At 62.7% G+C, this 54,301-nt stretch carries 59 protein-coding genes and 1 pseudogene (2 of these 60 running past the window's edge); 34 read left to right on the top strand and 26 right to left on the bottom strand.

Annotation, left to right across the window (positions count from 1 at the left end; genetic code table 11):
• Both ligD and NKI25_RS11245 read left to right on the top strand, forming a co-directional pair.
• Window positions 1-980, top strand: partial view of a DNA ligase D gene (gene ligD / locus NKI25_RS11250; RefSeq protein WP_352998450.1) — the 3' portion only. It extends 790 nt beyond the left edge of the window; 980 of the gene's 1,770 nt are visible here — the last part of the coding sequence; the start codon falls outside the window, past its left edge; it ends in the stop codon at window positions 978-980.
• A 79-nt stretch (window positions 981-1,059) separates the two neighbouring features.
• Entirely contained in the window at window positions 1,060-1,278 is a 219-nt protein-coding gene (locus NKI25_RS11245) for a DUF3072 domain-containing protein (RefSeq protein ID WP_352706198.1), read from the top strand.
• 297 nt (window positions 1,279-1,575) lie between these two features.
• On the opposite strand, the gene NKI25_RS11240 is transcribed toward NKI25_RS11245, so the two are convergent.
• The 3 genes from NKI25_RS11240 to NKI25_RS11230 form a co-directional block, all read right to left on the bottom strand.
• Window positions 1,576-1,866 carry a hypothetical protein gene (locus NKI25_RS11240; protein ID WP_352998449.1) on the bottom strand — a complete coding sequence of 97 codons (291 nt, stop codon included), beginning with the start codon at window positions 1,864-1,866 and terminating at the stop codon, window positions 1,576-1,578.
• A gap of 273 nt (window positions 1,867-2,139) precedes the next feature.
• Window positions 2,140-2,451: a hypothetical protein gene (locus tag NKI25_RS11235; protein ID WP_352998448.1), complete on the bottom strand. Its 312-nt coding sequence runs from the start codon at window positions 2,449-2,451 to the stop codon at window positions 2,140-2,142.
• A 303-nt stretch (window positions 2,452-2,754) separates the two neighbouring features.
• Entirely contained in the window at window positions 2,755-3,186 is a 432-nt protein-coding gene (locus NKI25_RS11230; protein WP_352998482.1) for a phospholipase D-like domain-containing protein, read from the bottom strand.
• Window positions 3,187-4,137: 951 nt separating this feature from the next.
• Here NKI25_RS11230 and NKI25_RS11225 point away from each other — a divergent pair.
• Both NKI25_RS11225 and NKI25_RS11220 read left to right on the top strand, forming a co-directional pair.
• The gene (locus NKI25_RS11225; RefSeq protein ID WP_023678416.1) at window positions 4,138-5,553 is read left to right on the top strand and encodes an ATP-binding protein; all 1,416 of its coding nucleotides are present in this window, start codon (window positions 4,138-4,140) and stop codon (window positions 5,551-5,553) included.
• A 205-nt stretch (window positions 5,554-5,758) separates the two neighbouring features.
• Complete coding sequence (locus tag NKI25_RS11220) at window positions 5,759-6,781, top strand: glycosyltransferase family 4 protein (RefSeq protein ID WP_352998447.1); 1,023 nt, start codon at window positions 5,759-5,761, stop codon at window positions 6,779-6,781.
• A gap of 12 nt (window positions 6,782-6,793) precedes the next feature.
• On the opposite strand, the gene NKI25_RS11215 is transcribed toward NKI25_RS11220, so the two are convergent.
• The 3 genes from NKI25_RS11215 to NKI25_RS11205 all read right to left on the bottom strand — a co-directional run bounded on the left by NKI25_RS11215 (window position 6,794) and on the right by NKI25_RS11205 (window position 8,294).
• Window positions 6,794-7,153: a tRNA-binding protein gene (locus NKI25_RS11215; RefSeq protein WP_023678419.1), complete on the bottom strand. Its 360-nt coding sequence runs from the start codon at window positions 7,151-7,153 to the stop codon at window positions 6,794-6,796.
• Between the two features lie 6 nt (window positions 7,154-7,159).
• Complete coding sequence (locus NKI25_RS11210) at window positions 7,160-7,660, bottom strand: type III secretion system chaperone family protein (RefSeq protein WP_023678420.1); 501 nt, start codon at window positions 7,658-7,660, stop codon at window positions 7,160-7,162.
• A 331-nt stretch (window positions 7,661-7,991) separates the two neighbouring features.
• Window positions 7,992-8,294, bottom strand: a complete 303-nt coding sequence (locus tag NKI25_RS11205) for an accessory factor UbiK family protein (protein ID WP_352681125.1) — start codon at window positions 8,292-8,294, stop codon at window positions 7,992-7,994.
• 131 nt (window positions 8,295-8,425) lie between these two features.
• Between NKI25_RS11205 and lgt the strand changes: the two genes are divergently transcribed.
• The 6 genes from lgt (at window position 8,426) to NKI25_RS11175 (ending at window position 14,303) form a co-directional block, all read left to right on the top strand.
• Window positions 8,426-9,277 (top strand): prolipoprotein diacylglyceryl transferase, encoded by an 852-nt coding sequence (lgt, locus tag NKI25_RS11200; RefSeq protein ID WP_352743268.1) that lies wholly within the window; start codon window positions 8,426-8,428, stop codon window positions 9,275-9,277.
• Window positions 9,274-10,362 (top strand): class I SAM-dependent methyltransferase, encoded by a 1,089-nt coding sequence (locus NKI25_RS11195; RefSeq protein WP_352680832.1) that lies wholly within the window; start codon window positions 9,274-9,276, stop codon window positions 10,360-10,362. The genes lgt and NKI25_RS11195 overlap by 4 nt, the downstream gene beginning before the upstream one ends.
• 139 nt (window positions 10,363-10,501) lie before the next feature.
• The gene (pgeF, locus tag NKI25_RS11190) at window positions 10,502-11,290 is read left to right on the top strand and encodes a peptidoglycan editing factor PgeF (protein WP_352680834.1); all 789 of its coding nucleotides are present in this window, start codon (window positions 10,502-10,504) and stop codon (window positions 11,288-11,290) included.
• Window positions 11,290-12,441, top strand: a complete 1,152-nt coding sequence (locus tag NKI25_RS11185; protein WP_023678425.1) for a M24 family metallopeptidase — start codon at window positions 11,290-11,292, stop codon at window positions 12,439-12,441. The genes pgeF and NKI25_RS11185 overlap by 1 nt, the downstream gene beginning before the upstream one ends.
• A gap of 54 nt (window positions 12,442-12,495) precedes the next feature.
• Window positions 12,496-13,116, top strand: coding sequence for a hypothetical protein (locus NKI25_RS11180; RefSeq protein WP_352680836.1), 621 nt, complete (start codon window positions 12,496-12,498; stop codon window positions 13,114-13,116).
• Between the two features lie 251 nt (window positions 13,117-13,367).
• The gene (locus tag NKI25_RS11175) at window positions 13,368-14,303 is read left to right on the top strand and encodes a ribose-phosphate pyrophosphokinase (protein WP_023678427.1); all 936 of its coding nucleotides are present in this window, start codon (window positions 13,368-13,370) and stop codon (window positions 14,301-14,303) included.
• 97 nt (window positions 14,304-14,400) lie between these two features.
• Here the strand turns inward: NKI25_RS11175 and NKI25_RS11170 are convergent, their stop codons facing one another.
• A complete protein-coding gene (locus NKI25_RS11170; RefSeq protein WP_023678428.1) occupies window positions 14,401-15,282 on the bottom strand; it encodes an AraC family transcriptional regulator in 882 nt (293 codons plus the stop codon).
• A gap of 128 nt (window positions 15,283-15,410) precedes the next feature.
• Between NKI25_RS11170 and NKI25_RS11165 the strand changes: the two genes are divergently transcribed.
• Window positions 15,411-16,655, top strand: coding sequence for an MFS transporter (locus NKI25_RS11165; protein ID WP_352680840.1), 1,245 nt, complete (start codon window positions 15,411-15,413; stop codon window positions 16,653-16,655).
• A gap of 205 nt (window positions 16,656-16,860) precedes the next feature.
• Complete coding sequence (locus NKI25_RS11160) at window positions 16,861-17,610, top strand: SDR family oxidoreductase (RefSeq protein ID WP_352456918.1); 750 nt, start codon at window positions 16,861-16,863, stop codon at window positions 17,608-17,610.
• A 65-nt stretch (window positions 17,611-17,675) separates the two neighbouring features.
• Here NKI25_RS11160 and NKI25_RS11155 read toward each other — a convergent pair.
• Window positions 17,676-17,771, bottom strand: a pseudogene (locus NKI25_RS11155) (alpha/beta fold hydrolase); the annotation flags it as partial.
• A gap of 221 nt (window positions 17,772-17,992) precedes the next feature.
• Here NKI25_RS11155 and NKI25_RS11150 point away from each other — a divergent pair.
• The 7 genes from NKI25_RS11150 to NKI25_RS11120 all read left to right on the top strand — a co-directional run bounded on the left by NKI25_RS11150 (window position 17,993) and on the right by NKI25_RS11120 (window position 23,387).
• Entirely contained in the window at window positions 17,993-18,637 is a 645-nt protein-coding gene (locus NKI25_RS11150; protein WP_023678438.1) for a 50S ribosomal protein L25/general stress protein Ctc, read from the top strand.
• A 23-nt stretch (window positions 18,638-18,660) separates the two neighbouring features.
• The gene (pth, locus tag NKI25_RS11145; RefSeq protein WP_352680842.1) at window positions 18,661-19,386 is read left to right on the top strand and encodes an aminoacyl-tRNA hydrolase; all 726 of its coding nucleotides are present in this window, start codon (window positions 18,661-18,663) and stop codon (window positions 19,384-19,386) included.
• A gap of 3 nt (window positions 19,387-19,389) precedes the next feature.
• Window positions 19,390-19,953: a hypothetical protein gene (locus tag NKI25_RS11140; protein WP_352645069.1), complete on the top strand. Its 564-nt coding sequence runs from the start codon at window positions 19,390-19,392 to the stop codon at window positions 19,951-19,953.
• Window positions 19,954-20,030: 77 nt separating this feature from the next.
• A complete protein-coding gene (gene ychF / locus NKI25_RS11135; RefSeq protein WP_352680844.1) occupies window positions 20,031-21,134 on the top strand; it encodes a redox-regulated ATPase YchF in 1,104 nt (367 codons plus the stop codon).
• Between the two features lie 215 nt (window positions 21,135-21,349).
• The gene (gene corA / locus NKI25_RS11130; RefSeq protein ID WP_352680846.1) at window positions 21,350-22,324 is read left to right on the top strand and encodes a magnesium/cobalt transporter CorA; all 975 of its coding nucleotides are present in this window, start codon (window positions 21,350-21,352) and stop codon (window positions 22,322-22,324) included.
• A 134-nt stretch (window positions 22,325-22,458) separates the two neighbouring features.
• Window positions 22,459-22,920 carry a MaoC family dehydratase gene (locus tag NKI25_RS11125; protein WP_023678443.1) on the top strand — a complete coding sequence of 154 codons (462 nt, stop codon included), beginning with the start codon at window positions 22,459-22,461 and terminating at the stop codon, window positions 22,918-22,920.
• Window positions 22,917-23,387, top strand: coding sequence for a MaoC family dehydratase (locus NKI25_RS11120; RefSeq protein WP_023678444.1), 471 nt, complete (start codon window positions 22,917-22,919; stop codon window positions 23,385-23,387). Before NKI25_RS11125 ends, NKI25_RS11120 begins: the two co-directional genes overlap by 4 nt.
• Before the next feature lie 43 nt (window positions 23,388-23,430).
• Here the strand turns inward: NKI25_RS11120 and NKI25_RS11115 are convergent, their stop codons facing one another.
• The 4 genes from NKI25_RS11115 to petA form a co-directional block, all read right to left on the bottom strand.
• Window positions 23,431-23,976 carry an adenine phosphoribosyltransferase gene (locus NKI25_RS11115; protein ID WP_254819181.1) on the bottom strand — a complete coding sequence of 182 codons (546 nt, stop codon included), beginning with the start codon at window positions 23,974-23,976 and terminating at the stop codon, window positions 23,431-23,433.
• Window positions 23,977-24,190: 214 nt separating this feature from the next.
• Window positions 24,191-25,063 (bottom strand): cytochrome c1, encoded by an 873-nt coding sequence (locus NKI25_RS11110; protein ID WP_023679477.1) that lies wholly within the window; start codon window positions 25,061-25,063, stop codon window positions 24,191-24,193.
• A gap of 88 nt (window positions 25,064-25,151) precedes the next feature.
• Entirely contained in the window at window positions 25,152-26,453 is a 1,302-nt protein-coding gene (locus NKI25_RS11105) for a cytochrome b (RefSeq protein WP_352450515.1), read from the bottom strand.
• A 17-nt stretch (window positions 26,454-26,470) separates the two neighbouring features.
• Entirely contained in the window at window positions 26,471-27,031 is a 561-nt protein-coding gene (gene petA / locus NKI25_RS11100) for a ubiquinol-cytochrome c reductase iron-sulfur subunit (RefSeq protein ID WP_023719206.1), read from the bottom strand.
• Window positions 27,032-27,312: 281 nt separating this feature from the next.
• Here petA and NKI25_RS11095 point away from each other — a divergent pair, with 281 nt between their 5' ends.
• Window positions 27,313-27,657: a cupin domain-containing protein gene (locus tag NKI25_RS11095; protein WP_352680850.1), complete on the top strand. Its 345-nt coding sequence runs from the start codon at window positions 27,313-27,315 to the stop codon at window positions 27,655-27,657.
• A gap of 27 nt (window positions 27,658-27,684) precedes the next feature.
• Here NKI25_RS11095 and NKI25_RS11090 read toward each other — a convergent pair whose 3' ends face one another.
• The 4 genes from NKI25_RS11090 to NKI25_RS11075 are packed head-to-tail and all read right to left on the bottom strand — an operon-like array spanning window position 27,685 to window position 32,359.
• On the bottom strand, window positions 27,685-27,999 hold the full coding sequence (locus NKI25_RS11090) for a DUF6665 family protein (RefSeq protein ID WP_023679480.1): 315 nt from the start codon (window positions 27,997-27,999) through the stop codon (window positions 27,685-27,687).
• A gap of 24 nt (window positions 28,000-28,023) precedes the next feature.
• Complete coding sequence (locus tag NKI25_RS11085) at window positions 28,024-29,904, bottom strand: ABC transporter ATP-binding protein (RefSeq protein WP_352645076.1); 1,881 nt, start codon at window positions 29,902-29,904, stop codon at window positions 28,024-28,026.
• Window positions 29,901-31,790, bottom strand: a complete 1,890-nt coding sequence (locus tag NKI25_RS11080; protein WP_352645078.1) for an ABC transporter ATP-binding protein — start codon at window positions 31,788-31,790, stop codon at window positions 29,901-29,903. Before NKI25_RS11080 ends, NKI25_RS11085 begins: the two co-directional genes overlap by 4 nt.
• A 26-nt stretch (window positions 31,791-31,816) precedes the next feature.
• On the bottom strand, window positions 31,817-32,359 hold the full coding sequence (locus NKI25_RS11075; protein ID WP_352680854.1) for a hypothetical protein: 543 nt from the start codon (window positions 32,357-32,359) through the stop codon (window positions 31,817-31,819).
• Between the two features lie 283 nt (window positions 32,360-32,642).
• On the opposite strand from NKI25_RS11075, the gene NKI25_RS11070 reads away from it, so the two are divergent.
• The 3 genes from NKI25_RS11070 to NKI25_RS11060 all read left to right on the top strand — a co-directional run bounded on the left by NKI25_RS11070 (window position 32,643) and on the right by NKI25_RS11060 (window position 34,185).
• Window positions 32,643-33,101: a tRNA (cytidine(34)-2'-O)-methyltransferase gene (locus NKI25_RS11070; protein WP_352998446.1), complete on the top strand. Its 459-nt coding sequence runs from the start codon at window positions 32,643-32,645 to the stop codon at window positions 33,099-33,101.
• Between the two features lie 170 nt (window positions 33,102-33,271).
• Window positions 33,272-33,715, top strand: a complete 444-nt coding sequence (gene soxR, locus NKI25_RS11065; RefSeq protein WP_352998445.1) for a redox-sensitive transcriptional activator SoxR — start codon at window positions 33,272-33,274, stop codon at window positions 33,713-33,715.
• Between the two features lie 119 nt (window positions 33,716-33,834).
• Window positions 33,835-34,185, top strand: a complete 351-nt coding sequence (locus NKI25_RS11060; RefSeq protein ID WP_156937440.1) for a hypothetical protein — start codon at window positions 33,835-33,837, stop codon at window positions 34,183-34,185.
• Window positions 34,186-34,221: 36 nt separating this feature from the next.
• On the opposite strand, the gene NKI25_RS11055 is transcribed toward NKI25_RS11060, so the two are convergent.
• Window positions 34,222-34,479 (bottom strand): hypothetical protein, encoded by a 258-nt coding sequence (locus NKI25_RS11055; protein ID WP_352998444.1) that lies wholly within the window; start codon window positions 34,477-34,479, stop codon window positions 34,222-34,224.
• 103 nt (window positions 34,480-34,582) lie between these two features.
• On the opposite strand from NKI25_RS11055, the gene hemF reads away from it, so the two are divergent.
• From hemF to NKI25_RS11040, 3 genes are all read left to right on the top strand, one after another.
• Entirely contained in the window at window positions 34,583-35,497 is a 915-nt protein-coding gene (hemF, locus tag NKI25_RS11050) for an oxygen-dependent coproporphyrinogen oxidase (RefSeq protein WP_352998443.1), read from the top strand.
• A gap of 257 nt (window positions 35,498-35,754) precedes the next feature.
• Entirely contained in the window at window positions 35,755-36,015 is a 261-nt protein-coding gene (locus tag NKI25_RS11045; protein WP_023679489.1) for a DUF1344 domain-containing protein, read from the top strand.
• Between the two features lie 283 nt (window positions 36,016-36,298).
• Window positions 36,299-36,484: a DUF1059 domain-containing protein gene (locus NKI25_RS11040; protein WP_023679490.1), complete on the top strand. Its 186-nt coding sequence runs from the start codon at window positions 36,299-36,301 to the stop codon at window positions 36,482-36,484.
• A 3-nt stretch (window positions 36,485-36,487) separates the two neighbouring features.
• Here the strand turns inward: NKI25_RS11040 and NKI25_RS11035 are convergent, their stop codons facing one another.
• From NKI25_RS11035 to NKI25_RS11025, 3 genes are read right to left on the bottom strand one after another with little or no spacing between them, the layout of a single operon-like run.
• The gene (locus NKI25_RS11035; RefSeq protein ID WP_352998442.1) at window positions 36,488-37,756 is read right to left on the bottom strand and encodes a CCA tRNA nucleotidyltransferase; all 1,269 of its coding nucleotides are present in this window, start codon (window positions 37,754-37,756) and stop codon (window positions 36,488-36,490) included.
• A complete protein-coding gene (locus NKI25_RS11030; protein ID WP_352998481.1) occupies window positions 37,753-38,385 on the bottom strand; it encodes a CoA pyrophosphatase in 633 nt (210 codons plus the stop codon). Before NKI25_RS11030 ends, NKI25_RS11035 begins: the two co-directional genes overlap by 4 nt.
• Window positions 38,386-38,398: 13 nt before the next feature.
• Window positions 38,399-39,028, bottom strand: coding sequence for a DUF1285 domain-containing protein (locus NKI25_RS11025; RefSeq protein ID WP_023679493.1), 630 nt, complete (start codon window positions 39,026-39,028; stop codon window positions 38,399-38,401).
• Between the two features lie 146 nt (window positions 39,029-39,174).
• Between NKI25_RS11025 and NKI25_RS11020 the strand changes: the two genes are divergently transcribed.
• The 4 genes from NKI25_RS11020 to NKI25_RS11005 are packed head-to-tail and all read left to right on the top strand — an operon-like array spanning window position 39,175 to window position 46,003.
• A complete protein-coding gene (locus NKI25_RS11020; protein WP_023679494.1) occupies window positions 39,175-40,179 on the top strand; it encodes an AAA family ATPase in 1,005 nt (334 codons plus the stop codon).
• Window positions 40,179-41,093, top strand: a complete 915-nt coding sequence (locus NKI25_RS11015) for a DUF58 domain-containing protein (RefSeq protein ID WP_352568018.1) — start codon at window positions 40,179-40,181, stop codon at window positions 41,091-41,093. The genes NKI25_RS11020 and NKI25_RS11015 overlap by 1 nt, the downstream gene beginning before the upstream one ends.
• Complete coding sequence (locus tag NKI25_RS11010) at window positions 41,090-43,912, top strand: DUF4159 domain-containing protein (protein WP_352998441.1); 2,823 nt, start codon at window positions 41,090-41,092, stop codon at window positions 43,910-43,912. The genes NKI25_RS11015 and NKI25_RS11010 overlap by 4 nt, the downstream gene beginning before the upstream one ends.
• A 3-nt stretch (window positions 43,913-43,915) precedes the next feature.
• Window positions 43,916-46,003 carry a hypothetical protein gene (locus tag NKI25_RS11005; RefSeq protein ID WP_352998440.1) on the top strand — a complete coding sequence of 696 codons (2,088 nt, stop codon included), beginning with the start codon at window positions 43,916-43,918 and terminating at the stop codon, window positions 46,001-46,003.
• Window positions 46,004-46,175: 172 nt separating this feature from the next.
• On the opposite strand, the gene clpS is transcribed toward NKI25_RS11005, so the two are convergent.
• From clpS to NKI25_RS10990, 3 genes are all read right to left on the bottom strand, one after another.
• Window positions 46,176-46,481 (bottom strand): ATP-dependent Clp protease adapter ClpS, encoded by a 306-nt coding sequence (gene clpS, locus NKI25_RS11000; protein ID WP_023679498.1) that lies wholly within the window; start codon window positions 46,479-46,481, stop codon window positions 46,176-46,178.
• Window positions 46,482-46,738: 257 nt separating this feature from the next.
• On the bottom strand, window positions 46,739-46,954 hold the full coding sequence (locus NKI25_RS10995) for a hypothetical protein (protein ID WP_352450529.1): 216 nt from the start codon (window positions 46,952-46,954) through the stop codon (window positions 46,739-46,741).
• A gap of 36 nt (window positions 46,955-46,990) precedes the next feature.
• The gene (locus NKI25_RS10990) at window positions 46,991-47,335 is read right to left on the bottom strand and encodes a hypothetical protein (RefSeq protein ID WP_023679500.1); all 345 of its coding nucleotides are present in this window, start codon (window positions 47,333-47,335) and stop codon (window positions 46,991-46,993) included.
• Between the two features lie 237 nt (window positions 47,336-47,572).
• Here NKI25_RS10990 and NKI25_RS10985 point away from each other — a divergent pair, with 237 nt between their 5' ends.
• Together NKI25_RS10985 and NKI25_RS10980 are read left to right on the top strand one after the other, a co-directional pair.
• Window positions 47,573-48,289, top strand: coding sequence for a response regulator (locus NKI25_RS10985; RefSeq protein ID WP_352568020.1), 717 nt, complete (start codon window positions 47,573-47,575; stop codon window positions 48,287-48,289).
• Window positions 48,286-49,695, top strand: a complete 1,410-nt coding sequence (locus NKI25_RS10980) for an ATP-binding protein (protein ID WP_352680863.1) — start codon at window positions 48,286-48,288, stop codon at window positions 49,693-49,695. The genes NKI25_RS10985 and NKI25_RS10980 overlap by 4 nt, the downstream gene beginning before the upstream one ends.
• Before the next feature lie 237 nt (window positions 49,696-49,932).
• Here the strand turns inward: NKI25_RS10980 and choV are convergent, their stop codons facing one another.
• The 3 genes from choV to NKI25_RS10965 all read right to left on the bottom strand — a co-directional run bounded on the left by choV (window position 49,933) and on the right by NKI25_RS10965 (window position 53,019).
• Window positions 49,933-51,114, bottom strand: coding sequence for a choline ABC transporter ATP-binding protein (choV, locus tag NKI25_RS10975; RefSeq protein WP_023679503.1), 1,182 nt, complete (start codon window positions 51,112-51,114; stop codon window positions 49,933-49,935).
• Window positions 51,111-51,965 carry a choline ABC transporter permease subunit gene (choW, locus tag NKI25_RS10970; protein ID WP_254819158.1) on the bottom strand — a complete coding sequence of 285 codons (855 nt, stop codon included), beginning with the start codon at window positions 51,963-51,965 and terminating at the stop codon, window positions 51,111-51,113. Before choW ends, choV begins: the two co-directional genes overlap by 4 nt.
• A 118-nt stretch (window positions 51,966-52,083) precedes the next feature.
• Complete coding sequence (locus NKI25_RS10965; protein WP_352575760.1) at window positions 52,084-53,019, bottom strand: choline ABC transporter substrate-binding protein; 936 nt, start codon at window positions 53,017-53,019, stop codon at window positions 52,084-52,086.
• Between the two features lie 237 nt (window positions 53,020-53,256).
• Here NKI25_RS10965 and NKI25_RS10960 point away from each other — a divergent pair, with 237 nt between their 5' ends.
• Window positions 53,257-53,868 (top strand): thymidine kinase, encoded by a 612-nt coding sequence (locus NKI25_RS10960; protein ID WP_023679506.1) that lies wholly within the window; start codon window positions 53,257-53,259, stop codon window positions 53,866-53,868.
• A gap of 127 nt (window positions 53,869-53,995) precedes the next feature.
• Window positions 53,996-54,301 carry the 5' portion of a c-type cytochrome gene (locus NKI25_RS10955; RefSeq protein WP_352998439.1) on the top strand. The gene runs 84 nt beyond the window's last position, so 306 of the gene's 390 nt are visible here — the first part of the coding sequence; its start codon is at window positions 53,996-53,998; its stop codon lies beyond the right edge, outside the window.

The following is a 54,301-nucleotide window of genomic DNA, read 5'->3' as shown; positions in this document are numbered from 1 at the left end:
CCGAGCCGATAGACAAGCCCAAGGCGACGTGGGTGCAGCCGACCGTTGAGGTCGAAATCGAGTATAGCGGCACCACCGATGACGGGCTGCTGCGCGAAGCGGTGTTCAAGGGCCTGCGCGACGATCTGAGCCCGCCGGCCGGCGCGTCATTGGTCCGCAAGACGCCGCCGTCCAATGAAAGTTCCGGCGTCCCCCGCGAGAACATTCTACAACTGCTGCCCGGCGCCATCGTGCCGTCGAAAGAGGAGCTGATCCGATATTGGAAGAAGGTGGCGAAAAAGGCGCTCGTCCATCTCGGCCGGCGGCCGCTCAAGCTGGTTCGCCACTCTCACGGGGTCACCTTCTATCACAAAGGCAAATTGCCCGAAATTCCGGAGGCCGTGCACCAGCTGCGTGTCCAGAAGCGCGAAGGCGGCGAAGGCGTGAGGCTGTGGGTCGATGACCTCGATGGCCTGCTTGGCTTGGTCGAAATAGGCGCCGTCGAACTGCACCCCTGGAACGCCACCGTCGACGATATCGAGCGTGCCGACCGGGTTGTCATCGATCTTGATCCTGGCGAAGGCGTCGAATGGGAAAGGGTCGTGGAGACGGCACTGACGCTCCGGGACATGCTGCACTCAGAAGGTCTCGATAGCTGGCCGAAGGTGACCGGCGGCAAAGGCGTGCATGTGATGGCGCCGCTGAAAGCTGTGATCACCCACGACGCCGCTCGGCAGTATGCCCGCAGGCTGGCGCAGCAACTGATCAGCAAGCATCCCGATCGCTATCTCATCTCGGCCGCGCCTTCCGCCCGCTCTGGGCGGATCTTCCTCGATTATCTCCGCAATGGGCGCGGGAACACGGCAGTCGGTGCCTATTCGCCACGGGCTCGTCTAGGCTTTCCGATAGCTGCCCCGGTCAACTGGAAACAGATCGAACAAGGAATACCGCCGGACGCGTTCACATTGGGCAGCCCGTTCGTGCAAGCGCGAAAACTCTAGCGACTTCCCGAGAACGCCTGACGACTGCGGAACAAATCATGATCATTCTCATTGTAGGATCATCAAGGAGATCCGTCATATGGCCGACCGGAAAAATCCAAAAATCGAGGCATCGGCAGATATCGAAAAGGATCCGGAAGATTGGGTCAGCGGGGATGATCCAATGACGCCGGCACAAGCCTCCTATTTGAAAACGCTGGCCGAACAGGCCCACGACCCTGATGCCTATGCTGACGGGATCAGCAAGGCCGAGGCATCTAAACGCATTGATGCCCTCCGGGAAAAGTTGGGCTTGTAGTGCCCGCTGGCCGGTTTCTCATCTCCGGCGACTAGGAGCCGATCCCGTCGGCTTTGCACAGTTTTGCTGCTCGTCGTAACCGGCACAGTTGGGGAGCGGCCCGGCGGCTCAAACCTGGCGCCAGCAGGTTAAATCCTGCTGTCGCAACAGATCAGGACGGCCCGAGGACGACGATGGCTAGCAAGGCAACAAAAAGAACAAGGGCACAGCCGTCTATGGCGTGGAGGAGGGCGGTAAACATGCCTCGGAGTCTTGAGGGCAATGTAGTCAGAGCGGCGGCTTGCGATCGCTCACCGATCACATCATCAGCCTTCGAATGTTTCGGCGGAACTCCGGGTCAACCATATTCCCGAAAGTTTCGAGGACACCGAACCCGAAAGCCCGATAGCACGAGAGCTGCATGATAACGAGACCACTCAAGGCGAACACAACCATGGCCTGGATAATCACGAACTCCGGCACTTTCGGAAGACCGAAGGTGACCAACCACAGCCCCAGTCCGATTGAATAGAGCAAGGCGAGAAGCCAGATCCAAAGCGTGAAGTTGACCTCTAAGGGCCACGACCGAAGACAGGCTTTCCAGAGCATGGTCAGAACACTGGCACAACCTCGGCGATTGTCCCAGCACAACCCCCTCGAACCAGGGGCGGAGTTTGTCACCCCCGCCCCTTCCCAGGCCCAGCTTTATCAGGCCTCGGTCGTCTTGCGCGACGAACGTCATGTGCTCGACGCCGTGCGGTCCCAGATCGCCGCCAGGACCGGTTCGGCATCGGTGGCGAATTCGCCGGCCGAAGGGGAAAGGAGCGTCCTCCGCAGCAGCCAGAAGTCCGTTTCGACCGAAAGCTGAGACGGCTTCGCGTTCTAATCCGGTGCGTCTCTGAGAGTTGTTTTCTTTCGTGGAACAGGCGTCCAATCGGAAATCGCATCAACGTCAACCGTGACCAATCCACCGGCTTTGAGGGTGACTTTGCGGTCGTCCTCATCGATGCGGGTGACCTCGCCTGTAAGCTGTAGCTCGTCACCAGGTTTGGCCTTCTTGGGCACGGGGATCGAATAGGGAAAGCCGTATGACGGGATGCTGACGCTTGCTCGGCCGTCGTCCAGCAGCTTCAGCACGGTCACGGTGATCGACACTTCGTCGCCGACATTGATTTCCGCAATCTCCCAAGCCATTCCTTGATTCTGGCGCGGCATTAAAGGTCGTCAAGGTCTTGCTAATGAGCAGGTGCCGCGCGGCCTAGAACGCCTTGTCCGCCGCGTCAAGCCGCGCGCAAATAGTCGACAGCATTTTCGTCAGCACAAACCGGATTTCGGAGAAGACTTTGGACGAGCGTCAAGGAATATGCCGCGTCAGCGGTGAGCCCCAAAGCGAGCTGGACCTCCGTCATTAAATCCGACAACTTAGCTCGTGCTCAGCATCCTGCTTTGCCAATCGGGCGAGATAATATGCGACTTAGTTTGGCCGGGCCAATTCTCCTAGGGATGCTGCTGCGAGCTCCTGCTGGAGCGACCGAACATTGCGTAAAGAGCAAGAGTCCCGACATGCCGGGCATGGCGATTGTAATGGCTGTGTCGGTTCATGTGCTCGCAGAACGCCTTTGCAACGCCCGACCTAGAACATGCCGACAGCCAGGTGAAAGATCTTGCACTGTCAGAGTTAGGCGGGTGCGCCGGACTGAGCCGCTCATACCAGGCCTGAGCCTGGCCGACGATGGGATCGTCGTAGCGGCCAAGGTTGAGCTCCAAGTTCTTTGTGGCGCCCGCTCGCGTGAGGTTCGACGAGCCGGCAATAACCCCACTGCCGCCTCCAAGGGCTTCAGCGCACGGAGCGAAGATGTAGGCCTTGGCATGCATGAAGGCTCGCTCGTAGCGTCGCGTCTCCATGCAACCCGATTGCAAGACGCCGATCAGACTCTTCAGTGCCTGACGCCCTGGGCGCGTCGCCAGTCAGTTCGTGCAGCGCGAACAAACCCTCGTTGCGCAGCCCACTCGATCGTTTGTTCGGCAGGTTGAAGGCCCGACTGAAGTATCAAGCGCGTCGAGCATGGCGGTTAACTCGTCGGGTGTTAAACCCTCCGCACGCTTGCAAGATGGTGTATCTGATTTCAGCACAATATTTCTCCTCGCTACGACACCATGAGATGCGTGCGGAATTCAACTTGATCTAGGGTCGGGAATTCGGAAGCGCCGGTGCGAATGGACTAGCCATTGCGTGACGACTTCAAGGCTCGCAGGCTGGCTACTTGTAGGCTGGGCAGGCTGGCAGGTTGACTTGCTTCGTTAGCGCGTAGGTGCCTTTGGGGCGAGCTGGGATGCCTGGCAGCTGGACAGGTCGCGGCATCTACTCCGCTTTTGAGACTATGATAAGCGGACGCTTACTATTTAGCAAGCGCCTACTGCCAGGATCGGCGACGTCCGTCGCAGCTTTCAACTATCAGATCCGGCAGCACGCCAAGCCTGTTAGATATCACATCGCGGCATCCGGGCGATCGGGCATCTTTGGCTGCAATGTCCCGCCCCCAACAACCGCAGATCAGCCTGCACGGTCTTGGGCTCGCGAACGCTTACTTGTCTAGCGCAATGAAGATCGACTCGTTGAGCCAGACGGGAAGAGCAACTCGGCCCTGTTGAGTTCGGGAAAAAGATTTATATGTGTCTTATTAGCTCTCAAACGAAACGGCGGCAGCCCGAAAGCTGGTTTGACAATTTGGGAATAAAGCCTTTGTTATCAATGGCCGGTAATCGAGCGTTTGACAGCCTAACCACTTGAACTGCCACTGCTGTTCCAGAACGGCTCAGCGTGGAATAGAATGTCGCCGACAGCGGTCCTTTGCCGGGCCGCCGGTGAGCGAAAGACGAATGGCGACCACGCAACTCGAACGGCCGGGAGATGGCGGCTTGAGCGCTCGTGCGACGCGGGCGCTCAAGGCCGTGCCGCGCGCCTGGAACCGTTTCTGGCGCCTGGTGTCGCTTTACATGCCGAAGCGGCTCTATGCCCGCTCGCTGATCATCGTCATCGCGCCGATGATCATGCTGCAGTCGGTCGTCGCCTTTGTCTTCATGGAGCGCCACTGGCAGACCGTGACGCAGCGCCTGTCGCAGGCCACGGTGCGCGACATCGCCGCCATCATCGACCTGATAGAGACCTATCCTCACGACGCCGACTACGCCAACGTCATCCGCATCGCCCAGGATCGCATGCAGCTGAAAGTCGACCTCCTACCGCCCGACCCGCTGCCGCCTCCCGGGCCAAAGCCGTTCTTCTCGATCCTCGACGAGATCCTTTCGTCCGAGATCACCCGCCAGATCAACCGTCCGTTCTGGATCGATACGGTCGGCAATTCCAATATCGTCGAGGTCCGCGTCCAGCTCGAGAACAAGGTGCTGCGCGTCTTCGTGCGCCGCAGCCAGGCCTATGCATCGAACACCCATATTTTCCTGATCTGGATGGTCGGCACCTCGCTGGTGCTGCTGATGATCGCCATTCCCTTCCTGCGCAACCAGATCCGGCCGATTCTGACGCTGGCCGAGGCGGCCGAGAGCTTCGGCAAGGGCCGGCCGATGCCGCGCGATTTTCGCCCGCGCGGAGCCGAGGAAGTCCGCCGCGCCGGCTTTGCCTTCATACAGATGCGCGAACGCATCGAACGCCAGCTCGAGCAGCGTACCGCCATGCTGAGCGGCGTCAGCCACGATCTGAGGACCATCCTCACCCGCTTCAAACTGCAATTGGCGCTTGCCGGGACCAAGGCGGCCGATACCCAGGCACTCGACCAGGACATCGACGACATGCAGTCGATGCTGGAAGGCTACCTTGCCTTTGCACGCGGCGAAGCTTCGGAAGACGCCGGCCAGTTCGATCTCGAAGCCTTCTTCGACAAGCTTCGCGAGGAGGCCGCGCTGCGCAAGCGCAAGCTATCGACCGTGCTTGTCGGCGATCCGCATGTGCATGTGCGCCCCAATGCCTTTGCCCGGCTGCTGTCCAACGTCGTCGGCAATGCATTCCGCTATGCCAAGACGGTGGAGATCAATGCCAATCATGGTCGCGGTTCGCTGCTCGTCACCATCGACGATGACGGCCCGGGCATTCCGCCCGAAAAGCGGGAGGATGTATTCAAGCCGTTCGTGCGGCTGGACGAGGCGCGCAACCTCGACGCCAGCGGCACCGGCCTTGGCCTCTCCATCGCACGTGACATTGCCCGCAGCCATGGCGGCGACATCGTCCTCGAACGCAGCCCGCTCGGCGGCCTTCGGGCGGTGATCAAGGTCCCCGCTTGACGGCAGCGACACCCGGCCTTCATCGGCCCGTCATGAAACCATGGTGAAGAGCGCCAATGAAGCGCGCAATCCTGATTGATTCGGCCCTGCGGCCTCATTTCGACCCCGCACCTGCCCGGGTGCGCTGGTGCGACGCCAGAGCTGCGGCGTGGTCGCCGCTCAGGCGTCGCGGCGAGGCAATGAAGCTTGCCGCCAAGGGACCGCCATGCGCATCCTGATGGTCACCGACGCCTGGCGCCCGCAAGTCAACGGCGTCGTCCACACGCTGGAGCGCCTCTCGGAGACCCTGAAATCCTTCGATATCGAGACGGACTTCCTGACGCCGAATATCTTTCGCACCCTGCCTCTGCCGACCTATCCCGATATCAGGCTGGCGCTGACGACGCCGCACCGCGTGGCGCAGCTGATCGAGGCACGCAAGGTGGACCACATCCATATCGTCACCGAAGGACCGCTCGGCATTATGGCCCGGCGCTACTGCCGCAACGCCGGCCGCCCGTTCACGACCAGCTATCACACACGTTTTCCGGAATATCTGAGCGCGCGCCTGCCGGTGCCTGAAGCATGGGCCTATCGCTGGCTGCGTGATTTCCACAATTCAGGACAGGGCACGCTGGTTGCCACCCAGTCGCTTGCCGACGATCTTGCGGCGCGCGGCTTCACCAAGCTCCGGCCGTGGACGCGCGGCGTCGACACCGATCATTTTCGGCCGGACAAAAGAAAGGACCTGGGATTTCCCGGACCGGTCTTCCTCTGCGTCGGCCGCGTCGCGATCGAAAAGAACCTGCCGGCCTTCCTCGACCTCGACCTGCCCGGCAGCAAGTTGGTCGTAGGCGAAGGGCCGGAATTGGCGAAGCTGAAGGCCAGATATCCCGATGCCCATTTCCTCGGCCATCGTCCGAACGACGAACTAGCCGAGATCTACGCCTCGGCCGATGTTTTCGTCTTCCCCAGCCGTACCGACACGTTCGGCAACGTCATCATCGAGGCGCTGGCCAGCGGCACGCCGGTCGCAGCCTATCCCGTCACCGGACCGATCGACATCGTCGGCGACGGCATCGGCGGCGCGGTATCGGACGACCTGCGGCAAGCAGCGCTCGCCGCCCTTCACGTCGACCGCGCCGAGGCGCGGCAACGCGCGATGCGCTACAGCTGGAAGGCCTGCGCGGAAATGTTCATGGAAACGGTCGAAGAGGCGCTGGGTACCAGGCGTAAACTGGCTGCGTGAGCAACAGCGCAGCTAGAACAATCTGCCTCCGTCCGGCACCTTGCGCTCGATCGCGCCAAGCACCACCGCGCCCTCTTCATCGGGAAAGCCGAGCGTCAGCACTTCCGACATGAATGGCCCGATCTGACGCGGCGGGAAATTGACCACAGCGAACACCTGCCGGCCGATCAGGGTTTCGGGCGTATAATATTTCGTGATCTGGGCCGAGGATTTCTTCACCCCGATCACGGGACCGAAATCGATTTTCAATTTGATCGCCGGCTTGCGCGCCTCGGGAAAAGGCTCGGCCTCGACGATCGTGCCGGCGCGGATGTCGATGCGGTCGAAATCGGCAAAGCTGATCTCGGGTTTTCGCGCGTTGCTCGAAACCATCGACGGTCAGGCGTTTCCGTAGGTTTCGAACAGCACGCCGGCCAACGCATCCTTGGCCGAAGTTCCTGACCAGACGACGAACTGGAACGCCTGGAAATAGCATTCGCAGGCCTCCAGCGCCGACGACAGCAGCACCTCGACCTGCTGGCTCGACGGCTCGACCCCACCGGCCAGCAGCAGCGACTGGCGGAACATGATGGCGCCTTCCTGCTCCCAGAGGTCGAAATGGCCAAATAGCATCTGCTCGTTGATCAGCGAAAGCAGCCGCATCACCTCGAGCGCACGCGCCTCCGGGACCTTGATGTCGAAGGCGCAGGCCAGGTGCAGCGCCTCATAGTCCTCCATCCAGGAGAATGAAACGTGGTAGTCGGTCCAGCTTCCGGCAACAGAGATCGAGATCTCGTCGTCGCCGGCCCGCTCGAAGGACCAATCGTTGTTGTGCGCCACCTGCTCGATAACATCCACCGGATGGATTTCGCGGGAGAATTCGAGTTCGAGAAGTTCCATGAAATGCTTCCTGTCGTTCTGGGAGCGCCACCACACGCTCCGCGGGAGAGGCACACTCGAACAATTCTGCCTAGAACTCGGACGGCCAGGACTTCGTCAACGCAAAGACCCCGGACCGGACCCCACCGCCCGGCGCATGACCCTGCTCCGAATCATGCAACAAATTCAGTCTATTGATCGGGAGTCGCGTGACCAGCCAAATTTTTCGCACTGCGTCATTCGCATGTGGAAAGGCGCTGTCACAAAGATTCACGCAGTACCGGTAAGCGATTCACGACAAAGCGCTTTTTGCGATCCGGCTTTGTGGAAAAGTTTAACGATTTATTTCTTGTTATTTTTTTGCACGCGGCTTTGCCGCAGCCGCAGGCGCTGGTTGACCGGTCAATTCGGCAAGCCTGGCCTCGAGCGCCTCGATGCGAGCGGCGAGGCGGGTGTTTTCTTCCCTGGCCTTCGCCGCCATGTCGCGAGCGGCCTCGAATTCCTCGCGCTGCACCACGTCCATGGAGTTGAGTATGCGCTCGGCCTGGCCCCTGAAGGCGGTCTCCACCTCGCGCCGCACGCCTTGCGCGGCACCGGCTGCATCGGTCATCAGCTTGGCGAATTCATCGAGAATGCGGTTCGGTCCGGTCGCCATGGCAAATCCTCGCTTGGTCGAATTGACGTAGTGGCGCACGATTCGGAATGCAAGCATATGCTTGCCTTGACCCCGCCAAAAGCCTGCCGCATGGTCCGCGCCCGAACCTGATTGGGAACCCGGAGACCCTGTTGAGCGAATATTTGCTGCCGCTGGCCGCCCTGCCCTTTCCCAACATCGACCCGGTCATCGTCCGGATCGGACCGCTGGCGGTGCATTGGTACGGCGTCGGCTACATCGTCGGCATTCTGTTCGCCTGGTGGTATGCCAAGCGCCTCGTCACCAACCCAAAACTGTGGCCCGACGGCACCCTGCCGATGAAGCCCGTCGACCTCGATGACTTCATCGTCTGGGCAGCCATCGGTGTGGTGCTCGGCGGACGCACCGGCTACGTGCTGTTCTACGACCTGCCGCGCTACATTGCCAATCCGCTCGATATCGTCGCCGTCTGGCAGGGCGGGATGTCGTTTCATGGCGGCCTGATCGGCGTCATTCTCGCAATGACGCTGTTTTCCCGGTCTCGTGGCATCCGCACATGGTCGCTGTTCGACGTGGTTGCCGCCGGCGTGCCGGTGGGGCTTGGCCTCGTTCGCCTGGCAAACTTCATCAATTCCGAACTATGGGGCCGGCCGACCGACGTTCCATGGGCATTCGAATTCCCCAATGGCGGCCCATTTGCACGCCATCCGAGCCAGATCTACGAGGCGCTCCTCGAAGGGCTGGTGTTGTTCCTTGTCCTGCGCTTCCTCACCCATTCGCGGCTCAAGCTGAAGACGCCGCGCTTCGTCGGCGGCGCCTTCATCGCCGGCTATGGCGCCTCGCGCATCTTCGTCGAATTCTTTCGCGAGCCCGACCAGCAGCTTGGCTACCTCCTTGGCACGAGCTGGCTGACCATGGGAATGGTGCTGTCACTGCCGATGGTGCTGGCCGGCATCTGGGCGATGGCTACAGCCAAGCCGGTGACAAAACCGCAGCCGGCATGACGCGGCTGAAGACCCGCATCGCCGAGCTGATCGGTGCCGTGGGACCGATCCCCATCAGCGAATACATGGCGCTCTGCCTGTTCGATCCGCAAGACGGCTATTATACGACACGTGAGCCGTTCGGCGCCGCCGGCGACTTCGTCACCGCGCCGGAGGTCAGCCAGATGTTTGGCGAGCTGGTCGCCATCTGGCTCTATCAGGCGTGGCTGGCGATCGACCGGCCGACGCCGGTCGCCATCGCCGAAATAGGCCCCGGCCGCGGCACGCTGATGAGAGATATGCTGCGCACGCTTTCGCGGCTCGATCCGACGCTTACCGCCAGCGCATCGTTCGCCTTGATCGAGACCAGTCTGCGGTTGACCGAGGTCCAGAAACGAACGCTTGCCGGCACGTCGGCCACCATCGCCTGGCATGAGGCCGTCGACACACTACCGCAGGGGCCGCTTCTGATTGTTGGTAACGAGCTGTTTGACGCGGTGCCCATCCGCCAGTTCGTCCGCGCTGGGGCCGGCTGGCGCGAGCGGATGATCGGTCTCGACGATGCGAACCGGCTGCGCTTTTTCGTCGGCGCCGGCTCGCTTGACCCGATGCTGCTGCCGGAGGGTGCCGAGAATGCGCCGCAAGGTGCCATCGTCGAGATGGCGCCAGCCCGCGCCGCCCTGATGGCGGCCATCGCCGGGCGACTTGCCGGATTTGGCGGCGCCGGCCTGTTTCTCGACTACGGTCACCTCCAGCCCGGGATCGGCGACACCTTGCAGGCCTTGCGCAAGCACGGTCATGAGGACGTGCTGGCCAATCCGGGGCAGGCCGATCTCACAGCCCATGTCGATTTCGCTGCCCTCGCGGCAACCGTTCGGGCACACAGCCTCGATGCCCACCTCTCAACGCAAGGTGAATTCCTGCTCAAGATGGGGCTTCTCGAACGAGCTGGCCGGCTCGGCGCCAATGCCGATGAGGCAGCTCGCGAAAAGATCGCGGCCGACGTCGAGCGCCTCGCCGGCCCGCTGGCCATGGGCGAACTCTTCAAGGTGCTTGCCGTCCTCCCTGCCGGCATTGCCGTTCCGCCGTTTCCAAGCACGGATTGACTTTTCGCTGCCGCCTCTCTCACTCTCCCGTCTCCGACTAGCGCCCGACATCAACTGCGCCAGCCTTCAACTGACCAGCCTTCAACTGCGCCCCTTCAACTCGCTTGACGAAATCGCCCATACGGACAACAAAGCCGCCATGCTGAATCAGACCAAACCGGATCCCGTTCGGTCGCCCTTGCTTGAAACGGCGCAAGGCATCCGCCACGGCTACTTCACGCGAGTCGGCGGCATTTCCAGCGGCATCTACCGGGGCCTCAACATCGGCACCGGCTCGAACGACGACCAGACGCTGGTGCGCGAGAATCGCCGCCGGGTCGCCGAATGGATGGGCGTGCCTGCAAACCATCTGCTGACCGCTCACCAGGTTCATTCGCCGGACGTCGTCATTGCCAGGGAGCCTTTTGCCGGCGAGCGGCCCAAGGCCGACGCCATTGTCACCGACCGGCCGGGCATTGCCGTCGGTGCCTCGACCGCCGACTGCGGACCGGTCCTCTTCGCCGACGCCGAGGCGCGTATTATCGGCGCCGCCCATGCCGGCTGGAAAGGCGCTTTCACCGGAGTGCTGGAAAACACCATCGCGGCAATGGAAAGCCTCGGCGCCCGGCGCGACCGCATCGTCGCAGTGCTCGGTCCTTCGATCGGCCGACGGAATTACGAAGTCGGACCGGAATTCGTCGCCCGTTTCGTCGACGCCGATGCCGGCAATGCTCGCTATTTCGCGCCCTCCGCAAATGCCGGACATGCGATGTTCGATCTCAACCGCTACACGGTCGACCGGCTGACCAAGGCTGGCGTCAACGCCGAAGGACTTGGCCGCTGCACCTATGCCGAGGAAGAGCTTTTCTACTCCTATCGGCGCAGCACGCATCGCAACGAGCCCGACTACGGGCGACAGGTTTCGGCAATCGTTTTGGAGGCTGACTGATGGCGCTGCATTTCGAACGCTCGGAATTCGACGCGCGGCGCGATCGACTGATGATCGAGATCGCCGAAAAGAAGCTCGACGCCGTCCTGCTGTTTGCCCAGGAAAGCATGTATTGGCTAACCGGCTACGACACCTTCGGCTTCTGCTTTTTCCAGTGCCTGGTGGTCAAGGCCGACGGCTCGATGGTGCTGCTGACGCGTTCGGCCGACTTGCGCCAGGCGCGCCACACCTCGATCATCGACAACATCGTTTTGTGGACGGACCGCAACGGCGCCAATCCGGCGGTAGATCTGCGCAATCTGCTCAACGAGCTTGACCTGCTCGGCGCCCGGATCGGCGTCGAATACGACACCCACGGCCTGACCGCCTATAATGGCCGGCGCCTCGACGAGCAGTTGCAGACCTTCGGGCAGATCGCGGATGCCTCCGGCATTGTCAGCCGGCTACGGCTGTTCAAGAGCCCGGCAGAAATCGCCAAGGCGGAAAAAGCCGCAAATCTGGCCGACGACGCGCTGGACGCAGCACTGCCGCTGATCAAGCAGGGCGGCGATGAGGCGCTGATCCTCGCCGCCATGCAAGGTGCGATCTTTGCCGGCGGCGGCGATTATCCGGCCAACGAGTTCATCATCGGCTCCGGAGTCGACGCCCTGCTTTGCCGCTACAAGGCCGGTCGCCGCAAGCTCACCAAGAACGACCAGCTGACGCTCGAATGGGCCGGTGTCTTCCACCACTACCATGCGGCAATGATGCGCACGGTGTTGACCGGCAAGGTATCGAAACGCCACCAGGAATTGTTCGATGCCGCCCGCGCCGCGCTACTTGCAGTCGAGAAGGCGATGACGCCCGGTAATACGTTCGGCGACGTGTTCGACGCCCATGCCCGCACCCTCGAAGCCCACAATTTGACCAAGCACCGGCTCAATGCCTGCGGATATTCGCTCGGCGCCCGCTTCACCCCTTCCTGGATGGATATGCCGATGTTCTATCAGGGTAATCCCGAACCGATTGCGCCGAACATGACGCTGTTCGCCCATATGATCATCATGGACTCCGAAACCGAAACCGCGATGACGCTTGGCCGCACCTATCTGACCACCGAATCCCAGCCGAAGCCGCTGTCCCGCCATGATCTCGACTTGATCGTGCAGTGAATCCATAATGGAAAGAGTGTGAGGGGCGTTCGTCGCCAAGGAGTTTTCAGGCTAATGAGACGATCGCATGTGACGACCGTGTCATTGCTCGTGGCGCTGGCACTGGCGGCCTGCACCAATGCGAAGGACGTTCTCGAACCCTCGGCCATTGCCCCGCAATCGACGCAATCGCTCTCCGGAGCCGGAGGTGCCGCGACGCCCCCCGCAACTCCGGCTCAGCCTGCCGGCACTGCGCAAACTGCAGATACAGCGCAGCCTTCCGCTGCAGCAGCCGTGCCGCCCGCCCAAAGCGCGGCTGCCATTGCGCGGACCCGGCTGCAGGTGGCGCCGATCGTCGGCGCCTCGGTAGAAGCCGCGACACCGCTGACCGCCGAGCTTCAGACACGCGCCAGGCAGCGCGGCATCACCTTGGCCGGCAGCACCGACCAGACCCCAACACATGTGCTCAAGGGCTATTTCTCGACCATGACGGAAGGCAAGGACACTACCGTCATCTATGTCTGGGACATCTATGACCCGGCCGGCAACCGGCTGCATCGCATCAACGGCCAGCAGAAGGCGCCGTCTGTTGGCGGCGGCGAAGGCTGGACGGCGGTCGCCCCGGCGACCATGCAGGCAATTGCCGACCAGACAATCGACCAGTTCGCCACCTGGCTTGGCGGCGGCGCCGGCTGACCTGGAGCATAATTCCGAAAGTGAAATCCGGTTTTCGGAAAAGATCATACTCAGACTGAAAGATAGAGCTATCCCGATTCCGTCGGCATCGAAGTGGACCTATCGCCGCATCGTCAAGCCGTAAGCGTTTATTGAGATTAGCCGGCGGATTCCCGTTCACGACGCTTGCAATACCGGCGCGGGCCGCTAAAAGCCCGACTAAGAGGCTGGAGTGCTATCGGAGTCTCTCAATCCTTCGCCAGGAACGGTGCATGAAGCTCTTCGCGGGCAATTCCAACAGGGTGCTGGCCGAATCAGTCGCCCGCTACCTCAACATTCCGCTGGGCAAGGCCAGCGTCAGGCGCTTCGCCGACCAGGAAATCTTCGTCGAGATCCAGGAGAATGTGCGCGGCGAGGACGTCTTCATCCTGCAGTCCACCTCGTTCCCGACCAACGATCATCTGATGGAACTGCTCATCATGATCGATGCCTTCATGCGCTCTTCGGCCAAGCGCATCACTGCGGTTATTCCTTATTTCGGCTATGCCAGGCAGGATCGCCGTGCCTCGGGCCGCACACCGATCTCGGCCAAGCTGGTCGCCAACATGATCACGAGGGCGGGCGTCAACCGGGTGCTGACCCTGGATCTCCATGCCGGCCAGATTCAAGGCTTCTTCGACATCCCGACCGACAATCTGTTTTCCGTGCCGGTCATGGCCCGCGACGTAAAGGCGAAATACAAGCAGCTTGCCAACGTCATGGTGGTGTCGCCGGATGTCGGCGGCGTGGTCCGCGCCCGCGCGCTCGCCAAGCGCATCGACGCCCAGCTTGCCATCGTCGACAAGCGCCGCGAGCGCCCCGGCGAATCGGAAGTCATGAACGTCATCGGTGACGTGCGCGGCAAGGATTGCCTGTTGATCGACGACATCATCGATTCGGGCGGCACGCTGTGCAATGCGGCCGATGCGCTGCTTGCCGACGGCGCCACCAGTGTCACTGCCTATACTACCCATGGCGTTTTGTCCGGCGGCGCCATCGCCCGCATCGGCGCCTCGAAACTGCAGGAACTGGTCATCACCGATTCCATCCAGCCGACCCAGGCAGTGCTGGACGCCGCCAATATCCGCGTCATCTCCATCGCCGAATTGATGGGCGAGGCGATCTCGCGCACGGCGACCGAGGAATCGGTGTCGAGCCTGTTCGATTAATGCGTGTCGCGCAAAGTGCAGCGGTTTTGCGATAACGACATGCATAAAAGCAAGAACCCAAAGCGCGTCGCATGAGGCCGGTCGAACGCGACGCCCTTCAGGGCTGCGACTCAGGCCGAGCCGGACCGCTTATTCGCCGCACACCTTCGCCAGCATCACGGGCGCCCCGCATGTAACCGCGTGGCGAGGCTCCCAGCATGCGCTTGAACATGGTGATGAACGCCGGCACGCTGTCATAGCCGAGATCGAGCGCCACCCTCGTGATCGGCTCGCCGTCGGCCAGCCGTGGCAGCGCCGCGAACAGACAGGCCTGCTGACGCCAGGTCGACAGCGACAATCCGGTCTGGCGGTGGAACGCGCGGGTGAAAGAGCGGCGGCTCATGCCAACGATAGCGGCCCACTCGTCGATCGTCGCATGCGGTGACGGTGCCGAGACGAAGCGCCGGCATAGCGTCGCCAGCCTTGCATCGGACGGGAACGGAAGGCCGAGCGGCCGTTCCGGCAGGTTCGGGATTTCGTGCAGCAGGAGCTTCATGATCAGTCCGCCCCGCCCCTCCAGCTCGGCGCCTTGCGGCAGCTTTTCCGATTCCACGATCAGGCTGTGCATCAGGTCGGTGATGCCGACGACACGCAACCCGTCCGGCAGGCCGGGAATGGCCTCCGGCATCACATAGACGGACCGCATGCTGACGTCGCCCAGCATCTCGACGGAATGTTCGGTGCCGGCGGGGATCCACATCGCGTGGTCCGGAGGCACCATCCAGCGCCCATGCCGCGTCGTCACCAGCACGACACCGACCAGCGCGTGCAGCAACTGGCTGCGGCTATGATGGTGCCGTGGCACATGGTAGCCGTCCGGATATTCGGTCGGCAGCGCCACTGCCGGCCCTACGGCCTGCTCCAGCCATTGCCAGCGACGCTCATGCAACAGCCCGAGATCGGTGTCGCCCGCTCTGAACATTTCCCTGCCATGCGGCATCAGCTATGGCCCACTTGCGAAACTATTGGACCAAACCACGAAAGAAGTCGCGTGACAAGCAACGTATAAGGCTGCGGCCTATAAGACCGCCTGCGGGAGCGCCCGCCAAAAAGACCACGGAGCCTGCCTTGACCGATACCACAGCAACCGCCGACGCCAAGCCGGCAGCGGCCAGCCACATTTCAGCTCAGGCGACGGCCTTCACCGTCATCCTGGCGGTGAGCTTCTGCCATTGCATCAACGACATCATGCAGTCGCTGCTGTCGGCGATCTATCCGCTGCTGAAGGACAATTACGGTCTCGATTTCTGGCAGATCGGCCTTTTGACTTTCACCTTCCAGGTGACGGCATCCTTGCTGCAGCCGGTGATCGGCATGATTACCGACAAGCGGCCGATGCCTTATTCGCTGCCCTACGGCATGGCTTCTTCGCTGATCGGGCTGGTCGTGCTGGCCTATGCCGGACATTACTCGCTGCTCCTCATCGGCGCCTCGCTGATCGGCATCGGCTCGGCGATCTTCCACCCGGAATCCTCGCGCATCGCCCGCTTCGCCTCCGGTGGCCGGTTCGGTCTTGCGCAGTCGCTGTTCCAAGTCGGCGGCAATTTCGGCCAGGCGATGGGGCCGCTGCTGGCAGCCTTCATCGTCGTGCCCTTCGGCCAGACTAGCATTGCCTGGTTCGCCGGGGGCTCGCTGATCGGCATCATCGTGCTTTGGCAGGTCGGCGGCTGGTACAGCCGCCTGCATGCCGCACAGGGCACCCGCAAGGCGGCAGGTTTCGTCTCGCCCTTCCCGCGCCGCAAGGTCCTGGGCGCGCTGGCGGTGCTGACCTTGCTGGTATTGACCAAGAACGCCTACATCGCCAGCCTGTCCAGCTACTACACCTTCTATGCCATCCATAAATTCGGCGTTTCGGTGCAGATGTCGCAGGTCATGCTGTTCCTGTTCCTCGGCGCCTCGGCCCTGGGCATCCTGCTCGGCGGCCCGTTCGGCGACCGCTACGGACAGAAGGCGATGATCTGGTTCTCGATCGTCGGCGTGCTGCCCTTCACGCTGGCCCTGCCCTATGCCAATTTCGAGTGGACGATGGTTCTCACCGTGCTGATCGGCCTGATCCTGTCCTCGGCCTTCTCGAACATCGTCGTCTTCGCCCAGGAACTGGTGCCCGGCCGCGTCGGCATGATCGCCGGCATCTTCTTCGGCTTCGCCTTCGGCATGGGCGGCATCGCCGCCGCCGTGCTTGGCGTCGTCGCCGACATGAAAGGCATCGATTTCGTCTTCCAGGTCTGCTCGTATTTGCCGCTGCTCGGGCTACTGACGGTCCTCCTGCCTAACATGAAGGAAGCGAGGAAGATGGAGGCGGCGGCCAGCTAAAAATCAGTTCATCTTTCGGAATTGATACGAGTGCGCGACAGTTGCCGCGCCCTCGATGATTCTTTCATCATACGCCGGGTGAAAAGCCTGTTAGAGAGGGTCACCCCTGAAGGCAAAATTTTGGTCAGCAACGCCTTCAAGTTGAACATACCGGGCTCAACCCTGATGCTGCGCAGCGCTCCGCGCCAGGAAAGGCAATTCGCTTATGTCCAGACTAAAAGGCAAGGCCGCATTGATTACCGGCGGCACCAGCGGCATCGGCCTGGTGACGGCGCGACGTTTCATCGAGGAAGGTGCGCGCGTCGCTATCACCGGAACAAATGCGAGCCGTCTCGAGGAGGCGCGCACCATCCTCGGCAGTGATGTGCTTGTCATTGCCGCCGACGCCGGAGATGCTGCTGCCCAGAACGACATAGCGCGGCGGATCGAGGAAACCTTCGGCAAGCTCGACGCTCTCTTCCTCAATGCCGGTATCGCCGACCTGCGCCCGCTTGGCGACTGGACCGAGGCCGCGTTTGACAGGAGCATCGACGTCGACCTCAAGGGGCCGTACTTCCTGGTCAAGGCGCTCGTTCCGCTGTTTTCGAACCCGTCGTCGATCATCCTCAGCGGCTCGGTCAACGCGCATATGGGAATGGCTGGAACGCACGTCTATGCGCTGGCCAAGGCCGGCATGATTTCGCTCGCCCGGACGCTCTCGGGCGAACTGATAGAACGCGGTATTCGCGCCAATGTGATCAGCCCGGGTCCGATCGACACTCCGCTCAACGACAAACTTGGGCTGGACCCCGAAGCGGCGAAGGCGCGTGCGAAAGCTGTGGTCGGCCTGGTGCCTGCCCGTCGTTTCGGAACCGCCGAGGAAATTGCCAACGCGGTGGTTTTTCTTGCTTCGGACGAATGCCCGTTCATGGTCGGTGCGGAAATGCTGATCGATGGCGGCTTGAGCATCGCCTGACATCGGCACGACCTGACACGAGATCACCCGCAGATGGCGGGTTTTTTGTTACGTTCTGAAAGGCCTTACGCCCTGAAGAAGGCCAGCATGTCGGTGTTTATAACATCGGCATGGGTGGTCGCCATGCTATGGGGGAAACCCTTGTAGACCTGTCGCCTGCCATGACTTGCACCCTTTCCCGCCTTCGGCTATAGAGCCGCCACCCGCGTAGACACCCTTGGAGGCAACGCGGCGGAAGGCTGCCTTCCCTTGTGATCCCGAACAAAGGTCCGCTTGCTTATGCGGCTGCCGGCTTTCGGATATGCAGGCCCGGCGGCTTTCGACGTTTACGGCCCAGCCACGCTGACCGTGAGCGCTCCAGAACAACGCGAAAGGAAATGCCATGAGCCACGATACTTACGAGCTCAAGGCCGAAGCGCGCGAACAGGTCGGTAAGGGGTCCGCCCGTGCAGTTCGCCGCAACGGTAAAGTGCCTGCAGTGATTTACGGCGACAAGCAGCCTCCCCTGGCGATTGCGCTGACCTATAAGGACATCTACTACAAGATCCATGGCGGCGGGTTTCTGACCACGGTCGCCACGATCGATGTCGACGGCAACAAGATCCAGGTTCTGCCCAAGGATTTCCAGCTCGACCCGGTCAAGGATTTCCCTGTCCATGTCGATTTCCTGCGCATCGGCAAGGATACCGAAGTCAATGTCGACGTGCCCGTGCACTTCATCAATGAAGACAAGTCGCCCGGTATCAAGCGCGGCGGCGTGCTCAACATCGTGCGCCACGAGGTCGAGTTCCACTGCCCGGCCAATGCGATCCCGGATTTCATCACCATCGATCTCACCGGTACCGATATCGGCGATTCGATCCACATTTCGGCCATCACCTTGCCGGCCGGCGTCAAGCCGGTGATCTCCGACCGCGACTTCACCATCGCGACCATTGCCGGCTCCTCGGCGATGAAGCCGGAGGCCGCGGAAGAGACGACTGAAGCGGCTGAGCCCGAAGCGGCCCCTGCCGCCGAAGAGAAGTAACCCCTTCCCGCCCGGAGGCGACGATGCTTGTCTTTGCAGGCCTCGGCAATCCGGGCGCGAAATACGCCAACAACCGGCACAATGTCGGCTTCATGGCGGCGGACGCGATCGCCCGCCGCCATTCCTTTTCGCCCTGGTCGAAGAAATTCCAGGGTCTGATCGCCGAAGGCACGCTTGCCGGCGAAAAGGTGATCCTGATCAAGCCGCAGACCTTCATGAACCTGTCCGGCCAGTCGGTCGGCGAAGCCTTGCGCTTCTACAAGCTCGGCCCTTCGGCGCTGACTGCCTTTTATGACGAGATCGACCTTGCCGCCGGCAAGGTGCGGGTCAAGGTCGGTGGCGGTTCCGGCGGCCACAACGGCATCCGCTCGCTCGACCAGCACGTCGGCAAGGATTTTCGCCGTGTGCGCATCGGCGTCGGCCATCCCGGCGTCAAGGAAATGGTGCACGGCCATGTGCTTGGCGATTTCGCCAAGGGCGACCGCGAATGGCTGGACGTGCTGCTCGACGCAATCGCCGATGGTGCCGGATTGCTTGCCAAGGGCGACGACAATTCGTTCATGAACCGCGTGACGCTGGCGCTGCGCGACAAGCTCACGCCGACGGACGACGACGATCGCCCGCCGCCCAAGGCGCCAAAGGCGCAAAGCCACGTCCGCCAGGCGCGGCCGCAGCAGCCGGCGGCCAAGCTGCCCGAAACCGGCCCGATGGCGGCCATGCTGAAGAAGCTTTTTGGCGGCAAGGACTGAGCCATGGATCTGGATGACATTCAGGAATTGGTCCGTCTCATCAGACAGAAGTATGTTGATTATTTCGTCGCCGCTGCCGGCGAACTTGCTCGCAACAGCCAAGGATCGCATGCGACCGAAATCAAGTTTTCGAACGTCGATTCCTTCTATCGAAATTTCATCGCGGTTGATTTCGTCAGTAATGACGGACAGCCAAATCCGCAATTCATCAACAGCGATTCCTATGTGAAATTCTCTCCGGATATTCACGCCGGGATGGGTGGAATGGATGTCCTCATCTCACCTTTCAGGTGGGATGAGGTTCATTTTAAATTCCCTATAAATGAGCTCGACGGCGATCTCTTCGACGAATGGTTTCGCGGCTGGTTCGATATCGATGGCGAGCGTGAAACATCGGAGACCGTCGGAAACGTCATTCACAGTGCGCAATTGCTCGACGGGCAACTGACCATCGATTTCGGAACCGCTGAGGTCGACGCGTTCTGGCATCTTCTGCAAATACTGAGCAGGTCCGGCGTTCGTTCGTTGGCGATAGGCACCGATGACATCGCGCAGCGTCTGAATTGAATTGCGCCTTGACGATCATCGGCGCTTTCGCCCATAGCCCTGATCAAATTTCGATTTCCCGATAGGACCAGACAAAAATGGGTTTCAAATGCGGCATCGTTGGCTTGCCCAATGTCGGCAAGTCGACGCTCTTCAATGCGTTGACCAGGACGGCGGCGGCGCAGGCCGCCAATTATCCGTTCTGCACCATCGAACCGAATACCGGAGAGGTGGCGGTGCCCGACCCGCGCCTGCAGAAGATCGCCGCGATCGGCAAGTCGAAGGAGATCATCCCGACCCGCATCTCGTTCGTCGACATTGCCGGCCTAGTGCGTGGCGCCTCCAAAGGCGAAGGGCTTGGCAACCAATTCCTCGCCAACATCCGTGAGGTCGACGCCATCGTCCATGTGCTGCGCTGCTTCGAGGATGACGACATTACCCATGTCGAGGGCCGCATCGATCCTGTCGCTGATGCCGAGACCGTCGAAACCGAATTGATGCTTGCCGACCTCGACAGCATTGAGCGCCGCATCGTGCAGATCCGCAAGCGTGCCGCCGGCAAGGACAAGGAAGCAGCGACCGTACTTCCGATGATGGAAGCGGCGCTTGAACTGCTGCAGGCCGGCAAGCCCGCCCGCATCCTGCTCAACGGCATCTCGGCTGAGGATCTGCGCATCCTGCAGGGGCTGAATCTCTTGACCTCACACCCGGTGCTTTACGTCTGCAACGTCGCGGAAGCCGATGCCGCCACCGGCAACGCGCATACCAGGGCGGTCGAGAAGATGGCCGCCGCGCAAGGTGCCCGCACCGTTGTGATTTCCGCGGCGATCGAGGCCGAGGTCGCCCAGCTCTCGGACGAAGAGGAAATGGAATTCCTGGCAACGCTCGGTTTGGACGAACCCGGCCTGAACAAGGTCATCCGCGCCGGCTACGAGCTGCTCCAGCTCATCACCTACTTTACCGTTGGCCCCAAGGAGACACGCGCCTGGACCGTGCACAAGGGCGCCAAGGCGCCGCAGGCGGCAGGCGTCATCCACACCGATTTCGAGCGCGGCTTCATCCGCGCCCAGACCATCGCCTATGACGACTTCGTCAGGCTGGGCGGCGAAGTCGCGGCCAAGGAGGCCGGCAAGGCGCGCGACGAAGGCAAGGAGTATATCGTCCAGGACGGCGACATCATGCTGTTCAAGTTCAACACCTGAACCGGCGAGGAAGCCCAATGGTCACCATTGCCGTCGCTCGATGACAAACTTCAAAGCAGGGTCGCAGTGCCTCTTGCGCTGCTTGACGGGCCATCGTGCGGGGTCTAAGGGGCCTCTGCACCGGCCTCGCGCCTCGCCTGCCCGCGTCCGTGCGATGTGACTGACGCGCCCCCTCCAAACGAACGCTCTTTGGCAACAGCAAGGGAGACCCGGCGATGATCAAGGCCTTCGTCGTCGACAATGATCGCCTGCGCCTGGTCGACGATCTCCTGCAAAACAGCGACACTGTCGTCTGGGTCGACCTCTTCAACCCGACAAAGGAAGAAGAGACGACAATCGAGACCTGGCTCGGCGTCGCCGTTCCGACCCGCGAAGAGATGGAAGAGATCGAGATCTCGAGCCGTCTCTACGTCGAGGACGGCGCCTACTTCATGACCGCCATTCTGCCGGCGCAGACCGAGGTGAACGATCCGTTGATGTCGCCGGTTACCTTCGTGCTCGCCGGCAGCAGGCTGATAACCGTGCGGTACCACGAACCGAAGGCGTTCAAGACCTTTCCGCTGCGCGCCGAAAAGGTGGCGACCGGTTGCACCAGCGGTGACACCATCCTGATCGGACTGCTGGAGGCGATCGTCGACCGCCTCGCCGACATTCTGGAGCGCGCCGGCCGCGACGTCGAGGCGATCTCGCGCGACATCTTCGAGGCACGCTCGACCAAGGTTTCCAAGCGCAACCGCGACTTCCAGGAGCTGTTGAAAGGCATTGGCCGCAAGGAGGACCTCGCCTCCTCGATCCGCGACAGCCTGATCTCGCTGCAGCGCCTTGCCGGCTTTCTCGCCCATGCCTCCACGCAAAGCAGGATGAGCAAGGACACCCGCGCTCGCATCAAGACCTTGTCGCGCGACGTGCTGTCGCTCGCCGACCACGCCACGTTCCTGTCGCAGAAGATCAGCTTCCTGCTCGACGCGACGCTCGGCATGATCTCGATCGAGCAGAACGCCATCATCAAGATCTTCTCCGTCGCCGCTGTCATCTTCCTGCCGCCGACGCTTGTCGCTTCGATCTACGGCATGAATTTCGACATCATCCCTGAGCTCAAATGGCACTTTGGCTATCCCTTCGCCATCGGCATGATGGTGCTTTCGGCAATCCTGCCCTTCTGGTATTTCCGCCGCCGCGGCTGGCTATAGGGTCGTCAATACCGCGCTGCGGCTTGGGCGCAGCGGGCTGGCGCAATAGAAATTGCTTGACCAAATGCCACGCTGCCTGCATCCGGGACCCGGACCCGTAGCGATCGTACAATCCTGAACAGGATTTCCAGACCATGACCGCAAAGACCTGGGCTTATGAGGATTTTGTCGAGGGCGCTTCGCTCGACCTCGGCACCAAGCTGGTAAGTGCCGCCGAAATCATAGAATTCGCCGGTGAATTCGATGCCCAGCCGATGCATCTCGACGAGGCCGCGGGCCAGGCCAGCATTCTCGGCGGGCTGGCGGCTTCGGGTTGGCACACCTGCGCCATGTTCATGCGCATGCTGTGCGATGCCTTCCTGCTCGACTCGACCTCCCAGGGCGCGCCGGGCGTCGACCAGGTCAAATGGAAACGGCCAGTCCTGGCCGGCGACCTGTTGACCGGCAGCACCACCGTCCTTGCCAAGCGACTGTCCAGATCGAAACCCCGCCTTGGCTTGGTGACCATGCGCAGCGAGTTGTTCAACCAGCGCGGCGAAGGTGTTTTCGAGCTCGAAAACACCGTCATGTTCCTCACCCGCGAGGGCCGTGCGTGAGCCTCGACGAATTCTTCTGCATCGGTATCACCGTCACGCTCGGTTCACATCGATTCGAACCGGAGGCGATCAAGGCGTTCGCCCGCAAATACGACCCGCAGATATTCCATATCGACGAAGAGGCGGCGAGGAACAGCATATTCGGCGGGCTCTGCGCCTCGGGCTGGCACACCGCCGCCACCTGGATGAAATTGAACCTCGAGGCTGGCATAGAGGCAGAGGTCGCCCGCTGGCCCGGTCCTGGGCCGGTGCCGGAATTCGGCCCCTCGCCCGGCTTCAAGAATCTCAAATGGCCCAAACCTGTCTATGCCGGGGAAACCGTGACTTTCACCCGCACCGCGCTGGCCCATCGCCCCATCGCCTCGCGACCGGGCTGGCGGCTGCTGACGCTCCGCTCAGAGGCCTTCGATTCGACCGGCGACAAGGTCATCGAATTCGAAAGTGCCGTGCTGGTGAAGGTGGAGTGAGCGGAGTTCTTTCCCTCTCCCACAGGGGAGAAGGAAGAAACGCTCAATGCCCCTCAAACCCGATCAGCGTCCTCACCGGTACGCCGAGCGCCTCTAACCTCTCTCGGCCGCCAAGGTCCGGCAGGTCGATGACGAAGCAGGCGGCGAGGATATCGGCGCCGATCTGCCGCAATAGCTTGACGGCCGCCTCGGCCGTGCCGCCGGTGGCGATCAAATCGTCGACGAGGATTACCTTCTCGCCTGGAGAAACACCGTCCTTGTGCATCTCCATCTCGTCCAGCCCGTATTCCAGGCTGTAGGCGACGCGCACCGTCTCGTAAGGCAACTTGCCCTTCTTGCGGATCGGCACGAAGCCGGCCGAGAGCTGGTGGGCGATGGCGCCGCCGAGGATGAAGCCGCGCGCCTCGATGCCGGCGATCTTGTCGATCTTGAGGCCGGCATAGGGATGCACCAGCTCGTCGATGGCGCGGCGGAAGGCCCGCGCATTGCCGAGCAGCGTGGTGATGTCGCGAAACAGGATGCCCGGCTTGGGATAATCCGGAATGGTGCGGATCGCGGCAAGCAGCGTCTCTTCGAGCGAGGATTTCATCAAGCGGCTCTCCGGGCTATTCAGATTCGGGTGAAGACGTGAAAGGAATGGGCCAATCGTAACCCGGTGCCGCCAAGTCCGGCTACCGCCATGTGGCGCCTGACGGAAAATTGTCCGGCAATGGGACCTGCTCAGCGTCGGCTGCGATGAATCGACATGCCTGCAATGAAAAGGGCGCCTTTCGACGCCCTCGCATTCTCGTATATCGCAGGGCTCAGTGCGCCACGCCGGCCCACACCTTGCGTTTTGTCAGGTAGACCAGCGCACCGAACAGCAGCAGAAAGACCAGCACGCGAAAGCCGGTCTTCTTGCGGTCCTCGAGGTGCGGCTCGGCCGCCCACATCAGGAAGGCCGACACGTCGCGCGAATACTGGTCGACCGTCTGCGGCGCGCCGTCATCATAGGTAACCTGGCCGTCGGAGAGCGGCTTCGGCATCTTCAGCGACACGCCGGACAGGAAGTACGGATTGTAGTGCGTGCCTTCCGGTATGACCATGCCCGCCGGCGGCTGCTGGTCGTAGCCGGTCAGCAGCGAGTGGATGTAGTCGGGACCGCCCTGGGCATATTGCGTGAAGATGTCGAAGACGAAGCGCGGGAAGCCCCGTTCAACGCCGCGCGCCTTGGCCAGCAGCGACATGTCGGGCGGTGCTGCGCCGCCATTGGCCGCCGCCGCCGCTTCCGCATTGGGGAACGGCGCCGGGAAATGGTCGGACGGCTTGCCGGGGCGATCGAACATGTCGCCGGCATCGTTCGGGCCGTCGTGGATCGTGTATTCGGCCGCCAGCGTCTTGATCTGCGCATCCGAATAGCCAAGGCCTTCCAGCGTGCGGAACGCCACCAAATTCATCGAATGACAGGCCGAGCAGACTTCCTTGTAGACCTTCAGCCCGCGCTGCAGCTGGGCCTTGTCGTAGGTGCCGAACGGCCCGGCGAAGCTCCAGTCCATTTCCTTTGGTTCGTGTATCGGGAAATGCGTCGGCGCCGCCTCGTTGTGCGCCTCTTCCTGGGCGCGTGCTCCAGTGCCTGTGGCCCCAATGCCCGCGGCCACAAGGCCAAGCAGCGCCAGCGAGGTGAGAATCTTCTTCATGCAAATCCCCTTGAGATTCTCTGACGCGCTGTCATCGTCTCGAGCATGATCTTGTCCGAAAACCGGTTTCCACTTTTCGGGATCATGCTCAGCCTTTGGTTTCCGGCGCGGCCGTGGCGCCGGCGGGATGTCCACCGCCACCCTTGTTCTTCCCGAGCACCGCCTCGGTGATCGAATTCGGCAGCCGCCGCGGCGTCTCGATCAGCCCAAGTACCGGCAGCGCTACCAGGAAGAAGGCGAAGTAGAACAGCGTCGCCATCTGCGCCATGAACACATAGCTGCCCTCGGCCGGCTGCGAGCCCAGCCAGCCGAGCAGGATGGCGTCGGCCACGAACAGCCAGAAGAACAGCTTGTACCAGGGCCGGTAGACTGCCGAGCGCACCTTCGAGGTGTCGAGCCACGGCACCAGGAACAGCATAACAATCGCGCCGAACATGCAGAGCACGCCGCCGAGCTTGGAGTTGATGGGCCCGATATTGAAGGTGATCGCGCGCAGGATCGCGTAGAACGGCAGGAAGTACCATTCCGGCACAATGTGGGCCGGCGTCTTCAGGGGGTTGGCAACGGTGTAATTGTCCGGATGGCCGAGATAGTTCGGCAGATAAAAAACGAAATAGGCGAAGACGAACAGGAACACGATCATGCCGAACCCATCCTTGATGGTCGCGTAAGGCGTGAAGGCGAGCGTGTCGGTCTTCGATTTGACCTCGATGCCGGTCGGATTGTTCTGGCCGACGACGTGAAGCGCCCAGATGTGCAGCACGACGACGCCGGCGATCATGAACGGCAATAGATAATGCAGCGCAAAGAAACGGTTCAGCGTCGGATTGTCGACCGCGAAGCCGCCGAGCAAAAGCTGCTGGATCCAGTCGCCGACCAGCGGGATGGCGGTGAAGAAGCCGGTGATGACGGTGGCGCCCCAGAAGCTCATCTGGCCCCAGGGCAGCACATAGCCCATGAACCCGGTCGCCATCATCAAGAGGTAGATGATGCAGCCGAGGATCCACAGCAGCTCGCGCGGCGCCTTGTAGGAGCCGTAGTAGAGCCCGCGGAAGATATGGATGTAGACGGCGATGAAGAAGAACGACGCGCCGTTCGAATGCAGGTAGCGCAGCAGCCAGCCGGAATTGACGTCGCGCATGATCTTCTCGACTGAATCGAAGGCGAGAGTGCTGTCGGCCGCGTAGTGCATGGCCAGCACGATGCCGGTCAGGATCTGCGCCGCCAGCATGAGCGCGAGGATGCCGCCGAAGGTCCAGGCGTAATTCAGATTGCGCGGCACCGGATAGGCGATGAAGCTGTCATAGACCAGCCGCGGCAGCGGCATGCGCGAATCGAACCAGCGTCCGATGCCGGTCTTGGGCGTATAGGTCGAGTGTCCCTCGCTCATGGAAAATATCCCTTGCCTCAGCCGATACGGATCTTGGTGTCGGAAATGAACTGGAACACCGGCACCGCCATGTTCTCGGGCGCCGGCCCCTTCCGGATGCGGCCGGCGGTATCGTATACGGAACCGTGGCACGGGCAGAACCAGCCGCCGAAATCGCCTTCCTGGCCTAGCGGGATGCAGCCGAGATGGGTGCAGACCTGGACCATCACCATCCAGGCTTCCTTGCCCGGCGTGGTGCGGTTGGCGTCGGTTGCCGGGGCGTCGGCCGGCAAATTGGCGTTGCGGGCGATTGGATCCTTGAGCTCGGCGAGATTGACCGCCTCGCCGTCCTTCATCTCTTGCTCGGTGCGGTTGCGCACGACCACCGGCTTGCCCCGCCACTTCACAACGAGCGACATTCCTGGCGTCAGCGAAGATACGTCGACCTCAACCGAGGCAAGGGCCAGCGTCGAGGCATCCGGACGCATCTGATCGATGAACGGCCAGGCGACAGCGCCCGCGCCGACCACCGCCGCCATGCCAGTGGCGACGTAGAGAAAATCACGACGGTTGGGATCCTGGGTGTCGGTTGCGCTCACGGGTGCCTGATCCTTTCGCCTTTTCCGTGCCGGCGGCCGAGCCTTGTTCCCCGCTCAATCGCGCCGGCCCGACTGCGCATGGCGAACAGGCTAGCGAATTCCTCCGGCATTTGGGACTTGGGTTTATGCGTGAAGCCTGTTTTTGTCCAGACGGGTGAAGGCACAAGGGCAGATTGTCGCGGGGGCGTAATTCGCACGGCGGAACGATTGGAAAACAGCAGCAAAACCAAATGGCTGCGTTCGCCTCGACAGCTGGCGCTGGCCCGGTTTATCCTCGGCCTATGGCGCATGTCATAGACCGCGACAAATGGGCCGAAGCGCCCGACCGCTGGCAGGGCGAGCTGCAAGGCGGAGCTTACGGCTCCCGCAGCTGCCTGATCTTCAACTACCTGCCCGAGATCGGCGGCGGCCCCAGGCTGCACAGCCATCCCTATTGCGAGATTTTTATCATCCGGACCGGCACCGGCCTGTTCACCGTCGGCGACCGGCAGATCGAGGCCACCGCCGGCCAGATCCTGGTCGTACCGCCGGACACGCCGCAGAAATTCACCAATCTCGGGCCAGGCCCGCTGGAAACCACCGACATACACGAGAACGGCAGCTTCATCACCGAGTGGCTGGAATAACGCTTCCCAAACCAGTTCCGGTTCGGATCATGCGCTAGCGCCGAGCCTGGCCAGCACGGCCTTGGGAATGTTGTATTCCCGGATCACCGCGTCGTGCTTGCGCAGGCCGCAGAGTTCGCGCTGGATGAAATACCCGTGCACCGCTTCGGCTGCATCCCTGAGCAGCCGGGCACGGTCGACACTGTCGCAATTCTCGCGCAGCCTCGTCAATGTTTCCTCGACGCGCCGGCCGGCGCGGCCGAGCGCTGCCGCCTTTTCACCGAGGATTTCATGGCCAAGCAGGTCCAACGCGCTCTCCTGCGCGCCGGACCGTCCGAAATTCGATGGCATTCTCACCGCCATGATTTCACTCCGCTTTATAGAAAACTACTCCGCCGGCCGGGTCTCGGCCAACGCGCTCTCTTCGTTGAACAGGAAGCCGCCGGACTGCCGCTTCCATAGCCTGGCATAGAGCCCGTCGAGCCCGACCAGCTCGTCATGCGTGCCTTGCTCGACGATGCGGCCCTCGTCGAGCACCACCAGCCGGTCGAGTGCCGCAATGGTCGACAGCCGATGCGCGATGGCGATGACCGTCTTGCCTTCCATCAGCCTTGCCAGATTTTCCTGGATCGCCGCCTCGATGTCGGAATCGAGCGCCGAGGTCGCCTCATCGAGCACCAGGATCGGTGCATCCTTGAGGAAGACGCGGGCGATCGCCACGCGCTGGCGCTGGCCGCCGGAGAGCTTGACGCCGCGCTCGCCGACATAGGCCTCGTAGCCGATACGATCGCGATTGTCGCGCAGACCGAGGATGAACTCGTGCGCCTCGGCCTTCTTCGCTGCCGCGACCACCTCGGCGTCGGTCGCTTCCGGCATGCCGAGCTTGATGTTGTCGCGCAGCGAGCGGTGGAAAAGTGCCGTATCCTGGCTGACGACGCCGATATTGGCGCGCAGCGAATTCTGCGTGACCCTGGAGACGTCCTGCCCGTCAATGGTGATCTTGCCGCTCTCGAGGTCGTAGAGGCGCAGGATCAGATTGACCAAGGTCGTCTTGCCGGCGCCGGACGGGCCGACCAGGCCGACCTTTTCGCCCGGCCGCACGACGAGGTCGATGCCGTCGAGCACGCCGGACCCCTTGCCGTAGTGGAACTCGACATTGCTGACGTCGATGCGCCCGCCGCCGACGACAATCTCTTTCGCGTCCGGCGCATCGGTCAGGCCGAGCGGCTGTGAGATCAGCGCCTTGGAGTTTTCCAGCACGCCGAGGTTCCGCAAGATGCCGTTGAGCTGCATCATCAGCCGGCCGAGCAGCATGTTCAGCCGCAGCACCAAAGACAGCGTGAAAGCCACGGCGCCGACTGTGATCGAGCCCTCGACCCAGAGATAAACGGCAAAGCAGGCGATCGCCGTGATCATAATGCCCGACAGCATCGTCAGTGCCATGCGCACGCCGGTCAGCCGGCGGGTGAACGGGCGCAGCGCGTCGAGATAGATGTCGAAGCCGTTCCTGATGTAGCGGTCGTCGCCATCGGCCGAGAACAGTTTCAGCGTCTGGACGTTCGAATAGGAATCGACAAGGCGGCCGGTGATCATCGAGCCGGCTTCGGCGGTGGCTTCGGCATGCTTGCGGATCGCCGGCAAATAGCGCCTGGCCAGCAAGCCGAAGGCGGTAATCCAGATCACCACCAGCACCGCCAGCCGGAGATCGAGCCCGGCGACCAGCGCCAGCGTCGTTACCGTATAGACGACCATGAACCAGACGACCTCGATGAAGCTTTCCATCAGATCGCCGGTCGCCTGTCCCGCCTGCCAGACCTTGGTCGCGATACGTCCGGCAAAGTCGTTCTGGAAGAAGGCGTAGGATTGGCGCGAGACATGGCGATGCGCCTGCCAGCGCACCAGATTATAGAAACCCGGCGTGATCGTCTGCTCGTCGACCAGCGCCGACAGGCCGACGACAATGGTGCGGATGACCAGCACCACCGCGATCATGAAGACAAGTTCCGGGCCGGCGGCAGTCCACAGGGCGTGCCAGCTGCGTTCGCCGGGAAGCTGATCGAGGATGTCGACCAGCCGCCCGACGAAATAGAACAGTCCGGCTTCGACTAACGGCGCGATGCCGCCGATCAGCAGCATGGCGAAGAAGGCGATCTTCGCCTGCCCGACATAATGCCAGAGGAAACCCCTGACGCCGGCAGGTGGCCGAAGGTCCGCAGGCTCCCGGAATGGATAGACCCAGTTCTCGAACCAGCGGTAGATGGCAGTCATTCGGCGGCTTCACCCTTGACGAGTGCATCGTTGGCGGCTGCATCGTTGGCAGAGGGGCCGTCGTCGAGCAGGAAGCCGCCCGACTGGCGCTGCCAGAGCTGGGCGTAGAGCCCGCCGCTGGCAACCAGTTCCTCATGCGAACCTTCCTCGATGACGCGGCCCTTGTCCATGACGACGAGCCGGTCCATGGCCGCGATCGTCGACAGCCGGTGCGCAATGGCGATGACGGTCTTGCCTTGCATCAGTCTGTAGAGGTTCTCCTGGATGGCCGCCTCGGCCTCGGAATCGAGGGCGGAGGTCGCTTCGTCGAGGATAAGGATTGGTGCGTCCTTCAGCATAACACGGGCTATGGCGATGCGTTGCCGCTGGCCGCCGGACAATTTGACGCCGCGATCACCGACATGCGCGTCGAAACCCTTTCGACCGTTAGAATCCGACAATCCGGCGATGAAATCCAGCGCCTCGGCGCGCCGCGCCGCCTCGATCAGCATCTGGTCACTGGCGTCCGGCCGGCCATAGAGGATATTCTCGCGCACCGAGCGATGCAGCAGCGAGGTGTCCTGCGTGACCATGCCGATCTGCGCGCGCAGCGAGTCCTGCGTCACCGCCGCAATGTCCTGGCCGTCGATCAGGACCTTGCCGCTTTCGAGGTCATAGAAGCGCAACAGAAGATTGACCAGCGTCGACTTGCCGGCACCCGAACGGCCGACGATGCCGACCTTCTCGCCCGGCTTCACCGTCAGCGACAGGCTTTCGATCACGCCCTTCTGCTTGCCATAGTGGAAGCGGATGTCCTCAAAACGGATCTCGCCCTTGGTCACGGCGATATCCTTGGCGCCAGGCCGGTCTTCGACGAGGCGCGGCAGCGAGATCGAGGCGATGCCGTCCTGCACCGTGCCGATATTCTCGAACAGCGTGGACATCTCCCACATGATCCATTGCGACATGCCCCAGAGCCGAAGCACGAGGCCGATGACCAGGGCGACGGCGCCGATCGTCACGGCTTGGCCGAGCCACAGCCATAGCGAGATTGCGGTGACCGAAAACAACAGCAGCGAATTCAGGACGTAGAGCAGGCCGTAGAGCTGTGTCACCAGCCGCATCGACCGGTAGACTGTATCGAGAAAGCCGGCCATACCGTCCTTGGCGAAGGATGCCTCGCGCCGCGCATGCGAGAACAGCTTGACCGTCTGGATGTTGGAGTAGCTGTCGACGACACGGCCGGTCATGGTTGAGCGCGCATTGGCCTGCTCCTCGCCGACCTTGCCCAGCCGCGGGATGAAATAGCGCAACAGCAGGACATATCCGGCAAGCCAGACGGCAAGCGGCGCAGCCAGCCGCCAGTCTGCCGAGCCGACAATGAACAGCATGCCGAGAAAATAGACGACGATATAGTTGAGCACATCGATGAGCTTGATGACGCACTCGCGCACCGCGAGCGCGGTCTGCATCAGCTTGGTCGCGATGCGCCCGGCAAACTCGTCCTGATAGAAGCTCATCGACTGCTTGAGCAGGTAACGATGCACCTGCCAGCGGATACGCATCGGATAATTACCCATCAGCGTCTGCTGGTTGAGCAGCGAATGGAACCAGACCGTCGCCGGCAGCGCGAAAACCACGATGAATGCCATGCCGACCAGCTTCAAGCCTTCGGTCTGCAGGAACGTCTCGCGATTCTGTCCGGACAGCCAGTCGACGATCCGGCCCATGAAGCCGAACATCCACACCTCGGCAAGGGCGATGGCCGTCACCAGTACCGCATCGAGAGCGATGTAGGGCCACGCGCCGCGCGTATAATGCACGCAGAAGGCGATCAGTGTCCGCGGCGGCTCGACCGGCTCCTTGGCAGGGAACGGATCGAGCCTTTTTTCAAACCAGCTAAACATAGAGATGCTCACAATACTGTTTCCGCTCACGCGGCACGCGAACGGACGAGGTGCCCAGACCGCATGGCGTCAAGGACCGGCGATACGGAATCGTCCGCCTCGCCGGTCCTGCTTCGCGCTATATAGGTTGTCGCGGGCCCTTCGCCGACAGTCTCGTTTGACGATGCTGACGACGTTTTGACGATCCGGATTTTCGCGCCGGTTTTTGCACCAGGCCGGATCAGCCTGATGATCCGGCGCACCAGCGACGGCCGGCTATAGTCCGGAACGGCGCGCGAGAAATCGACGTCCGGCAGCATGCCGCGATGCGGACGCCGGCGGGTCTCGGCGTGAACCGCCGACGAGTAGGTCTCGCCGATCAAAAGCGCCCAGGTCGCAGTCTTGCGCTCGTGCAGGCTTCTTGAGCCGGGTATTCTACAGGGATCGAACATCGGTCCGTTCTCCAGTTGAAGATGCAGGTAGAAGGGTGAACCAACCCAGGCCGCGGGCACGCGCGGCGCGGCAAAGGTGGCATCGGTCGAAGCGTGTTCAGGTGGGGCGTTCAGCCCCTTCCACAGCTTGAAAAACATCGCAGGATTCCTTCAAAGGCCGAAAAAGGTTTCGGCGGGAATCGGTGCGATTGAAGTCTAGAAGGTCAGGAGAATCGTCGTACCGAAACCGCCGTCGGGCTGGTAAGCCCACGAGAGGGGTGGTGGATGTGCATGGCCATCATGAATTACCCCTCCATCGGTTCGGGTTGACAATACTGGCCGTATAACCGACTTCGCAGAAAATGACCACCCGCCAGTCCAGGAATTTCCAAAACCGCGAGAGCTCTGTGGCTGATCTGCCACTTATTAGAAAGACGCGGAAATGAACGACCGTCTCCGCATCGCGCTCTACCAGCCTGATATCGCCGGCAACACCGGGACAATCCTGCGCTTCGCCGCTTGCCTCGGTCTCGGCGTCGACATCATCGAACCGGCGGGCTTCCCGCTCGGTGACCGGGCGCTGAAACGGGCCGGCATGGACTACCTCGAAATGGCGGCGCTCACCCGGCATGTCGACTGGCACGCCTTTGAGGACTGGCGCAGACTCGGCAACCGACGGCTGGTGCTGCCTTCGACCAAAGCCACGACCGCCTACACGGATTTCGCCTTTGCCGGCGACGACATTCTCTTGTTCGGCCGTGAATCCGCAGGCGTGCCGGACGCCGTTCACGAGGCGGCGGATGCGCGACTGATCATCCCGATGCAGCCCGGCGCGCGCAGCATCAACGTCGCGCTTTCCGTTGCGATGGTGGCGGCCGAGGCGATCCGGCAGCTCCGCTAGGATGTGTACGCGATCGCCGGCCGCAGCGACCAAGGCGTCGTCCTCACGCAACACTGCGTCCTCTCCGGTCATTCTCATCCAGACGCCCATCGCCTTCTCCTGCCGTTTGCATCTACGAGGCTTCTTCGCTACAAGCTCAACTTAACTTGAGGTCAAGCGGAAAATCGGAGATGTCTGCGGCAACGGAATTAACAGTCGGCCAGGTGGCGATGCGCAGCGGCGTGGCGGTGTCGGCGCTGCATTTCTACGAAGCGCGCGGGCTGATCCGCAGCCACCGCACATCAGGCAACCAGCGGCGTTACGGCCGCGACGTGCTACGACGGGTGGCGATCATCAAGGTAGCGCAGGAGGTCGGCATTTCGCTGGCCGAGATCGGCACAGCCCTTCGATCATTGCCTGAAGGCCGGACGCCGACGCGCGAGGATTGGAACCTGCTTTCGACGGCTTGGCGCGACGACCTCGACAAGAAAATTAGTCAGCTCAAGAAGCTGCGCGACGGGCTGAGCGACTGCATCGGCTGCGGCTGCATGTCGATCGACAAATGTCCGCTGCGGAATAAGAACGACAGGCTGGCAAGGGACGGCGCGGGCGCCCGCAGGCTGGTCGTGCGTTGAAGCCATGACGGTCTGGACGGGTTCAGCGAACTTATCCTGTCCGTTAGTCACTATACAGTCTTGTGAAGTTCATGTGCCCGTGCTTGGTACGCCCCTGCAACTAACCTTGGGGGGCAGAATTGAAATTTGCATACAAGACTTACGCCGCGTTGCTTGGCGCCATTGTGTTGGCTGGATGCATGCCGAGCGAAGGTGAATGGAATACGGCAAGGACTTTGGTTCAGGGCAGTCCTGCCATGTATAAGAAAGTGCTTACGGAATGCATCAGGCATTCGGAGCAATCGCCTCTCAGTTCGAAGCAGGAAGCTGGCAAGATCATGAATGTCAGCGCAGCCGCGGCGCCACGTGTCTGGTGCGGAAGAACCGTGCGGGCCTTCGCGAATGGGCGCCTGACGTATGCCGAGATGAAAAGAGCGCATCTAGGAACGGGCGATAGAAGCGTGTTTATCAAGATCGTTCAGGGCAGATGAACTAGCCCTGATACGTTCAGCCTCGAGACCGGAGCGTTAATCCGCCGCCGGCAGCCGCCTGATGGTGAATTCGATGACGTCGCCCGGCCGCTCGAACCAGCTTTCGATCTCGGTCCAATAGGCCTGCTTAGGAAAGCGCTCGAACCATTCCTTCGCCTTGAGACGAGCATCGGAGCGCGGCAGCACGAAGGTCTCGCGCAGGAAGCCGTCGCGCGGCATTCGCGCGTTCTCGGCGCGCGAACGGTCGAGCCTCTTCTTCAGGCCATCCAGCGGCCGTGTTGCCGGGGTGCGCACGAAAGTACTCCATTCACACTTGACCCTTGCACCCAAGAGATTAGGGATCGCGGCCGGAAAAGACGAGTCATTTGTCGGGCGCGCCCGCAACCGGAGACAGGATTTGCAACGACCCGAGATACCGGCGGGGCTGCCAGCCGACATCGAACAGAAGAAGACGAAGGCACGGCTGTGGTTCGAGACGTTGCGCGAGCGCATCTGTGCCAGCTTCGAGCAGATCGAGCAGGACCTGCAGGGGCCGCAGGCCAGCTGGTCGCCCGGCCGCTTCGAAAAGACGCCGTGGCAACGCGATGCCGGCAAGGGCGGCGGCGGAATCATGTCGATGATGCACGGCCGCGTCTTCGAGAAGGTCGGCGTCCACACCTCGACCGTCCACGGCGAGTTCTCGCCCGAATTCAGGAAGCAGATGCCGGGCGCCGAAGAGAACCCCTCCTTCTGGGCAAGCGGCATTTCGCTGATCGCCCATCCGTGGAACCCCAACGTGCCGGCCGTGCATATGAACACGCGCATGGTCGTCACCTCGCGCCAGTGGTTCGGCGGCGGCGCCGACCTGACACCGGTGCTCGACCGCCGCCGCAGCCAGGACGACCCCGACACGATCGCCTTCCACAGAGCGATGCAATTTGCCTGCGAGAAGAACGCGGCGATCGCCGACTACGTGAAATTCAAAGCCTGGTGCGACGAGTACTTCTACCTGCCGCACCGCGACGAGCCACGCGGTACCGGCGGTATCTTCTTCGACTGGCTGCATTCGGATGAGGACAAAGGCGGCTGGGACGCCGATTTCAACTTCGTCCAGGACGTCGGGCGATCTTTTCTCGTCGTCTACGGACATCTGGTGCGCGCCAACTTCAATGACAACTGGACCGATGGCGACCGTGACGAGCAGCTCATCCGCCGCGGCCGTTATGTCGAATTCAACTTGCTTCACGATCGCGGCACCATCTTCGGGCTGAAGACCGGCGGCAATGTCGCCTCGATTCTGTCCAGCCTGCCGCCAGAAGCGAAATGGCCGTAAAATCTCGGTGAGCACGACGTGAGCCGCAATCGGGTCCAAATCCCCAGAATTTGACGGCGAATGTGGCGCAAGGCGCGCCAGAAAATATCTTTTTCGTCTAATATGCCATTGTAAAGATTGGGCTATTTGTCGCGTCGGGCCGGGAAACGCCGGCGGTTCTTTACTCCCGAGAACCGCGACCCGACGTGACCGGACGGCCCATGATTGAATGGGGCACCTTTCCCAAGCGGTGCCCGCATTTTCCAGGAGAGCATGCCATGCGCAAGCTTATTATGACCGCAGCCGCCGCTGCCGTTCTCGCCTCTGGTACTGCCGCATTCGCTGCGGTCAAGCACACCACCGGCACGATCAAAAGCTTTGATGGAACGGCGATGAGCCTAGTTCTGGATAACGGAGCCACCTTTACGTTGCCCCAGACCTTCAAGGATCCTGGCCTGAAGGTCGGCGAAAAGGTCCGCGTCACGTGGGATATGAGCGGCAAGGATAAAATTGCCGAGGCAGTCAAGATCGTGAAGTGATGTCCTGCCCGCTGGAGCAAGACGAGGTCTTACTCCTGGGTAGCGTAAGAGGGCGGAGCAGCGATGCTCCGCCTTTTCGCAACAACCCGATCACTAGAGGGTCGCGTGTCGGCTTGGACGCACGGCACTCTAAGGCAACCAAAACCGTTCGATCGTGTTATGCTTAGCTGGCCAGCGTGTAGCCCGGATACCGTACGCGGTTTCCGGATCGCGCAATCAAAGGTCTGGAGCTTCCGTGTCAGTGCGCTGTGCGGCGCTCCAAGGAGGAGATGAGGAGAAGCCGATGAAGGAATTCCATTGCGGGTCGCTCGTACCCGGCTGCGAGTGGCACACACGCGCCGAGGAGGAGGCTGAGGTCATGCGCCGTGCCGTCGAGCATCTGCGCGAGACGCACGGCGAGACGGTGATCCGCGAGACGATGATCGAAGCGATCCGCTCGCGCATCGAAAAGGTCCGCGACGCAGCGTGACAGTCAGGATTCGAGTGCCTCCGCGGCGCGCTTGAGCAGTGCGCCGCGATCAAGCGCAAAACCGGACTCGACCCATTCCTTTTCGAGATTCTTCAACGTTGCACCAAGCTTCGGCCCCGGTGATGCGCCAAGCGTCGTCAGATCGGCGCCCTTGACCGGAAAAACAGGGTTTTGCCATTTTGCAGCGAAGGCAAGCAGGCGCGAGAAGCCGCCGGCTTCGAGCAGTGCGTCATTGTCCTCGATCGCGCGGGCTCGAGCGGAAGCGAGCAACAGCCGCAACCGATCGACAAAGCCTTGGCGGTCGCCAAAATAGAGCCTTTTCGCCAACTCTCCTTCGGTCGTTTTCGGATCGACGGCAGCTGTGATCGCCCAATTCCGCAGCCGGCTTGCTTCGCTCACGGAAAGCCTCAATCTCTCGGCAAGCGTTTTCATGCGCGCGGCATCCGGCGGCACGATGGCTTCCAGCCTGAGCAGCGGGTCCGGCGCCCAGGCCAGATCCTTCTCGGTCTTGGTCAGCCCGTGGATGGGATCGATGCCCCATTTCTCGCTTTCCGGCAAAACGGCGGTCAGAACGCCGGCCTGGCGCATCCACAGCAGCGCCCGCGACGGATCCGGCGCCGACAGCAATTTCTTCAATTCCCACCAGACGCGCTCGACCGAAAGCTGGTCGAGCCCCTGCTTCAGCCGGGCACAAGCCTTCAACCCTTCGGCATCCGGCCTGCCGTCGCCATACCATGCGAAGAAACGGAAGAAACGCAGGATGCGCAGATAATCCTCGCGGATACGCGCTTCCGGATCGCCGATGAATCGCAGCCTCCGCGCTTCGATATCGGCGATACCGCCGACCAGATCGACGACCGTTCCATCGGCCTCGGCATAGAGTGCATTGATAGTGAAATCACGCCGCTCAGCGTCGGCTTTCCAGTCGCGGCCGAACGACACTTTGGCGCGCCGGCCGTCGGTTTCGATATCGGCACGGAGCGTGGTGACCTCATAGGCCTTGCCGTGGCCGACCGCGGTGACTGTGCCATGCTCGATGCCGGTCGGTACCGTCTTGAAGCCTGCCGCCTCGGCGCGCCGGATGGTTTCCTCGGGCACCGTGGTGGTGGCGATGTCGATGTCGGCGACCGGCTGGCCGATGAGCGCGTTGCGCACCGCACCGCCGGCGATACGCGCCTCCTCGCCGCCATCAGTCAGAGCGGCGAGCAGGCGCTGCAGGTGGTGTTCGCCGAGCCACCCGGCCTTGCCCGCGATCGACACTGGATCGCTCACGAATAGAGCCTTTCATAAAGCGTACGGATGATGCCCGCGGTGACGCCCCAGATGCGCTGGCCGCCATAGGGCATCTCGTAATAGAACCATTCGAGGTCGTTCCACATGCGACTGTCTCTGGTGTGGTTGGCGGGGTCCATCAGAAAGCCCAGCGGCACCTCGAAGACGGCATCGACTTCGTCGGAATTCAGCGTCAGGCTGAAACCGGGCCGTACAATCCCGAGCACCGGGGCGATGCGATAGCCGCTGCCGGAAACGTAGTCCGGCAGACTGCCGATGATCTCGATGTAATCACTATCGAGACCGATCTCCTCGGATGTCTCGCGCAACGCCGCCGTTTCCGGGCTCGCATCGGTTGGATCGATGGTACCACCGGGGAAAGCCACCTGCCCCGAATGGTTGCGCAGCTTTTCCGCCCGCCTGGTCAAAAGGACCGTGGCTTCATGGCCATGATCGACCACCGGGATGAGCACGGCGGCATCGCGCAGCGCCTTGGCCAGCTTCAGCCTGGGATGGCCCGGATTGAAGCGGTGGTCGCCAAAATCGTCGCCGGCATGCGCCAGCGGCTGTGCCGCGACGCGCTGGCGAAACCCGGCAGCGGAAAACGGCAACGGCATCACCTGATCCATCATAGGCGGTCCATCATGCGCTCAGCCGTTTCAGTTTCTCAGCCGGCATGATTGGATAGACCTCGCCTTTGGAACGGACGGCAAACATCGTCTTGCCACCGATGTCGATCTCTTCGCCGTGCTCGACCAATTCGTACATCACCGGCCGTGCCACCAGCGCCTCCAGCCGCCCGCGCACCAGCACATAAGGCTTCAGGCCACCTGTCTCGTCCTCATCGACGAAGCGCAGCGGGTGTCCCGCCCCAGCCTCTACCACGTCGCCGACATTGGTGCGAAAGGTGACGATTTGTCCGTCGCCGGCGCCCGACACGTCCATCTCGACGGCAATGAAGGGCGCGTCGGCGACGCGGATGCCGACCTTTTCCACCGGCGTCACCAGGTAGGTTCTACCGTCCGCGTCCTTGCGCAGCACTGAGGAAAAAAGCTGCACCAGCGGCATCCGGCCGATCGGCGTTCCCAGATAGAACCAGGTGCCGTCCTGCTTGATTTCCATGTCGAGATCGCCGCAAAATGCCGGATTCCAGCGTTCCACCGGCGCCGGCCCCTTGCCAGCGCGCGTCGCGCGCGAGACCAGCGCCTCCAGCCCGCGCGCCTCGGTCGCGGCCGTCAGCCTCTCTTCACGATGGTCGGCGGCTTCCGTCATGGTCACGAAATAGTCACTGTTGTTCCGCTTGTCAGCCTAAGTCTGTGATTTAAGTTCATTGCAGGCGCCATGCGAGGCCGAATCGCGGCATTCTCTGCGGCACCAAGGTGCCAAGCGGAATTTCCAACCAGAAGGATCGATGCTGCATGAGCGTTATGATCAAGGAAAGCCCGATCAGCGAAAAGGACATGGTGGCGCAGGCCGAGAAAGCGCTGGCCGACATTTCGAGGGTCCGTGACGGCGTCGGCCGGGTCATTTTCGGCCAGGAAAGCGTCGTCGAGCGCACGCTCGTCGCATTGCTGGCGGGCGGCCATGCACTGCTGGTCGGCGTGCCCGGCCTCGCCAAGACCAAGCTGGTCGAAACGCTGGGCATCGTGCTCGGCCTCGATTCGCGCCGCATCCAGTTCACGCCCGACCTGATGCCATCGGACATTCTCGGCTCCGAGGTGATGGAGCAGGATGAATTCGGCAAGCGCTCCTTCCGCTTCATTTCCGGGCCGATCTTTGCGCAACTGCTGATGGCCGACGAGATCAACCGCGCCTCGCCACGCACCCAGTCGGCGCTGCTGCAGTCGATGCAGGAATACCACGTCACCATTGCCGGCGTGCGCCATGATCTGCCGTCACCGTTCCACGTCCTGGCGACGCAGAACCCGCTGGAGCAGGAAGGCACCTATCCGCTGCCGGAAGCGCAGCTCGACCGCTTCCTGATACAGGTCGATATCCTCTACCCCGAGATCGAGGCGGAGCGCCGCATCCTGCTGGAAACCACCGGTATCGAGGATGCCAAGGCTGAAAACGTGCTGCAGCCGGCGCGGCTGAAGGACATCCAGACGCTCATCCGCCGTATGCCGGTGCCGGAAAGCGTCGTCGAGGCGATCCTCAAGCTGGTGCGCTCAGCGCGCCCCGGCCAGGGCAACGCCGATACCGACAAGTACGTCGCCTGGGGCCCAGGCCCGCGCGCCAGCCAGGCGCTGACGCTGTGCACCCGCGCCCGCGCCCTCTATGACGGCCGGCTGGCGCCGTCGGTCGACGACGTCCGCGCGCTCGCCGAGCCGGTGCTGCAGCACCGCATGGCGCTGACCTTCGCCGCCCGCGCCGAGGGCACCACGGTTCGCGATGTTGTGGCGAAGCTCGCGAAAGGGATTTGATGGCGCGCATCGGTGAAGCGCAGGCACCGGCAGCGACGCGCGATGCGCTCGCCAGAGGCCGGTTGCGGGCTTCGTTGGTGCCCGACCTGCTGGTCGAGGCGCGCCGCATCGTCAACACGGTAATTGCCGGCTGGCATGGCCGCCGCAAGCGCGGTATCGGCGAGAATTTCTGGCAGTTCCGGCCCTATGTCGAAGGCGATTCCTCGCGCATTGACTGGCGCCGTTCCGCCCGCGACGATCACACCTATGTCCGCGACCGTGAATGGGAGGCCGCCCACACGGTGTGGCTTTGGGCCGATCCCTCGCCTTCCATGCTCTACAAATCGACCGGAGCCAGCGTTTCCAAGGAATCGCGCGCCCTGGTGCTGGCGCTGGCCATGGCCGAGCTTTTGTCGCGCAGCGGCGAGCGCATTGCCTGGCCGGGCCTGACCGACCCGTTCACCGCCCGCAATGGCGCCGAGCGCATCGCGGCGCAACTGATGCACGCCGCCGACCTGCCGGCAAAGCCCGACCTATCCGGCATTCGCCGGTTCTGCGACATCGTCCTCGTCAGCGATTTCCTCGACCCGGTCGAGGACACCATGGCGTGGCTGGACGTGCTCGCCCGCCACGGCGTGCGCGCCCATCTGGTCGAGGTCGCCGATCCGGCCGAGGAAAGCTTCCCCTATGCCGGGCGCACCGAATTCACCGATCCTGAGACCGGCGACAAGCTGACCGCCGGCCGCGCCGAAATGCTGGGCGAGGAATATCGCCTGCTTTATGCCGCCCGCCGCCAGGAACTGGCCGCCTGGTGCAAACGGCTTGGCTGGAGCTTTACCGTCAATCATACCGATCGCCTTGCCTCCGAGGCGCTGGTGCGCATCCACATGGCGATGACCGCCGAGGGCAGCTTTGCCGGGAGGGCCCGCGCATGAGTTGGCTGCCGCTCTCCTTCGGGGCCCCGATGGTGCTGTGGGGCCTGCTGGCGCTGCCGGTGATCTGGTGGCTTCTGCGGCTGACCCCGCCCAGGCCGCAAGCCGAGGTGTTTCCGCCGCTCAGGATTCTCGCCCGCGTGCTGAGGCGCGAAGAAACGCCGCAGCAGAGCCCTTGGTGGCTGACGCTGCTTAGGCTGCTGATGGCCGCGCTTGTCGTGGCAGCACTTGCCGAACCGGTCTTCAATCCGCGCGAAAAGCTGCCGGCCGAGGGCGCTGCCCTGGCGCTGGTGATCGACAATGACTGGGCAAGTGCCGCCGACTGGGGCAAGCGCGTCGCCACCGCCGAGCGGCTGATCGCCGATGCCAATTCGAACGGCGTGCCGGTGCTCATCGCTTTCACCGCCGAGAAGCCGAATGCCGAGATCGGTCCCTTCGATGCCGCTGCCGCGCTCGACCGGCTGCGCGCGGCAAAGCCGCGGCCGATCCCGACCGACCGCCCCGCCGTCTATGCCCGCGTCGCTTCAGCCTTGGAGTCGCTGCCTGGCGCCAGCGTCGCGGTGCTCGCCGATGGTCTGGCGGCGCAAGGCGACGAAGCCGCGTTCAACACGCTGTTGTCGAAGAACGCAGCACGCGTTGTCTGGGCCGTCTCCGACCGGCTGTCGCTGACCGGCCTGACCGGCGCCGACAACCAGGTCGACGGCTTCGCCCTGACCGCCATCCGCGCGCCCGGCGACCCGGCGCCTGCACAGGTCACGGCCGGCGCTTTCGACGACAAGGGCCGCCGCATCGCCGACGCGACGCTGACCTTTGCCCCGGGCGGATCCACCGCCACCGGCACGATGGCCGTGCCGTTCGAACTGCGCAACGACTTCGCCTACGTCGCGCTCGACGGCGAGCGCCAGGCCGGTGCCGTCCGCGTGCTCGATGAGAGCTCAAAACGCCGCCGCGTCGGGCTGTTGTCGCAGGCCGAGGCCGACCAGGCGCAACCGCTGCTGTCGCCGCTCTACTACATCCGCCGCGCCCTGCAGCCGTTCGCCGATCTGGTCGAGCCGTCGAGCGTCGATCTCGCCGACGCGATCCCGCAACTGCTCGACCAGAAGCCGGCGATGATCGTCATGGCCGATGTCGGCACCATTCCGGAACAAGCGCGGCAAAGGCTGGTTGACTGGGTCGACAAGGGCGGCACGCTGGTGCGTTTTGCCGGTTCGCGGCTGGCCGCTGCCGGCAATGACGACGACCTGCTGCCAGTTCGGCTGCGCACGGGCGAACGATCGCTTGGCGGCGCGCTGTCATGGACGGCGCCGCAGCCGGTCACCGAATTCCCGAAAACCGGTCCCTTCGCCGACCTCGCGCCGCCCACCGAGGTCACCGTCACCAGGCAGGTCCTAGCCGAACCGACGCCCGACATCGTCGAGCGCACCTGGGCTACGCTTGCCGACGGTACGCCGCTGGTGACCGGGATGAAGAAGGACAAGGGTACCCTCGTGCTGTTCCACGTCACCCCCGAGGCGACGTGGTCCAACCTGCCGATCTCCGGCAGCTTCGTCGAGATGCTGCGGCGCATCGTGCAATTGTCGCGCAACCAGGGCGCGGCTGTCGCCAATGCCGAGGCCGCCGCCACGTCGCTGGCACCCTATCGTATGATCGCCGCCGACGGCACGCTGGTGCCGCCGACGCCGGATGCCAGGCCGCTGGTGCCCGGCGCCGGCCGGCTGCCGGTGACGCTGGAAAATCCGCCCGGCCTCTACGGCTCCGAGACAGGAGTGTTCGCTCACAATCTGCTCGGCGGCGACAGCGCATTCACGCCGCTGGCCCGGCCTGAAATCACGGTGCCGGTCACCACCATCCAGTATGCCTTCGACGAGCAGCACAACCTCAAAGGTCCGCTTGTCACGGCCGCCCTGGTGCTGATGGTGCTCGACACGCTTGCCGTATTCTGGATGGGCGGCCTGTTGTCGCGCCGGCCGCGCCGTGCCGGCGCTGCGGCGACGGCAGCCGTCCTGCTGATTGCGCTCGGCGCCTTGATTGGCCACGCGGACGTCGCGCGCGCCGACGACGCCAAACCGGGAGATACGGAGGCCATCGGGGACATTTCAAAGACCCGGATCGCCTACGTGCTGACCGGCGAGCCGGGTGTCGATTCGATCAGCCGCGCCGGGCTCGAAGGCCTGACCCGCTTTCTTATCGAAAAAACCGCGCTCGAACCCGGAGCACCGGCCGGCGTCGACATCTCGAAGGACGAACTTTCCTTCTATCCGCTGATCTACTGGCCGATCGATCCCTCGGCCCCGCTGCCCAGCGAGGCCGCCATCGCCCGCATCGACGCCTACATGCAGCAGGGCGGAACGGTCTTGTTCGACACCCGCGACCAGTTCGCCAATGGCATTGGTGCGGATTCGACCAGCCCGGCGACTGAGCGGCTGCGCGACATCCTCGGCAACCTCAACGTGCCACCGCTGGAGCCGGTGCCGTCGGACCACGTGCTGACCAAATCCTTCTACATTCTTCCGGAGTTTCCTGGCCGTTTTGCCGGCAGCCCGCTTTGGGTCGAGGCATCGCTCGAAGCCAGCAACACCGAGAACCGCCCGGTGCGCACCGGCGACGGCGTTTCGCCGATCATGATCACCGCCAATGATTTCGCCGGCGCTTGGGCCGTCGACGAGAATGGCGACCCGCTATTGCCGACGGTGCCTTCGGATCCGATGCAGCGCATCTATGCGCTGCGTGCCGGCGTCAACATCATGATGTACATGCTGACCGGCAACTACAAATCCGATCAGGTGCACGTCCCGGTGCTGCTCGAACGGCTGGGGCAATAGACCATGAACTGGTCGCTCTCCTTCGAACCGCTCATCACCTGGCCACTGCTCGCAGTGGTTCTGGTACCGCTGCTGCTGCTGGCGCTGGTCGGCCTTTGGTTTCGCCAGCGCGGCGCGGTCTTCCGCCTGGCAGCCCTGATTGCCCTGGCTGCGGCGCTGCTCAATCCGGTGTTCCTCGACGAAGAACGTGAGCCGCTGAAAAGCATCGTCGCCGTCGTCGTCGACCGCAGCCAGAGCCAGGATATCGACGACCGCACCAAGCAGACAGACGCGGCGTTGGCCGGGCTTCAGCAGCGTCTCGGCCGCTTCAAGCAGTTCGACGTCCGTGTCGTCGAGGCCGGCAAGTCCGAAGCCGCCGACGAGCGCACCGAGACGCGGTTGTTTTCCGCGCTCGAAAATGCTTTCCGCGACGTGCCGCCGTCGCGCATCGGCGGCGCCATCATGATCACCGATGGCGAGGTCCATGACGCGCCGCCCGGCGCGCCCGACTTCAATGCCCCGCTGCATGCGCTGATTACCGGCAACGACCATGAGAAGGACCGCCGCATCCGCTTCGAGAATGCGCCGCGCTTCGGCCTCGTCGGCAAGCCGCTCGACATGACCTATCGCGTCATCGCCCCCAACAACGAAACCGGCCCGGTCGATGTCCGCGTATCGGTCAATGGCGAGCAGGTATCGGTCGAGCACGCCAACATCGGCCAGGCGATGCCGCTGCAAGTGACCATTCCCAGCGCCGGGCGCAACATTGTCGAACTCGCCATCAACCACGAGCCGGGCGAACTCACCGACACCAACAACCGCGCCATCGCGCTGATCGATGGCATTCGCGAAAATCTGCGCGTACTGCTCGTTTCCGGCGAACCGCATGCCGGCGAGCGCACCTGGCGCAATTTGCTGAAATCCGACGCTTCGGTGGACCTCGTGCACTTCACCATCCTGCGCCCGCCGGAAAAGCAGGACGGCACGCCGATCAACGAATTGTCGCTGATCGCCTTCCCGACGCGCGAGCTGTTCGTCGAGAAGATCAAGGATTTCGACCTGATCATCTTCGACCGCTATCAGCACCGCGACGTGCTGCCGATCCTCTATTACGACTACATCTCCGAGTATGTCGAAAAGGGCGGCGCGCTGCTGATCGCGGCAGGCCCCGAATATGCCGGCGAAAGCTCGATCGCCCGCACGCCGCTGATGTCGGCGCTGCCGGCAATGCCGACCGGCGAGGTCATCGACAAGGCCTTCTATCCGCGCCTCACCGATACCGGCCAGCGTCATCCGGTAACGCGCGGGCTCGACGGCTCCGCGACCGAGCCGCCGCACTGGAGCCGCTGGTTCCGCACCATCGGCGTTGAGAATCCCGAGGGCGAGGTGGTGATGAAGGGCGCCGACAACCGGCCGCTGCTGCTGCTCGATCGCAAGGGCGAAGGCCGCGTCGGCATGCTTCTGTCCGACCAGGGCTGGCTGTGGGCGCGCGGCTTCGAGGGCGGCGGCCCCCATGTCCAGCTCTACCGGCGTATCGCCCACTGGCTGATGAAGGAGCCCGAACTCGAGGAAGAGCGGCTGACCGCCGACGGCCGGGGCATGGTGCTTGAAATCCGCCGCCAGACGATGAGCGACGACCCCGGCCCGGCGCAAGTCATCACGCCGTCCGGCAAGGCACTGATCGTCAGGCTCGAGAAATCCGAACCAGGCGTCTTCCTCGGTAGCGTCGAGACCAGCGAAATCGGTCTCTATCAGGTCGGCAATGGCGACCTGACGGCATTGGCCCATGTCGGGCCGGTCAACGCCCCGGAATTCACCGACGTCGTCTCCACCGAGAACCGGCTCAAACCACCGGCTGAGGCAACCGGCGGCAGCGTTCGCCGGCTGGCGCCGGCCTCGGCACTTGGCACTCTCACCAGCACGGTCACGCTGCCCTCGATCGTTCCGGTCCGTTCCTCGGGCGCTGCCTCCGGCGATGACTGGATCGGCCTGCGCACCACCGACGACAGCGTACTCAAGGCCGTCTCGCGCGTGCCGCTGTTCGGCGGCTTCTTGGGGCTCGGCCTGCTGCTTCTGGCGATGGGCTCGATGTGGTACCGCGAAGGGCGGTAACGCGGTTTATCCTTCTCCCCTTGTGGGAGAAGGTGGATTGGCGCGCAGCGCCAAGACGGTTGAGGGGTGCTGGACGGAGTGCCGTCCTTGCCAAGGTGGAACACCCCTCATCCGACCGAGCTTCGCTCGGCCACCTTCTCTCACATGGGGAGAAGGAAGAACGCGAACCGCCCTACTCCTCCGGCTCCGTCGTGAACATCAGCGGGTAACCCTTGGCCTTGCCGGCATCGGTTGCCCGCGCCGCCTTGGTCTCGGCGACATCCCTGGTGAAGACGGCGACAACGCAGACGCCGCGCCGGTGAGCGGTGATCATTATTCTATGCGCCTGGTCTTCGCTGAGCTTGAACTCGGCCTTCAGCACCGTCACGACAAACTCGCGCGGAGTGAAATCGTCATTGACCAGGATGACCTTGTAGAGCTTCGGCCGTTCGACTTTCGGCTTCGTGCTGGTACGGGGTTTTGTCGTGATTTCAGGCATTGGACCGGCAATTGCGTACGACAGCTTTGCGGTCATTTTGACATGGGCAAAAGCGGTCGTCCATTCAACCGCGCGCGATCGGCTTCCCGGCAGGCGCAGTTCAAAAGTCTGTGCCTATGTGGGAACTGCCGTCTGGCGTTCAACGGGGGGTGTGGGCCGGGACTGGCCCTACTGTCTGCACGCAACAAAAAAGACGACCGCTCCAGGCAAATCGCAACTGGAGCGGTCTTCTCATAGGGTAGAAAGATGTCGCTTGATCAGGCCTTGGGAGCTGCCTTGACCGCGTGCTTCTTGTGCTTCTTGACGGTCTTCTTGGCAGCGACCTTCTTCACGGCCTTGGCCGGCGCAGCGGTCGTCGTTGTCGTCGCAGCCGGGGTGGTGGTCGCGGCATTGGCGCTGCTGGCGCCGAGAACCGGCATCGAGACGGCCAGCGCGATGGCGAGACCGAGGGCGGAGAGGAGGGACTTTTTCATGGCTTCACTTCCTTTTTGTGCAGATCGGATTGAGTGTCACTGAACGGGATCGATCGGTGTCACTCCAAGCAGCTTCAAAGCGTTCGCGAGCATCCGGATTCCCTGTGCCTGTTTCTTGTTGGCGCAGAACCGGTTTCCCTTTCTTTGAAGTGCTTTCGCAGCGGTGACCTGCGTTGCCGCGGCATGGGTTTCGAGGGCTTCGTCAAACTGCCGGTTCAGATCGATGCAACGCTCGCTGCGGGTGGTCGCCACCTTTGCATCGGCCGCCTTTGCATTGGCCACCTTCGCATCGGCCAGTTTTGCGTCGGCATGTTCGACCGCGGCCGTGACGAGCGAAATGGAAAGCAACGCACCCATCAGACTGATCGAGAACCTTTGCATTGGCCTGTCCGTAATCCCGTAACGCGTGTCGCAGCCGATGACCTGACCGCCACGGCACCACTTATGCCTTTGATTTTTTTCGGCAGTTTTTCCGGATTGTAGAATTTTGTTTCTGGATTGTTTCTGGGCAGCCCGGATCGGGCCGCCGATCTCCACTGGCCAACTTATGGCCTGAATTCTATCGTCTGGCTGACGGCCGAAGCAGCGCTTGGGCGATCCACAAATGACAGGTTCCCTGTGAAATCCGACCCCCACATACTGATCGTCGACGACGACAAGGGCATTCGCGACCTCCTTCAGGAATTTTTCCAGAAGCGAGGGCTGCATACATCGATCGCCGCCGACGGCACCGAGATGGAGACCATCCTGCGCCGCGCCCAGGTCGACCTGATCGTCCTGGACGTCATGCTGCCCGGCAAGAGCGGGCTGGAGCTCTGCCGCGAGTTGCGCGCCAATTATTCGACGCCGATCATCATGCTGACCGCGGTTACCGAAACTACCGACCGCGTGGTTGGGCTGGAGATGGGCGCCGACGACTACGTGCCGAAACCCTTCGATCCGCGCGAGCTGCTCGCACGCATTCGTGCCGTCTTGAGACGCAATGGCGCCGCCGAACCGCGACGCGCCGCCTCGCGGCAGATCTACCATTTCGCCGGCTGGACGATGGACTGTTCGCGCCGCCGGCTGATGGCGCCCGGCGACGTCAGGATCGAGCTGACGATGGCCGAATTCAATCTCCTGCAGACCTTCGTCAAGAGCGCGCAGCGCGTACTGAGCCGCGAGCAGCTGATCGAGCTGTCCGGCGGCGACAGCGGCTACAGCTTCGACCGCAGCGTCGACATTCTGGTCAGTCGGCTGCGGCGCAAGATGGAGGACGACCCGAAAACGCCGAAGCTGATCTTGACCGTGCGCAGCGGCGGCTACCAGTTCCTGCCTGAGACGACCTCCGAATGAGACGCATCCTGCCGCAAACGCTGCCGGTCTGGGTGCTGCTCATCGTCATCGCCGGCCTGCTGATCAGCCAGATCGCGACCCTTTACATCGTTTCGCGCGACCGTGCCGCCGCCAATGACGTCGTCGATCTCTATCGGCTGAACGACCGCGCCTTCTCGCTGGTGCAGCTGATGCATGATGCTAAGCCGGAACAGCGCAAGGCGACGGCCTCCGGCCTGTTCAACGCCACTTATGCGCTCACCGTCTCCGACACGCCCGCCGTTACTTCGTCGATAGCCGGCGACGACGAGCTGGCCGAATTGGAAGACATATTGGTCGGTCGGCTATCGAAGTTCGGCATCACCGACGCGCGGGTCCGCCGCGACCCGGCAACGCACGAAGCCGACGCTCCCGGTGGGACGGTCGCCGGTCCCGATATCGGCCAGGTCGAGCGCGACCTGCTGGTGCTGGCGGCCGATTTCGCCCAGAGCGACAAGCTGACCGCTTCGCTTCGCTTTGCCGACGGCCAATGGCTGAACTTCACCGAGCCGAACACACCGGCCGGACCGATACTGAGCTTCGATAGCGTGCCGCTCTATGCCTTGATCGCCGGGCTGGTGGTGGCTTCCTCGATCTGGTCGTTGCGCCGGCTGACGGCGCCCTACCGGATGATGGAGACCGCGGTGAAGCGGATCGGCGAGGACCTGAAAAGCCCGCCAATCGCCGAGAGCGGCAGCCGCGAGGTGCGTACCGCGGCAAAGGCGGTCAATGCCATGCAGGCGAGGCTGCGCGCCTACGTCGAGGACCGCGAGCATCTTGCGGCCGCACTGGCGCACGACCTGCGCACGCCGCTGACCAGGATGCGGCTGCGCCTCGAACTGCTGAGGAATTCGTCCGTGCGCGCCGCACTGGCGCACGACCTCGCCGACATCGAAGGCATTGCCAGCTCGGTCATCGACTTCGCCACTTTCGAGGTGACCGAGGAGAAGAGCGAGAGGATCGATTTCTGGTCGCTGGTAGAATCGATCGCCGACGACTTCGACGAGGTCTCCTTCGACAATGAGGACGCGCGCTCGCGCGGCCTGATCTGCGTCGCGCGGCCGGTCGCGCTACGGCGCTGTGTCACCAACCTCGTCCAGAACGCGGTGACCTATGGCAAGAGGGCGCATCTCAGCCTGCGTCAATCAGGCAAGACAATCACGCTGGCGATCCATGACGAGGGTCCGGGCATACCGCAAGCCGAGCTCGACGCCGTGTTCGACTCGTTCGTGCGCCTGGAACAGTCGCGCAACCGTCAGACCGGCGGCCTCGGCCTCGGCTTGACCATCGCCCGCAACATCGCCCGTAGCGCCGGCGGCGAAGTCAGCCTGTCCAACCATCCCGATGGCGGCCTGATGACGGAGCTGCGCCTGCCGCTGGCGGTTTAGCTTGCGGTATCGGGCTAAGCCGGCGTTCCTTCGCGCCCCCTCTGTTCTGCTGGACACCTCCTCCACAGGTGGGGAGATTGGCCGTCGTCGCCGATTTCGCCAATTACAAACGTTGGAATGTGAGAGCCGTCCGCGAAACCGCCGATCTCCCCCCAAGTGGGAGAGATGTCCGACAGGACAGAGGGGGGCGCGACAGAACTCGGCGTTTGGTCTTGGTTCTCTCCCCAAGGAGAAAAACTATCTTCGCAGGACCGCGCTCAGCACATCCCTGACGCCAATGGCGCCGACGAAGCGCGACTGGTCGTCGAACAGCGCCACCGGTGCGGTCTGCGAGCGATGCATGGCCAGCATCACGGTCTTCAGCGAGGTGCCGGGATTGGCCCAGAATACCTGAGCCGTCTCCTCCGGCTGGGCTTCGACATCGGCGCAGGACACCCAGACCGCCGGCTTGCCGTCGCGCTCGGCCGCCGCCACCAGCCCATGCTCGTCGATCTTGAAACGCGTCGTCCTGCGCCGGTCGAGCCACACCCAGCCGTTCTCGCCGTGTTCGAGGTCGCGGCGGTCGCGCATGACGTTCCACGCAGTCAGCACCGAGAGCGGGTTCACATTGGCGATGAAGTCGCGGACATAGTCGTTGGCGGGCCGCAGCACGATGTCTTCCGGCGCGCCGGTTTGCACGATGCGCCCGCCTTCCATGATGGTGATATGGGTGCCGATCTTCAGCGCCTCCTCGAGGTCGTGGCTGACGAAGATGATGGTCTTCTTCAGCTCGGCCTGGAGCTGCAGCAACTCGTCCTGCAGCTTGGTCCGGATCAGCGGATCGAGCGCCGAGAACGGCTCGTCCATGAGCAGGATCGGCGCCTCGGTGGCAAAGGCGCGCGCCAGGCCGACGCGCTGCTGCATGCCGCCGGAAAGCTCATGCGCATATTTCTTCGACCACTGGTCGAGATGAACCAGCTTCAGTTGCCTGTTCACCCGCTCCTTGCGCTCGGCTTCGGGTACGCCGGCGAGCTCGAGGCCAAGGCCGACATTCTCCTCCACCGTGCGCCACGGCAGCAGGCCGAACTGCTGGAACACCATCGCCACCTGCTTCTGCCGCAGCCGCCGAAGCGTCGCCTCGTCGCAGGTGACGACGTCGACCGTACCGTCGCCGTCCTTGACCAGCACCTGGCCGCGCGAGACGACGTTCAGCCGGTTGACGGCTCTGAGCAGCGTCGATTTGCCGGAGCCGGAAAGCCCCATCAGCACCGAGATCTCGCCCTCGTTCACGGTGAGGCTGGCGCCGGCGCAGCCCAGCACATTGCCGGTCTGTTCGAGGATCTCGGCTCGGGTGGCACCACTGTCGATCAGCGCCAGCGAGCCTGCCTGGTCGGCGCCGAAGACGATGTCGACATTCCTGAAATCGACGGCGACGGTCATTTCTTGCCTCCCACGCCGATGCGCGTCATCCGGTCGAGCACGATGGCGAGCACGACGATCGCCAGCCCTGCCTCAAGCCCGAGGTCGATCCTGCGCGAACCAAGCGCCCGGTTGATTTCCGTACCGAGGCCGCCGGCGCCGATCAGGGCGGCGAACACCACCATCGACAGCGACAGCATGATCGACTGGGTCAGCCCAGCCATGATGGTCGGCAGCGCCGAAGGCAGCTCGACCTTCCACAGCAGCTGGCGCTTGGTGGCGCCGAACGCCTCGCCCGCCTCGACGATCGATTTCGGCACCGAGGTGACGCCGAGATGGGTGAGCCGAACCGAGGTCGGGATGACGAAGATGATGGTGACGATCAGGCCGGGCGCGTTGCCGAGGCCGAACAGGGTCAGCACCGGGATCAGGTAGACGAAGGTCGGCAATGTCTGCATCAGGTCGAGCACCGGCAGCATGACGCGATACACCTTCGGCTTGTGCGCGGCCCAGATGCCGAGCGGCACGCCGATGGCCATCGACACGGCGGCGGCGGCGACCACCAGCACCAGCGTCTCCACCGTCTGCTTCCACAGGTTCTGGTTGAGGATGAACAGCAATCCGATGAATACCGCCAAAGCCAGGCCTTTCGAGCGCTGCAGGAAATAGGCGAGCAGAGCGATCAGCGCGATCAGCAGAACCGGCGGCAGCAACAGCAGCCCGTCGACGATGCCGTCGAGCAGGAAGTTGAGGCTGTTGGAAAAAGCCCTGAAGATGGTGTCGAAATTGTCGGTGAGAAAGCCGAAAAACGCCTTCCCCCATGCCCCGATGGGAATCTTGTAACTGACCAGGAATTTGGAGATCGGATCCATCTAGCCCCTCTTCTGCCGGCGCCGTCCTTCGCCGGACGGTCATCTTGTCACAGGATATGAAAAAGGGCAGCCATTTCTACCGTGGCTGCCCCTTGTCTCGTCATACCAGATGGTCGGGTCAGCTTCCGAGCGCCGTTTTTACCGCAGCCGCCGCATCGCCGCCGTCGAAGGTGGTGACGCCGGCGATCCAGGGAGCGACCGCGTCCGGGTGCTTCTTCAGCCAGTCGGTCGCGACCGTATTGGCATCGCCGCCCTTCAGGATCGCGTCCATCATCTCGCCTTCCATGTCCAGGTTGAACTTCAGATTGGCGATGAACTTGCCGGCGTTCGGGCATTCGCTCATGTAGCCCTTGCGTACATTGGTATGCACGGTGGCAGCACCAAAGCCGCTATCTCCCATCCCCTCGAGATAGGTGATCTTCATGGCGCCCATCACCGGATGCGGCGTCCAGCCGAGGAAGGCGATCCATTCATTGTTCTTCATCGACTGGTCGGCCTGGGTGAGCATGCCGGCCTCGGAAGATTCGACCAGTTCGAAGCCTTCGAGATTGGTCTTCGGATCCTTGATCATGTCGAGGATGATCCGGTTGCCGTCATTGCCGGCTTCAATGCCGTAGATCTTGCCGTCAAACTTGTCCTTGAACTTGCCGAGATCGGTCAGCGTCTTGACACCGGCATCGGCGACATAGGTTGGCACGACAATGCCGTAGCCGGCACCGCTGAGATTTTCGCTGACGGTCTCGACCGAGCCTTCGGCGGCATAGTCTTTGATGTCGTTGGTCATCGACGGCATCCAGTTTCCGAGAAACACGTCGAGGTCTTTGTTCTTCAGCGACGCATAGGTCACTGGCACCGAAAGCTGGATCACCTGCGGCTCGTAGCCGAGCGCGGTGAGCAGCACCGAGGCTATGCCTGTGGTCGCCTGTATGTCGGTCCAGCCGACATCGGACAGACGCACCGTTTTGCAGCTTTCCGGATCGCCGGCGAAGGCCCCAGTCGTGGATAGAAAAACCGCCAGGCCGAGGCCGGCGACGAATGAACTCATACGCGACATGAAAATTCTCCCATTTCAGTTCTCGGTGAAGCGAAGCGACGGTTTTATCTCCGCCTTTGTTCCGTCAGCCAAACATCATTCTGCTGCGGTTTCAAGCACTAAGGCAATCACGAACAACGGCGCAGGCTGGCCGATCAGCGACACGCCCGCCGCTTTCCGGATGGAAGTCGCCTTTTCCCGGTGGAATGTAGGCGCTCCCCCTCCCCGCTTTGTTGCAACTCGGCTTAAAAGGACGGCATGGCCAAGCTGTACTTCCATTATGCGACGATGAATGCCGGCAAGACGACGATGCTGTTGCAGGCCTCTTATAATTACCGCGAGCGCGGCATGACGACGATGCTGTTCATCGCCGGCCACTACCGCAAGGGCGATACCGGGCTGATCTCGTCGCGCATCGGCCTGGAGACGGAAGCCGAGATGTTCCGCGACGGCGACGATCTGTTTGCCCGGGTCGCCGAGCATCACGACCACGCCACGGTCCATTGCGTCTTCGTCGATGAGGCGCAGTTCCTCGAAGAAGAGCAAGTCTGGCAACTCGCCCGCATCGCCGACCGGCTGAACATCCCGGTCATGTGCTACGGCCTGCGCACCGATTTCCAAGGCAAGCTGTTTTCCGGATCGCGCACCCTGCTGGCAATCGCCGACGACCTGCGCGAGGTGCGCACCATCTGCCGTTGCGGCCGCAAGGCGACGATGGTGGTGCGCCTTGGCGCCGACGGCAAGGTGGCGAAACAGGGCGAACAGGTGGCGATCGGCAAGGATGTCTACGTCTCGCTCTGCCGCCGCCATTGGGAAGAAGAAATGGGCCGCGCCGTGCCCGACGATTTCATCGGCTTCACCAAAACCTGACCAGCGCTATTGCTTTCATCCGACCTCCCGGCCGACATTCGTTCGCCAATCGCGCCATCGTGCGGCGCTTGTTTAAGGCCTGCTTCCTATTTCAGAACCTCTCAGCCAGAGCCGTCGGGGAGTTCCCATGCTTCGAGCCATTTCGTCTGCCGCTGCTTTCCTCATCGCCGGCGCTCTTGCCGCGCATGCCGACGGCGATGCCGCTCTCGGCAAGAAAGTCTTCAACAGATGCATGGCCTGTCATGAGGCAACGAGCGACCACGACAAGGTCGGCCCGCATCTGCTGGGTGTCGTCGGCCGCACCGCCGGCACCGCGGACAGTTATCTCAGCCGTTACTCGCAGGCGATGAAGGACGCCGGCGCCGCCGGCCTGGTCTGGGACGAAGCAAACCTCGCCGAATACCTGCGCGCGCCGCGGCAGAAGGTCCCCGGC

The sequence above is a fragment of the Mesorhizobium sp. M0808 genome, assembly GCF_040320025.1.
In the GTDB taxonomy this organism is placed as follows: Bacteria; Pseudomonadota; Alphaproteobacteria; order Rhizobiales; family Rhizobiaceae; genus Mesorhizobium.
Note: the sequence above shows the minus strand (reverse complement) of the source record. Positions and strands in the feature narration are given on the sequence as shown.

What these genes read in the sequence shown, in the direction of transcription:
- NKI25_RS11245 (WP_352706198.1), top strand. Translation starts at nt 1,060, where the DNA reads ATGGCCGACCGGAAAAATCCAAAAATCGAGGCATCGGCAGATATCGAA.
- NKI25_RS11240 (WP_352998449.1), bottom strand. Translation starts at nt 1,866, where the DNA reads ATGCTCTGGAAAGCCTGTCTTCGGTCGTGGCCCTTAGAGGTCAACTTC.
- NKI25_RS11235 (WP_352998448.1), bottom strand. Translation starts at nt 2,451, where the DNA reads ATGGCTTGGGAGATTGCGGAAATCAATGTCGGCGACGAAGTGTCGATC.
- NKI25_RS11225 (WP_023678416.1), top strand. Translation starts at nt 4,138, where the DNA reads ATGGCGACCACGCAACTCGAACGGCCGGGAGATGGCGGCTTGAGCGCT.
- NKI25_RS11220 (WP_352998447.1), top strand. Translation starts at nt 5,759, where the DNA reads ATGCGCATCCTGATGGTCACCGACGCCTGGCGCCCGCAAGTCAACGGC.
- NKI25_RS11215 (WP_023678419.1), bottom strand. Translation starts at nt 7,153, where the DNA reads ATGGTTTCGAGCAACGCGCGAAAACCCGAGATCAGCTTTGCCGATTTC.
- NKI25_RS11210 (WP_023678420.1), bottom strand. Translation starts at nt 7,660, where the DNA reads ATGGAACTTCTCGAACTCGAATTCTCCCGCGAAATCCATCCGGTGGAT.
- NKI25_RS11205 (WP_352681125.1), bottom strand. Translation starts at nt 8,294, where the DNA reads ATGGCGACCGGACCGAACCGCATTCTCGATGAATTCGCCAAGCTGATG.
- NKI25_RS11195 (WP_352680832.1), top strand. Translation starts at nt 9,274, where the DNA reads ATGACGCGGCTGAAGACCCGCATCGCCGAGCTGATCGGTGCCGTGGGA.
- pgeF (WP_352680834.1), top strand. Translation starts at nt 10,502, where the DNA reads ATGCTGAATCAGACCAAACCGGATCCCGTTCGGTCGCCCTTGCTTGAA.
- NKI25_RS11185 (WP_023678425.1), top strand. Translation starts at nt 11,290, where the DNA reads ATGGCGCTGCATTTCGAACGCTCGGAATTCGACGCGCGGCGCGATCGA.
- NKI25_RS11180 (WP_352680836.1), top strand. Translation starts at nt 12,496, where the DNA reads ATGAGACGATCGCATGTGACGACCGTGTCATTGCTCGTGGCGCTGGCA.
- NKI25_RS11175 (WP_023678427.1), top strand. Translation starts at nt 13,368, where the DNA reads ATGAAGCTCTTCGCGGGCAATTCCAACAGGGTGCTGGCCGAATCAGTC.
- NKI25_RS11170 (WP_023678428.1), bottom strand. Translation starts at nt 15,282, where the DNA reads ATGCCGCATGGCAGGGAAATGTTCAGAGCGGGCGACACCGATCTCGGG.
- NKI25_RS11160 (WP_352456918.1), top strand. Translation starts at nt 16,861, where the DNA reads ATGTCCAGACTAAAAGGCAAGGCCGCATTGATTACCGGCGGCACCAGC.
- NKI25_RS11150 (WP_023678438.1), top strand. Translation starts at nt 17,993, where the DNA reads ATGAGCCACGATACTTACGAGCTCAAGGCCGAAGCGCGCGAACAGGTC.
- pth (WP_352680842.1), top strand. Translation starts at nt 18,661, where the DNA reads ATGCTTGTCTTTGCAGGCCTCGGCAATCCGGGCGCGAAATACGCCAAC.
- NKI25_RS11140 (WP_352645069.1), top strand. Translation starts at nt 19,390, where the DNA reads ATGGATCTGGATGACATTCAGGAATTGGTCCGTCTCATCAGACAGAAG.
- ychF (WP_352680844.1), top strand. Translation starts at nt 20,031, where the DNA reads ATGGGTTTCAAATGCGGCATCGTTGGCTTGCCCAATGTCGGCAAGTCG.
- corA (WP_352680846.1), top strand. Translation starts at nt 21,350, where the DNA reads ATGATCAAGGCCTTCGTCGTCGACAATGATCGCCTGCGCCTGGTCGAC.
- NKI25_RS11125 (WP_023678443.1), top strand. Translation starts at nt 22,459, where the DNA reads ATGACCGCAAAGACCTGGGCTTATGAGGATTTTGTCGAGGGCGCTTCG.
- NKI25_RS11115 (WP_254819181.1), bottom strand. Translation starts at nt 23,976, where the DNA reads ATGAAATCCTCGCTCGAAGAGACGCTGCTTGCCGCGATCCGCACCATT.
- NKI25_RS11110 (WP_023679477.1), bottom strand. Translation starts at nt 25,063, where the DNA reads ATGAAGAAGATTCTCACCTCGCTGGCGCTGCTTGGCCTTGTGGCCGCG.
- NKI25_RS11105 (WP_352450515.1), bottom strand. Translation starts at nt 26,453, where the DNA reads ATGAGCGAGGGACACTCGACCTATACGCCCAAGACCGGCATCGGACGC.
- NKI25_RS11095 (WP_352680850.1), top strand. Translation starts at nt 27,313, where the DNA reads ATGGCGCATGTCATAGACCGCGACAAATGGGCCGAAGCGCCCGACCGC.
- NKI25_RS11090 (WP_023679480.1), bottom strand. Translation starts at nt 27,999, where the DNA reads ATGGCGGTGAGAATGCCATCGAATTTCGGACGGTCCGGCGCGCAGGAG.
- NKI25_RS11085 (WP_352645076.1), bottom strand. Translation starts at nt 29,904, where the DNA reads ATGACTGCCATCTACCGCTGGTTCGAGAACTGGGTCTATCCATTCCGG.
- NKI25_RS11080 (WP_352645078.1), bottom strand. Translation starts at nt 31,790, where the DNA reads ATGTTTAGCTGGTTTGAAAAAAGGCTCGATCCGTTCCCTGCCAAGGAG.
- NKI25_RS11075 (WP_352680854.1), bottom strand. Translation starts at nt 32,359, where the DNA reads ATGTTTTTCAAGCTGTGGAAGGGGCTGAACGCCCCACCTGAACACGCT.
- NKI25_RS11070 (WP_352998446.1), top strand. Translation starts at nt 32,643, where the DNA reads ATGAACGACCGTCTCCGCATCGCGCTCTACCAGCCTGATATCGCCGGC.
- soxR (WP_352998445.1), top strand. Translation starts at nt 33,272, where the DNA reads ATGTCTGCGGCAACGGAATTAACAGTCGGCCAGGTGGCGATGCGCAGC.
- NKI25_RS11045 (WP_023679489.1), top strand. Translation starts at nt 35,755, where the DNA reads ATGCGCAAGCTTATTATGACCGCAGCCGCCGCTGCCGTTCTCGCCTCT.
- NKI25_RS11040 (WP_023679490.1), top strand. Translation starts at nt 36,299, where the DNA reads ATGAAGGAATTCCATTGCGGGTCGCTCGTACCCGGCTGCGAGTGGCAC.
- NKI25_RS11030 (WP_352998481.1), bottom strand. Translation starts at nt 38,385, where the DNA reads ATGGATCAGGTGATGCCGTTGCCGTTTTCCGCTGCCGGGTTTCGCCAG.
- NKI25_RS11025 (WP_023679493.1), bottom strand. Translation starts at nt 39,028, where the DNA reads ATGACGGAAGCCGCCGACCATCGTGAAGAGAGGCTGACGGCCGCGACC.
- NKI25_RS11020 (WP_023679494.1), top strand. Translation starts at nt 39,175, where the DNA reads ATGAGCGTTATGATCAAGGAAAGCCCGATCAGCGAAAAGGACATGGTG.
- NKI25_RS11015 (WP_352568018.1), top strand. Translation starts at nt 40,179, where the DNA reads ATGGCGCGCATCGGTGAAGCGCAGGCACCGGCAGCGACGCGCGATGCG.
- NKI25_RS11010 (WP_352998441.1), top strand. Translation starts at nt 41,090, where the DNA reads ATGAGTTGGCTGCCGCTCTCCTTCGGGGCCCCGATGGTGCTGTGGGGC.
- NKI25_RS11005 (WP_352998440.1), top strand. Translation starts at nt 43,916, where the DNA reads ATGAACTGGTCGCTCTCCTTCGAACCGCTCATCACCTGGCCACTGCTC.
- clpS (WP_023679498.1), bottom strand. Translation starts at nt 46,481, where the DNA reads ATGCCTGAAATCACGACAAAACCCCGTACCAGCACGAAGCCGAAAGTC.
- NKI25_RS10995 (WP_352450529.1), bottom strand. Translation starts at nt 46,954, where the DNA reads ATGAAAAAGTCCCTCCTCTCCGCCCTCGGTCTCGCCATCGCGCTGGCC.
- NKI25_RS10990 (WP_023679500.1), bottom strand. Translation starts at nt 47,335, where the DNA reads ATGCAAAGGTTCTCGATCAGTCTGATGGGTGCGTTGCTTTCCATTTCG.
- NKI25_RS10980 (WP_352680863.1), top strand. Translation starts at nt 48,286, where the DNA reads ATGAGACGCATCCTGCCGCAAACGCTGCCGGTCTGGGTGCTGCTCATC.
- choV (WP_023679503.1), bottom strand. Translation starts at nt 51,114, where the DNA reads ATGACCGTCGCCGTCGATTTCAGGAATGTCGACATCGTCTTCGGCGCC.
- choW (WP_254819158.1), bottom strand. Translation starts at nt 51,965, where the DNA reads ATGGATCCGATCTCCAAATTCCTGGTCAGTTACAAGATTCCCATCGGG.
- NKI25_RS10965 (WP_352575760.1), bottom strand. Translation starts at nt 53,019, where the DNA reads ATGTCGCGTATGAGTTCATTCGTCGCCGGCCTCGGCCTGGCGGTTTTT.
- NKI25_RS10960 (WP_023679506.1), top strand. Translation starts at nt 53,257, where the DNA reads ATGGCCAAGCTGTACTTCCATTATGCGACGATGAATGCCGGCAAGACG.